Below are 56064 nucleotides of genomic sequence, written 5' to 3'. Positions count from 1 at the left end.
CCCTGCACCAGGATGCTGAACACCACCACCACGTAGGTGAGCACCAGCAGCAGGTTGCGCTCACTGTCCGCCGGGGGAATCGAGAGCGCGAGTGCAATGGCAATCCCTCCCCGGAGTCCACCCCAGGTGAGGATGCGGGTGGTGTACCTGGACAGGGTGTAGCGTTTTTTGAGCAGCAGCACCGGGAAGCCCACACTCAGGTAGCGGGAGAGCACCACCACCGGAACGGTGGCCAGCATGAGCGGCAGGCTGATGCCCTGCAAATCCAGCAGCAGGATCTCCAGTCCGATCAGCACGAACAGCACCGCGTTGAGCAGTTGATCGATCATCTCCCAGAACTGATCGACATGGTGGCGGGTCACGTCACTCATGGCGTCCCTTCTGCCCTGCTGTCCGATGATCAGTCCTGCGGCCACCATCGCCAGCGGACCAGACACGTGCAGTTCACGGGCCAGGGCGTACCCGCCCATCACCAGGGCCACGGTGATCAGCAGTTCCGGGATGTAACTGTCGATGCTTCTGAGCATCAAAAACGCCAGGTACCCGATGACCCCGCCAAACACCAGGCCCCCAATGGCCTCTTGCAAGAACAACTTCAGGATGTCCGCCCCTCCAAACGCGTGCTCTGCCCCGTGCCCTCCTCCGAAGGCCAGGGCGGCAATGACACTGAAGACCACCACACCGACCCCATCGTTGAACAGGGACTCCCCTGCGATGATGCTTTCCAGTTTGGGGGGGACCTTGGCCCGCTTGAGCAAGTCCAGCACAGCAATGGGGTCGGTGGGCGAAATCAGGGCACCGAACAGGAGGGTGTAAAGGAACGGCACGGACAGGCCAAACACATTCAGCAGCAGGTAGGTGAGGCCCCCAATCAAAAAGGTGGAAATCAGGGTGCTGAACACCGCGAGGACCAGCACGGGCGTGCGGTATTTTCGCAGCACATCCACATCCACTCCCAGGGCACCGGCAAACAGCAGAAAACTGAGGATGCCCTGCATCAGGAAGGTGTTGAAATCAATGTGGGCCAGCAGATCCCGGGCCACCGGAACCAGGTTGAGCCCCAGGCCCTGCAGGAGGAAAATCAACACCGAGGCGATGAGTCCCACCAGGGTCACCCCGATGGTGGGGGGCAACTTGAAGAACCGCGCGTTCAGGTAAGCGAAAAGTGCAGTGAGGGTGACCAGCACAGCGAAAGCATCGAGCAGTTGCATGGGGTTCTCCTTGAGCATGAAAAAGCGAAGACCGGTTGAACAGTCTCCGCCAGGCCCACGTGTGGAGGTGGGTCTCCAGGCCTCTCGGCCTCTTTGCTTTCATTGTAGGGGAAAGGCACGGCCTGGGCAAACACCTGCCTGTCCCGATCCATTTGTTGCAGCGCCCAAGCCTTTCATGACCTCACCCTGGCCCTGAACACCAGCAGGGGAACAATCAGCAGCAGGGAAACCAGAAAAAGAGGCACCAGCATGACATAAAGGTAATTCTGAGACCAGGGGTCATTCTTGCGGCACACCAATTGAGGGGTGCACACCACGGTCATGGGTTCTCCCACTGTGGCTTCCCCGGGATCCAGAGGGGGGTAGATGGCAACGTCCTGTCCATGGATGTTCAAGATGGCCACCATCGCAGTCCCGCCTTTGCCACGCTGCTCCACCCGCACCACGGTTGTGGTTTCCAGGTGCCGGGGTGAAAAAGTGAAGGTGAGTTGGTCATAGAGCAGGGGCATGCACATCCCCACAAACACCAGCACATTGATCCACACCCTCCAGTATGGCAATGGGTTCTGGTACCAGATCCTGCGGGCCTGGTCTCCCTGCAAGGTTCTTCTCTGTTGTGCCCCGGATGGTCCAGGTCGTCCCAGCTTCAGTTTTTCCATGGTCTGGTGTTCCTTTCTGTTTGGCTCAGGTCCCCATTTCAGGGGTAGGGCCTGGGCGGTGGTGGGGTCATGGGTGCTTCTTGACTGCAAAAAGACGAAGACCGATTTGAATCAGTCTCCGCCAGGGCCACATGTGGACGTGGTCTCCGCCTTTCGGCAAATTGTCTGTTTTCAGGATACTTGATTTTTGGGTGTGCCACAAGAATGTTCCCTGCGGTTTCTTGCAGGAAAACCCATAGACTTCATCGCGAACCTGTTCATCCCAGCAACCCATGATGTTACCTTAAAGCCATGAAGCCTTTTCGTACTCAGCTGTACCCGTGGTTCAAATATGGGTTTTTCATTGCACTTCTGATCGGGTCTTTTTTTCATCAAAACATTTATGTGCTGATGGCGGTTCAGTGTTTGCCGATTTTCTTTTTTCTGGAATCCTGGGTGCGGCACAGGAAAATGAACAGGCCTGTGCAGTGGTGGTGGTTGATGCTGCTCATCCCCCATCTGGGCCAACTCTACTGGGCATCAGGGGTGCTGGTCAGTGGGATTCCTCCGGTGCTTGTTGGACTTTACAACGAGGCACTGGGCTTCAGTGCCGACGGTCAGAAACTCCTTGTGGGTTCCTGGGAAGAAGTTCAAATCCATGACCTGAAAAACCATGTTCTGATCTCAGAAAACAAGCATGACGATTACATGGGGTCGTTTTACCAGCATTTTCATTTCAGCAAGGACAACCAGCAGATGATGGGTTTTGGCTGGCAACCCCACTACAAATTGGTGGACATGCATGGCGCGACCCTGGGATCCGAGGAGGACTTTTCCACTGCAGAGGGTCGTCCCCTGCTGTACAACGGGGAAGATTTTGCTTATGACCCGGACAGGAAAATCCTGACGGTGGATTTTCCAGGTGAGAAGACCCGGTTCTTCCACCGGGAGCCTTCAACAAAGGGGGTGCCGGTTTCTTTTTTCAACGCTGGTCACCCAGGTCGTTCAGCCTTTTTTCCCACGGGTTGTCGTGAGGTGGTTCGTGCTGCACTGAATGTCCAGCAGGAACGGTATGCTGTGTTTTGTGGTTTGGAGGGGGAAATCCGGGTGTTTGACACCAGAGACAGGAAATTGCTGCATGTCCTGCGACCACCAGACCTGCGGTGCCGGGAGTGGGTGAGGGACATGCAACTCTCTCCAGATGGCAGGGAACTGGGAGTGATCCATTCGGGGGAGGGTGGACCCTGGTCGTGGCTGCTGGATTTGAACACCTGCGTGTACCGCTGGGATTTAACCCAGAATCCACCCAGGGCGCATTCCTGGTGGGGGAATCAACCTGGGGCCATTGCTTTCAGTCCAGACAACTCAGTGGTGGTGGTTGCCAGCAGAATGGGGGCCTGGTTCAAGCGACGCTGAGAGGCAAGCAGGATGTTTGTCTCAGCTTCAACCAGAACTTGTCCTGACCCCTGATGGAAGCACATCAGCGAAGAAAATCTTCTGCAGGACGCTTTCATTTTCAGATTTGAGACATTTTTTCTCGAATCATTGCCTACCCTCTGATTGGCATGATGCCCAGGGAACTGGCCGGGGTGCTCATCAAGGCGCAACACCACTGCCGCAGCGACCACAAAACCTACCGTGGAATGCGTCTCCCTGCCATCGAGCATGAATACATCCTGATCTGGGAGAGGCGTGGAGTGGTGATGCTGGCCGCACTGAAAGACATCGGTGAAAAACTGAAAGGTCGGGCTTCTGGCACCTGGAAGAACATCGTGAAACTTGCCTTGATGGAACTGGGAGGGACGGCCAGTTTGCAGGCCCTGTACGATCAGGTCAGCAGAGGTGCGCCAGCGCGAATCCAGCTCAATCCACACTGGAAAGCCAAGGTCAGGCAGACGCTGCAGCTGCTTCCAGACGTGCAGCCCCTTGAAGCGGGAAGTTGGGGTTTCACGACCAGTTGAGGGATGCGAGACCCACGGGGTCTGGGCTTTCAGGCAAAGAAAAATGCACCCTGTAAAGTCCAATCTGAACCTTGAAAGCTGCTACTGTAAACAAGATGAATCGGCAAGCAAAGCTGTGTGTGACGTTGGAAGGTGGGACACTTTAATCATGCTGCACCTCAAAAAATGGTTTTTGGTTGGCCTCTTTGTTTTTTCGTCAGGACTGGTGGGTGCGGCCCAGGCCCAGTTGGAATTGGACCCAGAAAACCCTTCAGGGTTCACTGATGCAGGACAGCCTTACTACGAAGTCGACGGCTTTGCTCCCCTGGCCCTGGTGCTGGACTTCAAGGAGCATGTGTGTTTTCAGAGAGCAAGGATTCAACATGCATCTGGACAGATTTCCGATGCAGATGCGTACACCGGTGCAGGGCAGCACATCACGGATCAAATTCTGGTGCATTTTGATGATGATTTTGACTTCAAAGACAACATCAGCAACTGCTCGGTTTTCTACAACATTGTTTTTGATGTGGTGCGCGTGGCAGAAAACAACCTGAGTGTGGTTCGCTTGAACGGCACCCTGGAGGCCCACATCATCCTCAGTGTTGCTGGAGAATTTGTCACCCTCCCGCTGTATTCGGCGTCCCTTTACAAGACCCTTCTTTTCGTGTCGGGAAACGAGGAGGATGAAAGAGACGTGGTTCTGAATTCGGTCATTTCCATGGGTGGAAGCCTGGGTCGTGATTTCAGGTGGAGTTTCCAGCAGGAGGAGGCGGAAGCGCCTTAACCTGCTTTTGCATTTCGGCTGCGCGAGGGGTGTCCCTCGCTTTTTTGAGCAGCAGTGCAGCAAAAGGGGAGTTGTCACAATCCATCATCTGGTGTATACTAATGAATAGATAAGTTAAGAACGATCGGAGGAATGATGAAACTCAACCACACCACCCACCAGTTCAGCTGCCAGTACGCCACCCTCACCGTGAGGCAACACCACACCGGTGAATTCAGCTACACGCTTGTGCCCACAAACCCTGAGCACAGCCCTTTGCATCAACGTGGCGCAGCCACCGCAGAAGACGCCCGGGGACTGGCGCGAACAGCACTGTGGGACTACGTTTTGCACACCCTGGGAAAACAAAACGACCTTGCAGAAGTGCGCCGAGAAGTCGGCAGCACCAAAAAATTCCAGGTCATCGTCAGCCCGCAACCACGAGAAGCCGTGGTGACCGCCCTTCACCACCAGGAGCAACCGCAGTCCACCCAGATCCTGCTTTCCTGGCTGCGCAGGCGCCTGCAAAAATTTCGACTGCGAGACCTTGAAGCCACCCTCCAGGAACTCAGAACACTCGGCCATGTGCACAGTGAAGGAGACCCTGCCCTCTGGACCCTCACCCCCAAGCGTCCGGAGGTTTCACTCACCGAAGCCATCTTGCAGGTGCTCTCTGAGGCACCCGGCCCGCTGGATGTTGACACGATCCATCAGCACATCTGGCAGGATTACTACCCCACCAGTGAACAGTTTGTGCAAGAAGCCATCATGGACTTGCAGCAAGCAGCACAGGTGCACCTCACCAGCGGAGGCCTCCTCACGGTGGCTCCAACCATGGCTGTGGTCCCATGAGCTTCGAATTCCTGTTGCGCCATGAAAAGCCCCTCACCCTGGCCTTGATGGGCAGCCAGATGGGCGAGGTGTGTTACGAAGTGAGCTTGCTGGGCCTCAACATCTGCATCACAGATCACCTCCATCAGGTGCGGGTGGAAGTCCACAACTCCTGCCACCAGCGGCTGCTGCTGACCTGTGTGGGGTGCACCCCCAGAGAGATTCTGCATGGCCTCAGGCAGGTGCTCGCCGAACAAGAAGTGCTTCCCAACCAGTCGGTGTCCGAATTCATCGCGGTGCGACTCCAGGCCCACTTTGAAGTCCGGGTGGAGTCAGGGCGGGCCCTCTGGTGGCAAGTCATCGCACTGCAGGGTTACAGCGAAGGTGCAGACACAGACGTGCCCATCACCCCCACCTTCTCCACCCTGGGAGCCCTGGAGGCCCACTGCCTGCAGTTTTTCCCCAGGTACATGTTTGATGTGATGGACCTGGAAAAACAGCAGTTCCGGGGGTACTTCTGGTGGGAGAGCATCAGGGACACCCCGACAGAACCCTTCAACCCAGCCCGATTGGTCAAATTGAATGCGCAAGAAGACCTGCAGCACCTCCGGCAGGGATTTCTGCCCATTCCACTCGCTCAAAAACTGCTGCAGCACACCGTCACCGAAAAGCAGGCCTGGGATGCGGCACTGGATTTTGCCCTGGCCCACAACCTGGATGTGGTGCAGGTGGCCCACCAGGTGAGCCTCCGCTGCCTGCTCAAACACCGGCAGGTGGAAAGACAGCAGACGCTCGCCTCCTGTCCGACCCTGCCACTCAAAGGATGAAAGGAAACCATGCCCAGTGATGTGCTGACGCGCCATGTGAAGGTGCTGGGGGTGCTGGCCCAACAGGGTCTGCCTGTGGCGGAAACACCCGTGGTGGTGTTTGGTTCGGCGGCGTCCCTGTTGCTGCAGGCCCTCCAGCACCTCCCAGTGAGGCACCAACTGGTGCTGCTGGACCTGCAAGACATCTACAATTGCACCCTTGCGGTGGCCACAGCCTGGGGCCCGGCCCTGCAAATGGCTTTGCCTCACCTCAACATGGTGTACGTGAACGGATCGCCAAAGGTGCTGGAAGCGCTGCACCTGGCTTTCTTGACGCAGATGGCCCGGAACCGGCAGCCTTGCCGGGTGGCCCTGGCATACACCGCAGAGAAGACCCCCATGCTGCTGGGGGACATGCCTGACCACCTTTGGGACGTGTTTTACCGCATGTGCGTGACGTCTGGTGGTTTGACGGCAACCCTGTTGGGTGAAGTTGGTGTGGAAGCCCCCAGCAAGAAACTCACCGATCTGATCCAGAAGTACCCCCAATTGGTGCAGCGGGAAAAACACCTCCTGCAACATGGAGCCTGGGGTTACCGTTACACCCCGGTGGTGCAGCCGGATCAAATGCATGATGACAAGGAGTTTTGAATGATTCACCCTGACGTGTTGATCGAAGCTTTCGAATTTTACGCCTCCACCCAGAAGGTGTCCCATTGCCATCTGGAGGTGTATGTGAAGGAACAGCGGGCGGTGGTGGTGTGGACCGAATTGCTCTCCAATCCGGGCATGAGCGTCACCAACGCTGCAGAAGAACTTGCGGACGCCGTGGTGGAGTTGCTGAAGGATTTGATGTTCCAGGTGCCCAAACCGGTCTTCATTGAGCGGTACGATGCCCGCAGCTATGGGGATCCGGCAGACCAGGAGCGCCTTTCACGGGTGGTGCTTTCCAGGGATGCCCGGGGGAAGCACCGGGGTGCCAGCTGGGTGGCTTTACAGCTGCCTTTGCAACAGGTGCTGCAGGAAGAAATGGGCGTTTAGCAAGCATTGAATCGCTGTCAGGCATGATGTATACTAATAAATAGATAATTTACATTAGGCCCTGGAAAGAAGGTCAACATGCACCCAACCCTGCCCACACAAGCCCTCCCTGAATTGCCCAGCGGTGTCTACGAGAAACTGTTCAGTGACCCTTACCTGCCCAAAGGTGCACTGGTCCACGCCAGCCCCGGAGCAGACGGACAGGTTCTGGTCTACCACCTCAAAAGCAGCTACACCTACACCCTGGAGGACTTCCAGGGTCAGTTTCACCACCTGCCAGACGGAGAAGAAAAGCTTTCACAGCACACAAACCTGCTGCTTCAGGACATCCAGACCACCACCAGAGAGATCATGGCCCTCAGTGAGCAACTCCACCAGGCCCAGCCGTCCATCAACCGCCAGACGGGACAGAGCGAAGGCCTCGACCACCTGCCCATTCCCCGGGATGCCCTCAAAAACACCAAAGGCACCCTGCTGGCCGTGAATCAAAAAGTGGAAAGCCTCAAAGAAGACCTGGGCCGCAAAAGAGAAACCATGGAAGGCCTGATGCGTCAACGCATGGCCCAGGCAGAAGCCGCACTGGTGCCCATCCGCGAAATGGTCACAAAACTGGAGGAAGCCGTGTGGACGGTGGAACTGTACACCGGACGCCACGAGGAAATCGTGCAGCTGCTCGACGGCCCACCCGCGCCAGCCAGCACCCCCATCAGCATCCGCCAGCAGGTGCTCGCCATGGATGAAGAGGCCGCAGTGGCCGCAGAAACAGGAGGAATTGATTCACTTTCAGTTGAAGACTTCGACCAGTGGATCCAGGCAGACCCCAGCCACCTGCAGCAGATCCTGCCAGAAGTGAAAGGGGTGGTGGCCCTGGTGCCCCGCTGGAAAGACAAACACCACCAAGACAGCTACCTGCACGAAAAAGCCCGCGAAGGCAACAAACGCACCTACTTCCTGATCCGCAATGGAAGCCGGGTGTACCGCATTTGCACGGACTTCTTCGCAGACCAGACCCTCACCCCCACTGCCACAGAGTTCCTGGATTTGTTCCGCAGGTTCGATCACTTCAAAAACGAGTACCGCCAGATGGAGCCCGGCAGCAGGGACTACATGGAGGCCGAAAAGAAGCGCGACAGACGGCAACGCGATTACATGCGGGTGGCCTTGATTTTGCAAGGGCTCATTGACCGCACCGTGGTGTTCCACCCCCTGCCAGATCAGGGCGTGATGGTCACAGATCCCTCTGCCTACCAAGAAGGCCTGGTGGAGATCATTGCCGATGCAGAACGCAGCTTGCTGGACGGCAGTGAACGCTTCCAGGATTTCCAGGCCCGCATCAACGAGGACCTGGAACCTGGACGGCGCATCATGGGAAATTTCGGGTACAACTTCTCTCGCCTGCGGGACGACCATGACCGGCGTCACCCCCGCCTCCATCCGGACCGGGCTGAATCCCCTGACTCCTACACCCTGCACACCCTGGACCGTCGAGACCGCAACCAGCTGGTGTTCCTGTACGAACGCAAAGACCCCATCTGGCTGGCAGGCCAGGGATACGTGAAAGCCGAACGCCGGGCCTCCTGCCGGATCCGGCCCACCGACACTTTTGTGCTGGCCTTTGATCACCCGGAAGGGAAGTCACCGTGGAAAAACTGCAGGGGTTTCTGCACAGGCGCACCGAGCGCCACAATTACCTGGACATGTTCCCCCTGCTCAAAGCGCTGATCCAGCAGAAAAAACAAGAACAGGCCGAAGAAGAGCCATTCAAATGGCTGCTGGCCTCCCAGGCCATGCAGACCCTGAACCTCAGCGAGGAACAGGCGGCAGAACTCGTCCCGCTCAGCATCGAACGCTACAAATTCAAAAAGAAAGTTCACCGGGCGCTGGTGGAACAAGGCACCGGGTCCGAAGCCTTCTTGCAGTGCATGGCAGAACTGCAATTCCTGATGACCGAGCACCAGAACCGGCAGCACAAGCAGACCTCCGGGGTGTTTGATGCCCTGGTGTCCCAGGTGCTGGAAGCCCACCCTGAGGCGGTGCTGGTGGCGCACCGCAAGGGAGACGAATACGTGGCCTACGTTCCAGAAACCCTGGACGACCATGTGTTCATGCGGGTGCTGACCCTGACGTTCCGCAATGGCCATTTGAAAGTCACAGAAGACCTGCGCTGGAAGACCCTGATCAAAAACCACCACCGCTGGCATGCCCTGTACAGCACCGAGCGCCTGAAAGGCTGGAAGTTCTATGCGCGCGCCGATGAGCACCTCACCGACATGGAAATCACCCAGCTGGGCGGACAACTGACGGAGTTGTTCATGCAGCACCACTCCAGAAAAGACGCTTATGAACAGGATCACCGGATTCTGGCCGTCACCTTTGACCTCGATGAGCACAAATTCAGGGTCTACCATCACACCCTGAAGCGGTATGGCTTTTCAACAAAACTGCAACGATGCGTGCTGAGAACCACCCCAAAGGTCATCAAAGACAGTGGTGGGGTGCAGGTCACCCATTGGCACAACAGCCGGGACATGCAGGGCGAAACGCTGCCCTGGGAAGATTCTGAGGAGCGAAACCATTTTGGTTTCACGCGGCGGTGCAGGGAAAGGGTGTTGGACTTGCATGAAAGCCACCTGCACACCCTGCAGGAGCAGCGGCTTGAAGCCCAAAAAGAGCGGGAGCGCAGACAGGCCAGGGCACGCCAGGTGCAATCCCTGCTGACCGCATTGCACCAGCAGTGGTTGCAGCTGTTCTGGGAGCACACCCACGACAAGTTCATGCAGGAGTACGGAGACCTGACCCTCTGGGAGGGATTCAAGAAAATGATCCGTGAGCCATCCAGCCCGGTGTACCAGACGCACCGAGGCACCCTCGAAAAACTGCTGGGTTTCGTGCTGGACCACCAGCGGTGGGCAGGCCGGGTTGTGGAAGAAGTCCTGCAGGCCCACAACCTGCAGCATGGGGACGCTGTGTTGGATCTTCCGGAGGCCCTGAGGGCCTTGCGGGTGCCGGAGGTCAACGATGCTGTTTGAAGGCCTTGAGTCTTTCAGGACAGGCAAAAGAAGAAAGAGGGTCCCACCTTGACGCTCCTGCCCATTGGGTGTATACTAATAGATAGATAAATTATGATTCTGGTGCTCACAGAAAGGACCACACCATGCAAACCCACACCCCAGCCCGCCAAATGCCCCCCATCCAATTCCGAGATGTTGGACTCGAAGCCCGCATCCAGGGCAAAACCACCAAAGACCACACCAAACACCAGGTTGCCAAAACCGACCTGTCCAGATACTACGTGCTCATCGGCATGGCCCTCAAGAACATCCACTTCAGCGTCGAACAGCTCACCGAACTCTCCCAGGTGGCCCAAAAACACAACTGGCACGCCGACCAGGTGCAAACCTCCTGGGCGAAACTGCAACAGGAGGCCAGCAGCACCCTGAGGGCCGTGCTGGACACCCTCACCCCCATGGAAGTCTTTGCCGTGGTGGACGCCCTGGAATTCTACTGGACCGGTGAAACCCAGGGCATCACCGGCTTCAAGCGGGTTGGGCTCCTCAAAGCAACAGACTGAACCACCACGAAAGGCATGAAATTCGCAGGATCATAGGCTTTCGGGCCATCATCAGAAATCGAAGTGCTATCATTTCATCACAAAAAACGCTTGTCACAAAAGGGAGCATCATGAACTGGATCAATTTATTTGCCCTGATTGCATTTATGGCCACCACTTTGCTGTTCCAGAATTCAGTGCACTACGCCATCGCATGCCTCTTCATTTTGCTGGTGATCCTCGGGGTCAGACTCGCAGCAATGGAAAAGCCCCCCTTCGACCCCAACGCCTTCTTTTTCCTGAGCGCCACCACCGATGACAAAAGACGCGTCAGCCAGCGTGCCGCCCTGTTGTTTCCCCTGTTCCTCGCCACCAAAACCTTGCTGGTGCTCCAGCCCGTTCTGTACATCCTCAAAAGTCCATTTGAGGAACACGTGAATGCACGAACCTACCTGATGGAGCACCGAGAATGGCTGGTGTTGTTTTTCGTGTTCCTCATTCCATGCATGGTCCTGCAACATGGCTACTGGGATGACCTGCATGACCTGTACCGCAACCGCAAAGCCACAAAATAAAAGCAACAAGAAGGGTGCTATCATAGGACAGACTCAATCAGGAGTGTGCGAGTTCATATTTCCCCTCTGGTTTTCATGCCAGAGGGATTTTGATTTGTGCTTCACCGTGATACAGACGGTGGTTGAGGTGATGCTCACCAAACCAAATGATCACCCATCATCGCCCCAAGTTCACTTCAGCTCCCTGAACCAACGGTTCACTGTGCCTTTTGGAATCCCCAGCGCATCCATGATTTCACGGGTGCTTTTCCCAGCAGCATGCATCTGCAAAGCTTCCTGCTTCTTGTTCAGCTGCCTGGGTTTCACGTTCCAGCCGAATTCTCTGCTGGCAAAATTGCTCAGGCTGGTCTCCGGATAGCCGTACATCTGGTCGATTTTAGCGAATGAGCCCAGCCGGTCAAACTCCTGCTTCAACCATGGCTCACACCAGTACAGCGGCAAGTCCTCTTCCACCAGCTGCTCCACCGTCCACGATGACCGACTCCGGAATTTCGTGGTGGTGGCCAGCGGTGAAGCCTTGCCGAGCTGCCTGGCTGTGGGCCGCTCTGGGATTTCAGATTGATGCACGTCCAAAATGGCCATGGTGAACTGCTGGACCTGACCATGCCACACCACCCGCCAGACCAGCTGGTTCTTCTGCAGGTGGGTGATCCGCACCACCTTCACCCCACCGGCATTGTCCAGGGCCTGGGCGAGATCGATGTTGGAAAGGGCCTGCCTCACAGCCTCTCCACCTGTTCCTGTGGGGAGATCTTTTCGTCAATCATGGTTTCAGTCTACCTTTCAAAAAGCCCCCTGAGCATTCAGGGGGCGCAGTTTCAATGCCAGTTTTTGTCGATCCAGTCCAGTGCCACCGCAGCCTGCCAGTGGCGCAGCAGATCCTCCACGGTGTCCTCATCCAGCCCAGGGGTGTGCTTGCTGGAGTAGGCCCGCACCTGGTCGGTGTCCTCAAACCTGAGGGGATCACGCCCCATGAAGTTTTCCCAGAGGTCCGGGGACCAGCCCAGCCGGGCAGAGCGCAGTACATGGCTGTTCTGGGGCCGCTGCTGCAGGTCCGCAATGATGTGCCCCTGGCTGGTGTGCAGGGGCGCATGGGGGTAGCGGGTGCGTTCCACGCCAGCAGAGTGAGGGGATTTACCCCCCGTCACTGCAGTGCCTCTTTCAGGATCCAGTCCAGCACCTTGTCGCTCATGCGGGCCTGCATCAATGCTTCGCGCACCAACTGGATGTGCTCGGGGGTTTCTCCCAGCACCCGCTTGCGGATTGCCTCGGAGAAGTCCAGGCCGCACAAGGGGCTGCCTTTGCGGGCCAGGTTGTACTCTCTGGGGTGCGCGATGCCGAACAGGTGGCAGGCCAGGGTCAGTCGGGTTTCCACCTTCTGGAAGTTGGGCTGGGCCGTTTTGGAGATGCTGCTGCGGTAGAGGATGCTGTCCTGGCCGTACTGTGTGGCCCGCTTCTCAAAGTAACTGCGGATTCCTTTGAGGTCACTGAGGACCTGCATTTCCAGGTCGGTGAGCTGCTGGGCGAGGTCCAGGGTGTCTTTTTCGGTGAGTTCGGAAAGATTCATGTAGGCTCCGTTCAAGTTTTCTCTATGGGGTTTTTCATGGGGTGGATTGTTGGTTGGGGTGACGGGGTGGAGAGATTTCCTGCTCTGCTTCTATGATAACTTAAATTATTTAAGTTATCAATCGTATAAAAAACCCAGAGGAATGCTCTGGGACAGTGCTGCATCAATTTTGGCAATGAACCTGACAGGCAGAAGCCGATCAGGATTTAACCTGGATCTCCAGCTGCTCAGGCTTCACCTGCAGATGTGCCAGCAGCTCAGCGAACAGGGAATCCCCAAACTGGATGGTGCCGTTCACGGAGGACATGATGTTGTTGCGGCGACGGTACTCAGCCTGGGTTGTCAAACCAATGCTGTCCAGAAACTGCGGCATGCCCCCGTGTTTCTCCACAGCCAGTTTCTCGATCAGTTGCCCTTTCAGTCGAGCCAGGGGATGCCTTGCAGGGTTCTTGCGGGTTTTCATCAGGGGTCTCCCATCATCCCCACGAGGTGGGGAAACACTTCGGATTCGGTCAGATCAGGATGTGACCGGGGCGGAACACGTCATGCATGCGGGCGAGTTCCTGCAGCGTCCTTAGATTCTGTTTGATTTCTTCTGTGGCACAGGCGGCATCGCGGATGTGCACCGTTTCCCGCCAGACTTCGTCGAACGGCTCCCAGTGGAAGTGACGGAACACCAGGGCGTCCCCTCGTTGGCTGAGTTGCTGATTGTCCCAGTAACTGCCGTGCTGGTTGTTCCAGATCACCACGTCGCTGCTGTCGGTCTGGGTGGTTTCATTGCCCTGGACCACCCATGTGGCCACCATGCGCAATGCTTGCCGGAAAGCACGGGCCTGGTGCTCCTGGATTTCCCGTCGGGCTTCTTTCTCCTCCAGCTCCTGGATCTGCTGGGGGGTGGGTGCGCGGTGGTATGCGAACTGCACTTTTTCCCCTTCGTGACCGAGGAATTCGTGCCCGTACAGGCTGGGGTCGTTCTCGCTGAGTCTCCATTCCTTGCCGAGTTCGTAGTAGACGACCACCTGCCCCAGGTGGCGCACGGCCACATTCAGGGGTGGAACCTGCCTGCTGAGGTACAGGTGGCGGGGGTTGGGGGTCTTGCGGGGAGCAGGTGCTCTGGTGGGTTGCTGGGTCTCTTCTGCCAGGGCCTGCTGGTTGCTGCTGGCAATGCCCAGGATGGCCTTCAGGCGCTTGCGTTGCGGGGCACTGCCGTACTCGCTGATTTTCTCCTGCAGCAGAAGGGAGGGCTGCTGTCCGCTCTTGGCCTGTTGGTAAGCACGGTCCAGGTGGGGGTCCAGCAGGTCTTGCTTTTCCCTGAGTTCCTGGTCGGCTTTCTGCTGTGCAGCAGAGGCTTCCGCCAGGGCTTTTTCCTTGCGGGCAGTGGCGGCTTTGCTGGCCCGTTCGCTCTTTTTGAATTCGGGCAGGGTGTCCGCGATCGGCTGCAGGGCAAGTTGCTGGTAGGTGTCGGCGAGGCTGCTGGCTTTGATCTGGGCCAGGGCGCGTCCCAGGTCGCTTGCGAGGTCGTTGTGGCCCAGCATTGGTTCTTTGAACACGATGTTTTTGCCGCTTTTGCTGAGCTGGGTGGAGCCGTCAATCAGGCCGATTTCCAGCACATGCTGGATGAGGGCGCGGGTGGCCTTGGCGCGTTGCAGGGCAGGGCCTTTGGTGGCCTGACCGTCTGTGCTGGCGATGCTGGTTTCTTCGAGGTGATGGGCATGTAGGGTCATGGTTGCCGTCCTGTGCATGATTTTTGAATGGAGGTTCCATGCATGAAATCATTTTAACTTAAATTATTTAAGTTGTGAAGCCAATGTAAAACCCTGCGATGGTGCTGCTCCCACGGGTGGAGACCGGTTGTTTCAAGATGACCTGCGGCAGGTTGATCTGGTTTTGTTTGCAAAGGCGTCTTCCAAAATTAAGCAACTCAGGCGGCAATGCCTGAGTTGCACCTGTAAATCTTCTTATTTGATCGTGCAAATTACATTCACAATGATTTGTGTTACAACTTCAACCAAGATGCCATTCAAGCTGTTTCGAATCCACTCAGCATCATTTCCTGAAATTAATCCGTATGCTGTTAACGTCAAAGTCAGAACTGAAAGAATAAAAAGCCTTTTGGTATTGTCTTGTTCCATTTTCTGCCCTTTCCTGGAGTTGCTTTCAACATGCAACCAATTCACCCCTGGGGTGGCACCCCAGCAGTTCACAATTGATCTTTTCTGTTGACTGACACCTTCGTGTGATCGAAGGTGTGTATCGATGATAGCAACTTGCAACGTTGGACTCGGACTAAATCATTGAGCTGGAGCCGATGACTCAAAGAACTTTGGATTTATTCATGTTACTGAATGAAGGAGAAAATCCTTTGTCGATATATATAAAAAAACCTCAGAACGACTTCTGAGGTTGAAAGTGGTTCAGGCTCGGGGGCTACATGGCGTGCTTGATGATCACCAGACGGGTGTTGGTGCCGGTGCGCCGAAATGCGTCTGAAGTGGAAAAAGTGCCTTCGGGATTCTTGATCACTTCGGCTTTCACCTCACTGAGCCAGCGGCGGAACGCCACACTCTTCTGGTCGTTGCGAAAAAACGAACCCTCACACATCACGCTGACCAGCTTCCCACCTGCTTTCAGCAGGCTGTAGGCATGCTGCACGTGGCTGATGTCCTGATGCTTTTCAAAGGGCGGATTCATGACCACCCGGTCAAACACCTCCCCCCTGAACTCCATGAAGTCACCTTGCTGAACAGGGAAGCCTTTGAGGGTGAGGATTTCAGCCAGGGTGTGGTTGTGTTCCACGGCCTGCAGTGTTGCAGCGGGCTGCGTGGTGCGAATCGCCTCCAGAATGTCGCCTTTCCCTGCACTCGGTTCCAGCACATGCATCCCAGGTTCAATTTCTGCATGCCGGAGCATGTGGTGGATCAGTGGAAGGGGGGTGGGGAAAAAGCCAGGAATCTGACTGCCCACCAGTTGAAATTCCAACTCACGAAGGCGGCGGGTGCTGGCGGCTTCCGCATCAGGCAGGGTGCAGGTCGAAATGAACGTGCAGGCCTGCACCAGGGCTTCTGGTGAGGTGATGCCCAGTTTGTTCAGGGTCTCTTCTGTCATGTGCCCATAGAGCCGGTGCAGTCCATCCGCGCCCCGGTCCAGATGACCGGCCCTCCACAGCAAATCTTCAACTTGCTTGGCACGGATGATTTTTGAGAGGGCCAAGGGCAGGGTGCCGTTTCGGGCGGCCTGCGCCATGCTGCGCAAGATGGCCTGAACGCGTTTCTTTCTGTCGCATTCAGCCTGCTTGTTGGCCCTCATGGTGGCCCGCCTGCGTGTGAGGCCCTGGTGGGCAAACGCTGGGATGCCCAGTTTGAGGATGGTGGGTTCCATTTTCAGAGCCGACTCTTCCAATTTGTTTGCCTGTTTGTCGGATTGCAGAAGGGGGGTGCTGGGTGTGGGTTCGCTTGTTTTGCCGAAAAGAGGGGTGCTATTCTGGGACATGGTCTGACTCCTGTGGGTTTGGACTGGGTTCAACGAGCGCACCTGCTGACCGGCTTGGCGCTCGTTTTTCCTTTTTTCATTTTATCGCACCGTCATATAAAATTCCAGCACTATAAAAACAGTTTTCTCTCTTGGGAATTATAAACTTCATAAGCGTTGTAAAAATTTGGAGGATTATCCTTATTTGAAGGGGCATGAAAAACGGCTATACTAAAAGCGAGGTGAGCATGAAAAATTCGGAAAGGGTTATAGACGTTGGTCGAAGCGCTGGCACCATGCACCGCAGCCCGGCAAGCCTGAACTTCAACCCCAAACATGCACATGTGATCGTTCTGGACACCAAAAATCCTGTGTCTTTGGAGGCGATGGTGGGCCAGAAGGACCGAGCATGAATCCTGGGGTTTTCCTCTGGGGCAAAAAGGCGACCAGCAATGCCAGGCATGTGTTCCGCCTGCTGCTGGGGGCACTTTATGCACTGTCCATGCTGTTGGTGTATGGAATTTACCTGCAGCAGATCGATGGGGCCATGGTTCTCAAACTGGTGACCGATTTGGTGCAGACCCCCTGGGGACCGCAGGGGGTTTTGAAAGTGGTGCTGGCTTTGAGCGTATGCGTCCAACTTGTGCGCGCAGGCTTGCTCTATCACCTCAGGCGTGATCCGGTGCGCTGGCAGGCCTTGAAGCGTGCCCTGATGGGTTTTGCCCTGCTGGTGTTTGGGCTTGATCCACTGGTGTTTCTGCTCGTGTATTTTGTGATGTTGTGCCTGATGGATGTGATGCTGGAGGTGTGGGAGAGAAACCAGCAAAGTGCCGTGGAATACTTCCCTTCCTGATGAGGGTGCTGTAAACCGTGAACAGCAAGGCGGGGGATCCCGCCTTTTTTTGCGCTTGTGATGATCAAACCCATCAGGCAAAAGAAAAAAGTCCGACTGGACAGCGGCACCATCAAGGTGTATACTAATAATAAGATAAGTTATGGAGGTTCTTGTGCTGCACACCATCAACAAACGCATCAACAGCAAAAACGGTCAGCCCAAACTGTGGCTGGAAGGCCGCCGACTCACCCAGGTGGGTTTCTTGCCGGGCACCAAATACGAGATTTTTTTCTTGCCTGAAGACAAATCGCTGCGGATCCAGGCTGACCCCCAGGGCAAACGCGTGGTGTCCAGCCACCGCGACCAGCCCGTGCTGGACATCGAAAGCAAACAATTTGCTGGAATGTATGACCTGAATGCAGAATTGCAGATCCAGCTGACCCAGGGCCAGATCACCGTCAAACTGCACCCCCAAACACTGCAACAGCAGATGCGAATCCGTCAGATCACCGAACGCCTGCAGGCAGGGCTCCCCCTGCGCACAGCAGCCATGTACTTTGGAGCAGGACTCTTGGACCATGCCTTGCACAGTGCCCTGCAGTCCGCGCAGTTGCCTGCAGAATTGACCTTCATGGTGGAACGCGAAACCCGGTACGTGGATCATGCCTGCACCCACAACCCCCTGATCACCCAGGCCACGCACACCATTGAAGCGGACACTTTTGACCTGTTCCACCTTGACCTTCCCCAGGTGGACATCCTCACGGCAGGCATTCCCTGCACGGCCATCAGCAAAGCTGGACGGGCCAAACACCAAACGGCCCTCCCCGAGCAGCATCCGGCAGGCACCTGTTTTCAAGATGTGGTGCTGGTGGTGCGGAAAACGAACCCCGCTCTGGTGGTGCTGGAAAACGTGCCGGGATACCTGAACACAGCCGGTTACGCCACCCTCAAACAGTCCCTGCAACGGCTGGGTTACACCATCACCGAGCAGGTGCTCAACGGTCTGGAGCATGGGGCGCTGGAAGACCGTTCCAGACTGGTGGTGATTGCCAGCAGCCTTGGCATGGTGCAGGTGATGCCCGAAAGTGCAAGAGGCGAGACGGCCCTGGCCGATGTGCTGACTGAGGTTCCCATGGACAGCACCCGCTGGAAAGACCACACTCAACTCAGCAAAAAAGCCATCAGTGACCGGGCCGCAGGCAAGGGTTTTCGCATGCAACTGCTGCAGCCGCAGGCTTCCCATTGTGGCACCATCGGACGAGGATACGCCAAGCAGCGCAGCACCGAACCCCGCATTGTGCATCCGCACGATCCGCAAAAGAGCCGCCTGCTCACCCCGATGGAACATGCCAGGGTGAAAGGTGTGCCTTACGCTCTGGTTGAAGCGGAATCTGAGACGCTGCAACACCAGCTGTTGGGACAGGGGGTGGTGTATGGGATGTTCGTGGCGGTGGGGCGCGCCCTGGCCCGCAAAATGCAATCACTGCAGACCGCAGGAGGAGACCTGAATTTTCTGGGCATTAAAGAAAAATCGAGCAATAAAGGAAAACAGGGCATCTTATTCAGCTAAATGTTATGGGATTGTAATATTTTTTTGAAGGTGATATATTTTGATTGTGGACGGGGAATTGCCCTGGCACACTATCTCCACATTCGCATACTACCCAAGTGACACCCTGCAGGGTGTCACTTCCGTTTTGGCGTGAACACCAAATGGTGTCAGGAAGTGGACAAAACATGAAAAATGGTGTATACTAATAATCAGATAAGTTATTAAGGAGGCAGCATGAACACCTGTGCCATATGCGGAAAAGCCATCAACAAGAAGCCCATCGAAGTTCCCGGTGTGGGCGTGGTGGGCAGCGATTGCCACAAAAAAGTCCGGGGGGTGGAGAGCCTGCTGAAAATCTGGGGCCTGCAGGACCTGCTGAGTGGACTCACCCTCACACTGGTGCCCAGCGGAGACGCTTTCGTCTACCCAGAACGCCACCATCAAATCCTCAACCGCCTCACCCCTTACGGTCTGAAAGCCCGCATCTCCCAGCGCAACGGCAGGGATTACACCCTGCAAATCAACTTCAAAAAACTCCCAGACCTGCACCGAACCTGCGCAGAACCCCCAATGGCCTCCTGAAAGCTGAACCCCACGGTATACTGAGAACCAACACCGTGGGGTTCAACATGTCAAAGAACAACAGCAAAAAAGAACAAAACGCCCAGAAGAACCGCACCCTGTTCGCCCTGAAAACCAATGCGTTCACCTACCAGGCCCTCTCCGAACTGGCCCAGCTGGAAAACGTCACCCTGGGTGAAAAACTCAGAGAAGCCATCACCCACGAAAAATGAACCCTGTGTGCCCTGGAAGCACCCAAAACCCGGCCCTCTGAAACTGCAGGCCGGGTTGTTTTTTGGAAACGGCATCACCCAACAATCAAAAAAGCTGGGACTTCACTGCTCTGTCTGAAGCAGCAATTGCTCCAGATCGGCCAGCAGGCCGTTCAGCTTTTCTTTCTGGTCAGGAGACATCCTGGAGACCACCCGCTTGAATTTCTTCTCCACCAGGGCACGGGGCGAATCCTTTTGAGAAGTGGGCTTGCTGGTGAGTCGTGAAACCTCCTGGGTGAGGGCTTCCAGACCCATGCCCTCTTCCAGCACCCGCTGGGTGAGGAGGTTGCGCTGGTGTTCATCGGTGATCTGCCGGAGTTTCAAGGCATGCTTGTACGGAATGCGGTCTTGCCTGAGCAGGGTTTTGAGGTCTTCCGGGAGGGTCAGCACACTCAGTTGGTTGGCCACCAGTGAGTCCCACTTCCCAAAGGAAAACTTCTTGCAGATGTCTTCAAGGTAAGCCACCACCTCAGGGTCGGGTTGCCTGCGCTGCTTGTACAACAGCTCGGGAACATCTGCAGGATCCTTGCCAAAGTGCAAGGCCACCAGTTGCACCACGGCTTCCACCCGCTCAAAGGTGTTGAGGTTTTGCCGGAGTTCATTCTCGGTGAGGTTCAATTCGAGATCTGCACTCTCCGGTTTGTCGAGGATCACGCTTTTGATCTCAGAGAGACCAGCCAGTTTGTGCGCCCGCAAGCGCCTTTCCCCGGCGATCAGCTGGTAACGCCCATCGGCTTTTTTGCGGAGCACCACGGGTTGCAGCAAACCGTTTGCTTTGATGCTTTCGGCCAGGGCCTGCAAAGGTTCTTCCTCAAACTGGTAGCGGGTCTGGTGGGGGTTGGCATCAATCAATTCCACCGAGATGAACTCTGGAAGGGCGGTGGGCTCGGCAAGCACCTCTGCCTGGATGCCCGCAAGGGCACCAAATCCTGAACCCGCAGGTTTCTTTTTGGCGTTAATCATTCACATACCTCTCTGGATGCAAGTACCGGTCTGTGGCCAGGGAGATGAGTTCGTAGATGTCAAGGTCCGTGTGCACCAGGGCGGCATAATTGCGCATGCGATCATTCAGGTCCGGGTACAGGTAGCTCTGGAAGCGCCCCAGTTTCCATTCGGGTCCTTTTGGGAGAGGCAGGCCTGCTTGCAGGCGAGGTTCAGCCCAGTCCAGAAACGCTTTGACCGCTTCATTGAGCAGCACGTACAGGGGTTTTTTCTTTTTTGCTGCATGCACCGCCAGCTCTGTTTTGAGGTCCACATCCAGGTAGGTGTGCAGGCGCTCCTTGGCCTGGGAGGGTGCTGGCGCATCACCCTCTGCTGTCTGGCTGGCAAGGCCCAGCAGGTCAAAGTTCATGGCCCTGCGTGGAGGTTTAACCATGGGCCGCTGTTTGGTTCAGTTGCTGGACCAGTTCCTGCACCACCCGCTGGTAGTCCAGCCAGGCATTGACGGCATTGTGGGCGCGACCAGATGACTTCTGGATCAGGTAACCTTCACTGTCCACTTTGTACTCGCCATTGTCGTCTTTGAGGGTCTTATACACCCGGGCATCTTTGATGGGCACACCCTGGGTGGCTGCCTTTGAGACCGCTTCGGTGCGCCGGATGATGCTGGCAAACACCGGCAGTTTGGCGGCCACCAGTTCATCCTGTGCGTCTTTCCCATCGCTGTTGTGGGCAGGGGAGTCGGTGATCAGCACCTTGAAGTTGCGCACCTTGTGTTGCAGCAGGGGGGTGAGGGTGTCTTTGAGGCCTTCAACGCTGAGGCCATCTGGCTTGGTGGGAAGCACCATCAGGGTGCTCTGGCGGGCCAGGGTCACCAGTTCTTCAATGTCTTCACTGCCCCGGGTGTCCATCACCACATAATCCAGTCCCTGTTCTTGCAGGTGTTTGGGGTTTTGTTCCAGTTGGCGGCGCACCTCTTCCCATTTGCGCACCTGGAGGCCCCACGGGTAGTCAGGGTTGCGGTGCAACCATTTGTAGCTGGCGGAAAGGCCGACGTCTGAATCAATCAGGAGGACCGAATGGTTCAGGTCTGCGAGAATCTTGGCAATGCTCACTGCGGTGGTGGTTTTGCCGACTCCACCTTTGATTCCTGCCACGGAGATAAATTTCATGGTTCTAGTATACATGGAATTTTGGCTTTGTCTACAAGACTACTTGTAGCTTTGTAGCTAAAATATACTTGGTATAATATGATGGCGTAAAGAAACCCCCATGCGGGGGCCGGTCGAATTCGGATCTCAGTTCACATCAACTGCTCAAAGCAGGAACCACAGCCGCCTCAGCAGACAGTTGAGGCAAGCGCAATTGGCGGTGTTTGGGTTGCAGGGTGTAAAGGTCCTGGGCGGCATCGTAATGCAGCTCAAGAGGAGCGAGGGGCGTGGTGTTCAGGGCGTACTGGGTGACTTCCAGATTGAAGCCCCCACTTTTTCTGACTTTCATGATGCTGTGAGCAGCATCCAGCATGCTCTTGTCCACTGCCACCATGACCTGCTGGCCATGGATTTGTCCGGTAAAAAAGCTTTTGTTGTTCATGTTTACCTCCAGGATTCGCAACTACTGAACAAATGATACCGATTCGTTACATTTGCAGCAGGACAAATTCACCTCCAAAAGCACCCAAAAAACGGAAATTTGTCCGAAACTTTGTCATCAGCCAAGACATCTTGAGGACTGAAAAATTCTCCTCACAGGCTCAGGGAAAACCCCGCCTTCCACAACAAAAACCCTGCAACCAAAAAAGCCCATGTTGCGCAGGAATTGCCCAAGTATGACGGTCAAAATTCATTTAATGCTGCAAACAATTGAGATTGAATATACTGTAACATGAAAAACAACAATGCACCCATTTTTCTATGATGCTGCGTTGCAATGGGAGGAACAATGAACAACAAGACCCCCTGGCTCATCCTGGCTTACATGGGCCTTCCTGCAGGAGCACTCGCCCAGATCCAGCCCAACCAGCTGGACCTCCCCCTGGTCAGCGTGGGCAACAAAATCACCCACCCCTGGGATGCCCTGCGAGACGACTACCAGATCACCATCCCTCCCGAAATGGAAGGGCAACCCCTCACCATCGAAATTTACTCACCCGGACTGAACAAAAACGACTACAACCCCCAACGCACCCGCACACCAAAGCAGCTGGGAGACGAAAATTACAGCAAAACAGAAGCGGCACTCACCACCTTCACCTTGCTGGGCCTCAACCAGACCGCCATTCAACAAAAAGCATTCACCACCGCAGAAGGCCACCTCTGGGTGCCGTTCTACCAGGGCATGCTGCAAGCCGGAACCTACACCCTGAGCGTCAACACCAGAGGCAACGCCAAAAACAGCTTCAAACTGAGGGTCACCCCAGGCATCCAGGTCAGCACCCCGCAGGTCAGCATCAATGCCCCCTCCCTGCCAGGGGTGCCGCAACGCGTCGGACGCTTCACGGTTGAAAAAACAGACCAGGGTGCCACCCTCAAAGTCAGCAATTACGACGCAGACGGCAGCATGTCCGAACTTTACCTGCAAGGGCCCCAGGGAGAACGCATTCCCCTCACCAGCAGCCCTTCCAGGCAGTGGGCAGAAGACACCGTTGCGCTCGGCAGCAACAGCGCAGGCGAATGGCAACTCTTTTACGTCAGCCACAGCACAGCGCAATTCTCCAACGCCCTGCGAATCTCCTTGCACATCCAGCCAGATGCCAGGCAGGCAAAAGAGGAACACGTCCTTCCACAATGCAGTTCCCTGCTCAGGATGAACACCCTGAAAACCACCCCGACCAGCTGGATCACCCCCAAAGTGCAGTGCACACCCACCCCAACAGAGGTGACCGCCCCCATCACCCTCAAAAGCAGCGAAGCGCAACACACCACCCTGGAATTCACGGTTGATGGACACCTGAGGGCACAATGGCTCACCCCACCCAGCCCCCAGAGCACCACCGCTGAACTGGGCATCACCCTCACCACACCGCACCTCTACGAATTGCCCTTCAAAGCCCACCTTCAATTGCCCGCAGGGTGGCACACCGAAGACCCCACCCTGGAAGGCATCGTTGGGGGATCCCAGGCCCTGCAAAAAACCTTCACCATCCGCTCGGAGCTGCCCCAGGAGATCTTCGGACAAAGCACCCCCACTCCCATGCTGACGCTGCAGGACCAACACCAGCAAAACCACCCCCTGCTGGTCACGGCCTACACACCACTCAAAGTGGATGCCCAACTGGAAAAACCCATCAAGCCCTCCCAGCCTGCCATCCCCATCAAACACCTCGTTCCCCTGCACCTCCCTGAAACACCCATCCACCTCAAAAAAGGAGAACAGCAGCAGGTGAACACCGAGGTGACCACCACCTCAAAGCTCCCCACCCCCGTCGCCATCAAAGTGAGCCTGCCGGAGGGCCTCACGGCCAGTGGTCCCCAAGAATTCAAAGGGGTGATTCAGCAAGGCAAACCCCTGAAAATCCAGCTGGGCGTGACGGCCCAGCAAAACATTCAATCCAAAGCTTTCCTGCAACCCACCAGCGAACTGCACACCGTCAAACGCCAGGTCATCGGCATCAGCCAGATTGTTCCCGGTGGTCACATCACCACCAGCAAAGAAATGCATCTTGATGTGCCGGACCACAGCGAACAGCTCATCCTCACCGAGACCCTGCCGCACGGAGCAAATTACGCTACAGAAAGTACGATAGTTGACGGCATCCCAGCAGCAGAACCCGAGCAGGTCGGAAAAAAACTCATCTGGAAAATTCCCGTTCAGGACAAAAGCAACATTCAAGTCCAATACCAGATCGACCACAAACGGTACACCGACGTGGCCCACCAGCTTCCCGCAGTGGCCACCCTGACAGGTACAGACCTTCAGGTGCTGCAAGGCAACCCTGCCCTGGTCCAGCAGGCCCTCGAAGACCTAAAAACACCCACCCCACAGGTGGAAGTGCACCCCACCCCCCTGGAGGAGACACCTCCACCCGCCCTACAGCACATCGAGCAGCAGGAAGACGATGAAAGCTGGACTTACAGCCCAGTGACGCACTCCAAAACCTACGGGGTGACCATGGGCGCAACCCAACCACGGACCACACATGACCCCAGATGAACGCAAAGCGGTCAGCGTGGCGCTCGGGCTCACTGTGCTGATCATGGGTTGCATCCTGGGTTTGATGCCCGCCAAGTGCATCGCGGTGTTTCAACAGGGATACCACCAGGTCCAAGGGCCACCCACAGCTCAGGTTTCCCACTGGCCCACATTTGATGCCCTGATGTGGGGCTTCATGCTGCTGAGTTTCACGGCCTGCACCCTGCAAGGGGCCATTCAAAGCCTACTGAACCAAAACCGCAAAGTGGGTCCGATGCTGCGCACCTTCACCCAAACCCATCCCGCCCTGCTGAATTACGCCCTTCGACTGATGGGCACAGCAGGCACCACCGGACTGCTGTTCTGTGTGCTGTATGTGGTGATGTACCTGCTGGGCATGTTGTTCCAGGCGCTGGGCATCCACGTGCCGGTGCCAACGCCTGCACCCCTCGAAGGTCAGCTGCGCCATCTCTTCAATCAACTCTGAAGGCTGCTGGACACAAACCACAGGGCAAGCAACAGCAAGCCAACCACGCCACCAATGACCCACCATTCCCGGTGGGTCAAACCCAGAACCACAGGATCAGGAAGGGCTTGCAGCAATTCATCCCGCTCCGGACCGGTGATGCCAGCCTCATCACAAAACCGCACAAGGCGTTCCTGCTGTCCCAGCACACTGCGTTGCAAGATCTCCCGCATCCAATCGCGGTACGTCTTCCAGTGCACCAATCCAGCACTCAAGACCACCCAGAGCCCTACGAAGGCAATGCACCAACCATGAGATGCCTGGATCAGCAGTGAAAGCAGCACCAACAACCCCAGGACCTGCACCAGCATGATTTCCCGGGTGATGTCCTGCTCTGACACCACATTGCCTCCAGGTTGCTTCATCCTTGACCTTTGAGTTTCTTTTGCGCGACGGCAAGGCGGGCCTGGAGTTGAGCAGCACTCACCCCTTCATGGTTGCTGAAACGCAGCAATGGCAACCTGGCGCTGAGAAAAATCTGGTTTTTTTGCTGGTCCCAGGCCTGCTGCCTGTGGCTCTGGTGGCTTTTCCCATCCAGCTCAATCGCATACAGCAATTGCCCCGACTGGTTGACCACCAGAAAGTCCACGTGTTTGGCCCCCAAGGCTCTGAGGTGCTCGGAATCAAAAGAAAAATCGAAAATGTCACGCAGGCCAACTTTACAGAGCACCATCACCTGCTGGTGCCGGAGGGCATGACAGAGCTGCTGGTAGAACTCCAGCTCAGCCCTGGAGAAAAAACCCTTCTTGACCCTGAAGTGCAGATGGGATCGGGCTGGCCGCAATGCGGCCAGAACGCACACAATCACCATCACCCCCAAAAAAACATAAACCCATGTAGGCATGATAACAGTCTAGAAAAATATAACCGAGTAATCAATGAATTTTTTTATGATGCTGCAAAATTGTATAATGCTCACGGAGGTATCAAGCAATGCTCAATTTTAGGACCCTCAAGTTCATCAACGCGGGTGCACTGACCTTCACCATGGCCACCACCCTCATCTTCCTCAACCAGGCCTGGCAGTGCACCCAGATGACACACTTCAAAGCACACGCCTTGAAAACCTGGGATGCATCCCTGAAACAAATCCTCACCCCCCACAACCCCGAAGCTCTCGACGGCGCCCTGCAAGGAACCTTCCTGCAAGTGTCTGGATGGGGTTTCGGAATGATGGCCCTCGGATACCTGCTGTGGGCCGCCTACCAGCACCCCAGTGTGCAGCAACGACTCCAAACCACCCTGGCCAAATGGAGAAACCAGCACCCTCCCGTCCTACAGGACGAAGAAAAAACGCAACTGATCCAGCAGCACAAGGTGCTCAGCAGACTCATTGCCCTGCCCCTCTCCTTCTCGCTCTTCCTCTGGTGCTCGTTCTGGTTGATGGCACATCTCGTGGAAATCGTGACTTACATCGACATGGCAAAGGCGTACTTTCATGACACCCAATCAAAAATCGGGATGCAAGTTGCATACCTGCAAGGCATGATGGTCCTGGGTGAGATTCTGCTGTTTTTCGTGGCTGTGCTGGGAGGCAGTCGAGTGCTGAAACTGGCCGTTCCCTGGTACGGCACCTACCTTCAGCAGCGGCCCACCCGCAGCCTCTGAGTCAGAACCCCAAAAAGGAAAATCATGCAAAACCCACCTGGACACCCATCAGGGGGTTTTTGCCTGTCAAAAGCCGCATTGATCAAACCCAATGTTGCCGTTCAAGTGTAAAGGGTTGGCATGAAGAAACCTGCAAGTGCTGCTTCGTTCTAGCCACTTCAACACATTGAGATACAGGCTCAGATACAATTCTCGACAATGCAACCCAAAATGTGGGCTTGCATCCACACAAGGAGACCCATGCAGAAATTATTGATGACCACAATCCTGCTGCTCAGCCCGGCCCTGGCAGCCAAAAACCCCTCGGTGATCACGGTCGCCCACGCTGCCGACTGGAGCACCCTGGATCCCGCCTACTGCTACGAAAACCTCTGCGGAGAAGTGTTGCAAAACACCCTGGAAACCCTGGTGTTTTACCAGGGCATCTCTTCAGACCGGTTCAGTGGCCTCCTGGCCCAGAACGTGCCCACCAAACAAAATGGCGGCATCAGCCAGGACGGAAAAACCTACACTTTCAAACTGCGCAAAGGCCTGAAATTTGCGGACGGCAGCCCACTGACCGCCAGCGATGTCGAATACAGCTTCAAACGCCTGCTGGTGCACAACTGGGGCGCAGCCTACCTGCTCAGTGAAGCGCTGTTCGGCGACACCGACGGAATGTCCGCCAGTGGAGCCATCAAATTCAGCGACCTGAATTCCGCCATTCAGATGGTGGATCCACAAACCATCGTCTTCAAACTCAAACGCCCCTTCGCTCCGTTCCTGGCCATCCTTGCCACCCCTTACGTTGGAGCGGTGTACTCCAAGCAAGCCACCATCAAGGCAGGAGGATGGGACGGAACCGAAGCCAGCTGGCTGAAAGCCAACGCGCAGGAAGACAAAGACAGCATCTTCCAGAAAACCATTCCGCTCGGCTCAGGACCATACCAGCTGGAACGTTACGATGTGGGTCAGAACATTGTCCTCAAACGCAACCCCAACTACTGGCGCAAACCTGCCAGTGTGGAACGTGTGGTTTTAAGCAACGTGCAGGATCCAGCCACCCGGGTGCAACTGTTCTTGAATGAAGACGCCGACTTCGCCTCCATCCCAGCTTCGCAGTACGAGCACATCCTGCACAGTGACCCCACCCTCAAAGTCAGCAAGCCAGTGCCTGCCCTGGGCATCGACATGCTGTACATGAACCAGAAGATCAGCGGTCAGGGCACCAACATCCTGGGAAGTGGGCAGCTGGATGGCAAAGGCATTCCCAGCACCTTCCTGAGTGACGTGAATGTGCGCAAAGCCTTGGCGTTCAGCATGGATTACAGCGCTCTGGTCAACGATGTGCTGCAAAAGCAGGCCATCCAGATGAACAGCGTGCTGATCAAAGGGCTTTACAGCAAAGCCGGGCAGAAGAAGTACACCTACAACAAAAGCAAAGCCATTCAGCATTTCAAAGCCGCCTGGGACGGCAAAGTTTGGGAAAATGGCTTTGTGCTTCCGGTGTACTACAACTCTGGAAACCCTGTGCGCAAAGCCACCCTGGAAATCTTGAAGGCCAACGTTGAAGCCCTCAACCCCAAATTCAAAATCGAAGTGCGTGACCTGCCCAACAGCCAGATCCGCGCCATGCGGGCATCAGGGCAGATGTCTTTGTGGGCAGGCAACTGGGCCGCAGACTACGGAGATGCCTACAACTTCGTGCAACCGCTGCTGCACTCCAGTGGAACCCTGGCCAAAACCCAGAGCATCAAAAACCCCAAAGTGGATCAGCTGATTGAGCAGCTTTCTGAAGAGACCAACAGCAAAGCGAGAAATGTCCTCTTGAGCAGCATCGAAAAAATCGCCTTCGATGAGGTGCTCGGGCTGCCCACCCACCAGGTCATCAACGTGGAGATTCAGCACCCTTACCTCAGCGGTGTGGTGTATAACCCTGTTTACCCAGGATACTACTACTACACCATCAAGAAGCAGTAAACCCACCAACTAAAAACAGAGGAGTATGCTCCCCTGTTTTTTTATTGACCTTCAAAAAAATATAATGCATCATTAAAATATGACGCACCAGAAAAATCAGGCATCGTATGATGGATCAGGAAAACCATCGGGCCTGCAAAGCCACTACCTGCTTTGGCACTCCATTCTGGAAAGCAAAATCATGCTTGCAGATGGAGATGGAAAAACCGTTCTCTCACAAGCAAGAGGAGAACTGGAGGCCCTGGGGGTCACCCCGGAAAGCCAGCAATACTGGTACCTCGCGGTGCAGGTGCAAGACGACGATGGCGGCGCAGAAATCACCGATTTTGTCCCCATGACCTGGTCAGAAGACCTCCTGCTGAAATGGTTCAACGATCCACCTCAGGACATGAAAGACCTGCACTACCACAATGGAAAACTGGTCAATGGCTTTGACTACGAACTGCAGGTATGGGTGGTCAACGGCATTTGCGACCATGTGGGGCTCAACCGGGAACGTTTCGGTGGAAAACCCTGGGAGACAGCCCGTCTGGAAATGCTGGGTGAAAAGCTCCACCACAGCCTGCTGCTGTTTGAACTCAGCGACCTCGGATACACCAACCAGTTGCGGTACGTGCGGTGACCCTGCACCGACTGAAATCCCTTGAATTCATTCGCGTGTACCTGGCCTGGAAGCGCCATTTGACCTTCTCCCAGACGCAAATGATCACCACCATTGAATGCTTTCTGGCTGGACTCATTGCCGCAATGGTGCTGGGAGTGAAGGTGCTCAGTGTGCTGTGGAACCGCCACTTTCTGTTGTTCTATGCCTGCTGCAGCCTGCTCGGTGGCATGATCTGCTGGAGGCAAAAGGTCATGCGGTACTGGCATGCCCCAAAGTCCCACCCCTTCTTTGAGGCCCTCTTGGCGAAGGTGCTCATGGGAGCCGGAGTGCTGGAAGGGATGGTTTACTTCTGCTGCCCATTGAGATAGCACCCAACAACACGCACAGCGCTAAATTTATAGTGATCAAAAATCGGTTGATGCTCAGGATCAACCGATTTTCTTTGAAATAATATGACGCTCAAAAAATGTATAATGATCTCGAAAAACCTATTGCTTTAATTTCGTTTCAAACCAGGAAAACACTCCAGGCAAGAAAAAACAACCCACCGAAAGGACCCAGCCATGAACGTCACCCTGATGAAACACTCCGAACCCCCTGCAGATTTCCCCAAGCTCAAGCCCTGGTGGAAAACCCCCACCTTCCTGATCAGCCTGCTGGTGGGCGCAGGAATCACTGTATTCATTCTGGCCTTCATCAATACCGCACTCCAACTCACCCCGGCTCAACTGCTGCGCTACCCACCCGCCATCCTGCTGACCCTCACAATCATCGGCTGGTCATTCGGATTTGGTCGGTCAGAAGGCATGGAAGACGCCGAAACGCTCCACTCAAAACAGATGGTCGAGTGGTACCTGCAAAACCCACAGCAACTGTTGAAAGCTCTGGAAGGCCAAACCTTTGAAGACAAAATCCTGAGCACCGCAAAACTGCACATCCTCCACGCCACAGGAGACGGGTTGTTTGCCACCATCGTGTGCCAGAAAACCCCAGAAGAAATGCTGGAAGTGCACTGCAGGTTCGACAACCAACCCACACTCACCAAAGTCACCTCACGCCAAAAGGAAGAAATGAAAACCTACTTCCTGCAGCACAACCGGGACGTGTACCAACGCCTCTACGGCACCCCAGACGTCTGGTGAAAGCCAAAAAAGAAAGGAACCCATGAACCTCACCGCAACCCCCAGCACACAGGGAAGCATTTCCCACGCCCTGCGCGGCCTCATCCAAAACGCAGTGCGGTCAGGAGCCACCAACATCCGGGTGGACCTTCACCCAGACCGCACCCTCCTGGGCCACAACGGAACCCCACCCACCCGAATGGAAGACCTCCTGAGTGTGGTGGGAGAACCCAAAGACTGGTACTCCGCACACCAAGACCTGCAAGCCCTGCTCAACCCCGAATGGTGCACACAAATCCGGGTCAGCACCCCCACGGCCTCAGCCATCCTCAACCCCAAAACCTCCGAAACGCTATGGACACCAGAGGCGAGCAGCACCAGCATGGAAGGCACCTGGTGGCAAATCCACGGAGACAACACCACCCTCACCCCACAATGGCTGAACCAGTGCGCGGGATTCACCGACGTGGACCTGCAGATCGGAGAAACACTGCAGCCAGCACCCACAAAAGGAGCCCTGGTGCTCTCCAGTGAACTGCTCGATTTGCACCTGTACACCATCGATCCTGATGAAAACCAACCCGGAGACCACCGCAGCCTGCACCTCGGCTGGAACCTGATTCACATCGGAAGTGAAAGCTGCCTGCCCTTCACCGAAATCTGGCATCAAGCCTGGGAATCCCTCAGCGAACTGGGCCGCCCTGACCTGCAAGACCTGCTGATCCGCATGCATGTGGTGCTCACCCCAGAAGGCCAGCGCCAACTGCTCACCCCATCCAGAAGCCCCATCCCTGCCCACCTCAATGAAGACCGGCTGCTGCAGGAACTGAAACACACCCTCAAACAACTCCCTCTGGCCCTCGCCACACAAGCGCAACCCGTGCTTCTGCAAGTGACCCAAGGCATCACCCAGACAGAACTGCAGCAGCTCAGCACCCAGCACAAACTCCCCATCGACTGGCTGGAAGTGGAAATGGTGCGTGCCGGATGGCGCAGTTGCCCAGAAATTCAGGTGGACATCCACACCGGGATCCCACAACCCCACCAGAGCTGGCACCAGCAGTACCAGACCAGCCCAGACATCCAGGCCGTGCTGTGCAACAACCTGACCCGCACTTTAGGAGCACCCAGCTTGCCAGCCACACTGGCCCTCCCAGAGGATCCCATCACCCTCAAAACCACTGACCTGCCCCTTTACCTCAGCACCGAAGGCATCAAAATCACTGACGCTCCGAAAGTGCGGGCCTGGGTGACCGATCCCCGGAAACGTCAACCCTTGCTTGCCCTCGTTCAAGGCCTGGTGGTCTGCGACGAAGACGAAAGCTTTTTCACCGAAAGCAAAGACCTGCGCACCGCCGAAAACCTCCTCTACCTGGCCCTCGCAGCCGCCCCATGAACCCAAGGAACCCCATGAAACACAAACTCCTGTTGATCCCCCTTGCCCTCAGTGGACTCGCTTCCGCTGCCACCCTCGAAGAGACCCTGGCCAAAACCCGACTGCAACTCTCCGGCAGCCTGGAGTTCCAGATCGCCCAGCAGTACCCTGACTACGCCGGATATCTCCCAGGTTCCAATGGAACCGCTGGAAAGCTCCACCTGAAGGCCTCTTCCATCACCAAACAGCAAACCACTGCCAATTTGAAAGCGAGTAGTTACAGCAAGCAGAACTTCCTTTCCGACATTGCAGGTGCTCAGGTTCTGAACGTCACCTACAGTTACAGCGATCTGGTGACCACCCTCGGTAAAATCCGATACCTCAACCAGAGCAAGAACTGGATCACCAGCATGACCATCCGGGCGGACCTCAACAAAGTGGAACTCATCTTGAAGACAGCCAACGATGCCACAGCAGTGAAGAGCTGGCTGACCCAGAACGCTGTTGCAGCCGACAGTTACACCGTCAACACCACCAAAACCCTGCAATTGTATTCCGGAAAAAGCTCTACACCCAACTACGGCACCATCCACGAATGGCAGCGGCCCTTCCTGATGGGCACCCGCATCATCAGTGATCCATCGGCAGAAAAAAACCCTGAGAACTGGTGCAGCGCAGGTTACATTGCTGCTGGACAGGTCAATGGCCAGCCCATGTACGGCTTCATCACGGCCCGGCACTGCATCGCATCAGACACCCAGGAGATCTTCCAGAAATTCATGTTGCGCATGCGGATGTTTCAACCCGACCGCAAAGATGAATTCCGCAACCAGATCAACACCGGTTACAACAACGACTTCATCTACAAGCCCAAAGAAGGCAGCGGACTGGACGCTGTTTTTGTTCCTCTGCAGAGCACTGGACTGGAATTGAAACTGCCCATCACCGACCCCAAAGGTCCCACCATCCGGGAATTCAGGGTGGTGAAAGGTGCTTACGCCGAGCCGGGAGGCTTCGAGAACCTCGCCCACCTTTACCACACCGGACAGACCAGCTACACCAAATTGCTCTACAAGGGCATGGATTTTGACCGGGTGTACCCCATGATCGTCAACATGCAATACACCGACTACGCAGAATTCACCAAATTCCCTTATGGCTCCATCCCCAAATATGAAATTGACACCGTGATGTACTGCTTCAATTACCTGCCGTCTTACAACACCACCTATGACCTGATCAACCCTGGGGACAGCGGAAGCCCTGTCTATGACGCAGACACCATGACAGCGGTCGGCATCGTCAATCTGGGTGTCAAAGACTACGTCAACCAAAAATTCTCCATCTGCATGCAGGACTGGAAAACCATTGCCCGAGACCTTTCGGTTTGGATGATTCCAGCTGCTTACTGAAGCTGCACCACATCGCCACCTCTCCTTTGAAGGGACGTTCACCACATGAAAAAATTGTCCATCCTCACCCTCACCGTGCTCCTCACTGCCTGCAGCATCCACATGCCCGGATCCAGCAAAACCAAAGATCAACCTGCGACAGTGAAAGCCCAGATCCTGGATTTCTACCATGATGCAGATGCCCTGGCCGTCAAGCTGGAAGCAGCCACCACCGCAGCCAGCATGGGGGTCATGAAGCAAAGCCTGGATGACCTCCCAGACGGCCTGAAAAGCCAACTGCTGGAAATCCGTTCCCAGACCGTACAACAGCACCCAGAAGTGCAAGAAAGCCGGGTGTGGCTCAGCGAGAAAATTCAGCTGGTTTCAGAAGATCAGGCCACCGAAGTGACAGAAAGTGTGCTCGGACTGTTCACCCTGAGCACCGTCTCTGAAGTGGACGGGCATCAAGCCTGGCTGGCCCAGATTGTGCTGGACATGGAGAAAATGCAGGTGGTGGATTACCGCATCAATTCAGACCTGTCCCAGCCTTTCACCCCTGCCTTCATGCTGGTTGCCCCCAAGCTGAACGAACCACCCCTCTTGAGGCGCGTGTGGGACGGCTCGATTTCCCAGTAGGGCAAGACGGGCAGCTTCAAAACCAAAACCATTGAGTTGGATGACGATGGCCAGATTGTCAGAACGTTCTGATGTCCGGCTGCTGATCACCGGAATGTGTGCAGGGGGGGCTGTGCTGGCGTACAGCCTCCCCTCCCTTTTCTGGTTGGGCTTCTTTGCGCTGCTTGGATTCCTGTGGCTGCTCTCCAGATGCCGCACCTTCTGGTGGTATTTGCTGATTCTGCTGGTCCATTATGCCGTTCTGACGGTGCACAGCATGTGGGGTTTCTTTCTGGACGGGACGTTCACCCCGCTGCAGTCGGTGGGAGTGGTGCTGCTGGCCGTGCTGTACAGTGCTGTGCTGGCCGGGGTGCTGCACTTCACCCGGACGCTCCACCGGAACCAGCTGGTGCTGATCACCTCCCTGCTGTACCTGGGGGAACTGCTCTCAGAGCTGTCTCTGAGCGGCAATTACCGCCTGCCGTACAGCCTGGGATATTTGCTGCTGGACACCCCCCTGAGCGCACTGTATGCCCTGATCGGGGTGAAAGCCAGCGTTGTGGCCGTGGGTTTCCTGCAGCAACTGGTGCAGAAACGCCATTGGAGCGCTGCAGGAGTGAGCCTGGCAGTGGTGGCCACCATGGTGACGGTCGTAAACTTCCATCTGCACGCGCCCGGTCAAAAAAGCCCAGTCACCTTCACCCTGCTTCAAACCGGCCTGAGCATCCCCCTCTTCCAGGACTACACTGCAGAAAACGCCAAGGCACAATACCAGGCGCTCAAAGGCCTGATGCAGGAGACAGGCCAGTCGGTGCTGCTCTTGCCGGAGACCAGCATCCCAGATCCTGTCTACTACCGGTTGATGCAGCCCGAACTGCAGCAGGTGCTTGCGGACCGCACGGCCTTGCTGGGCGCAGTGTACTCCGGGCCGGAAGGGGTCACCAATGCCATCATCAAATACCAGGGAGGAGAAACCCAACCGGTGTACCACAAACGCATTCTGGTGCCCTTCACCGAAACCCACTGGCTGTACCCAGGGCCTGCCCTGCCCGTTCAAAACATCAAAGGGGTGAAGCTGGGCATGGCGGTGTGCATGGAAGGGGTGTTGAGTGAACCTCTGCGTGAACAGGTGCAGGCAGGCGCAGAACTGCTTTTCGTGGCCACCAACACCCAGGCCCGAATCGCATACGCATACCAACAGATCGGACTCCGAGCCAGGGCCCTCGAATTGCGCCGACAGATCATGGTGGCTTCCCTGCCAGGAGAAAGCACATGGATCAACGAAAAAGGTCAGGTGCTGGCCTCAGCGGGATGGCATCACCCCCAGGCCTTGCAGCTTCAACCCCATTTGAACCAAGGCCTCACCCCCTTCGCGCGTTTCGGTCAGTGGATGGCCCTTTTCATTGTTCTGTTGGGTCTCCTGATGGTGGGCTTTGAGGGTTACACACCCAGCACCCTCTCCAACAGGGCCTTTCGAAAGGTAAGGGAATGACATGCCCAGATTGATGGCATTGAGCCTCAGGCCCCCCTGGGGATACCTCATCAAGCACCACGGGAAACGGGTGGAGAACAGACAGTGGGCGGAACATGGACAGAACCACCAGAGGGCCGTGGAACAGGTGGGCCACTGGGTGGCGCTGCATGGTTCCAAATACCGTCCTGAACACCAACTTGCCATGGCGGGTGTTTTCATGGACCTTCTGGTGAAAGGGTTGGTGCCAGAATCCGACAACCTGATGGCCCAGGCCGTTGAGCACCCCACACGGTTTGCAACAGAGGGGATTTTTGCACTGGCCCGCCTTGCAGAATTCACCACAGAGCATCCCAGCCCCTGGGCGATGCCTGGGCATTTTCATCTGGTGCTGGATCAACTGGTGTTCCTGGAGCAACCCATCACCTGCTGGGGACAGGAAGGCATGTGGGAAGTGACCGACGAGAAGGTCAAACAGCAGTTGCGGGAAGTTTACCGACAAGCAAAAAAGGTGGAATCTTTCATTCAGAACCCTGAGGTGCCTCGTTTCTGTTCTGCGGGAACACAACTGAATCCCACCCTCAGGCAAAAAGAATGAGTCAATCCGTCACTTCACGGACTTCCGAATCCCGATTGCATGGTTTGGGTTCTGCAGGCAGCTGGCTGCACGCTGTATCCATGACAAAGTTGTTTTGAATCAAGAAACCCAGGTGTTAAACCCTTCAAGTCGATTTGGAGGCACCTTCCTGGCGATCCTGGTGAGCGGCGAAAAAAACTTCGTCCAGGACAAGATTTGTTGTAAAATGTTGGGATGAAGTTCTACACCCTGTATTCAGGCATCAATGTGGATACGGAAAACCTGCCTGAACTGTTGACACAACTGCAGGCGGAATTCGAGCCTGGAAAGGTCACCTTCCCTGACCATCGTCCACACTGGCAAACCCTCCTTCAGAACCCAGGATTGCTCAAAGAATTGGAAGCAGACAGTTCCAGGGTGCCCTTCCGGTATGCCTGCGGTGATTTTGCTGGAGCTTCCAGGTATGCTGTGCGCGACCCCAATGTGCGAAAAGGCAAGAAGGCGGCCCTGGTCGTGGAGTTGCATGTGCTCCCAGAGCAACTTGTGGTGGATTTCCGCGATGGCCTGGGCTTCGTGCTTCAGCAGACCCCAGTTTCACTGGCTCCAGACATTCGCAAGAAGCGTGAGGATTTTCTCCTGGCCTGCTATGGCCCCCGCCTGTTGGAACTCTATCAAAACACTGGTCACATCAAGGACACAGAGGAAAGAGACGGTCTGCTTAACGCCTTTACCTTCTGTCCTGATGTGATCGAGCACCATTACCGCAACGGTTATGTTTTTGCAGGGAGGTATGACACACTTTTTCGGTCTGCCTTTCGGGTTTTATTGGATTTGCCTGCCATTCCTTACAACATCATTTTGCTGGGTAATGACCATCGGCAGCACCCTGAACACTTGGTGGCAGACTTTCACCTCAGCGACCTGCAGTGAGCAACAGGTCGAAACAGGGGGTACGATAAGATACCTTATCGTACCCCCCGTGCTAAACTGACCCATGGCCTTGCACCTCAGCTTGCAAATCTCCGATGAGTGGAGTGCCAGCCTCCTGGCCTCCCGGACGCTCGAAGGGCTCCACCAGAAATTCGCCTTTGACAACCTCAACCGACTCATTGACCTGTACGGACCAGACCACGAAAGTGAACACTTCAACCGGTTCTTTGAGGACGTGGAAAACCGGCAGTACGGCGTGGCCACCGAACGCTTCAAAAACCTCCCTGAAATCGCACCCCACTACGACTTCTACCACCTGCAACTCGACACAGAAACTCCTGGGCCTGAAGTGTGGGTGGGCGTGTACCTTGAAGAAAACCAGCCCATCGAACAGGTGCATGTGGTCATTGGAACGGACGAAGACCAAGTGCGCAGGGAACTGCTGAACCACTTCATGCAACAACACACCGGCTTCAGTGACGTGTGGCCCATTTACCCGACCCTGCAAAAAATGCATGAGGAGGGCCGCTTCCAGGACATGCACCGGCTCCTCAACACCCACATCACCGAAGGCCTCCTGCGGGTGGAACACCTGACCCTGGAGGAAGAACTGTGAGCGGCTATGAAATCGTGCTGCATCCGGATCCCCTGCAGCAAGCCAGAGGGTTCACCAACTTCAGTGAAGCCGACCGAACCAAACACACCGTCAAAGCATGCGTTGACAAGGACTTTGATGCCATCTGGGAGATCGTGCAGGCTTACACCGTGCTGTACGGTGAAGCCACCGTGCTGACCAGTCCGCACAGTTTCCGGTCCTACCGCAGGGGCATCCTTACGTTTGTCGAATATGCCAAAGCGAACGGCATCAACCTGCTCGACCCCAGAAAAGACGACCCCAGCCTTTACCTGGCCCACCTGAAAAGCACCCAGGCTGTGAACCCCCACTGGGGTTCAGAGGACAAACGGCGCAAGAAAGCAGGGAAGCTCAGCAGCGCCACCCTGTATTCCCGTCTGGCTGCCGTGCGGCTGCTGTACCGGGCCCTCCGCTGGACCGCGGCCACCGAAGCGGATCCATTCAGTGACTCCAGAGTGAAAAAAGACCTGCGGAAAGGCACCGAGAAAAACGCCCCTTACACTGCAGAAGAAGTGAAGCAGGTGCTGAACCAGGCCGACCAGCTGGCCATGCGGGTGCTGATTTTGCTGCTGGCCCACGGTGGCTTGCGCATCGCCGAGGCTCTGGCTGTCACCTGGGAAGACGTGAACATCAGGTCAAAAAGAATACAGGTCAAAAAAGGCAAAGGTGGCACCTCCAGAAGTGTTCGCATGTCTGTTTCATTAGCAGAAGTGTTGCAGGGGTACCAGCAGGAAAGGGTTGGCTTAGAGCCAGAAACCGCTTTATTTCCATTTTCTACACGAAAGCAGGCTCACAAGCACATGGGTCGCTTGTTTTTGAAAGCTGGAGCAGTCTTTCGGGGTTTTCATGCTTTCAGGAAATATGCGGGGACAAGCCTGTTGAAGCACGCCACCTTACAGGAAGTGCAAGAGCATTTGGGGCACAGTGATCCAAAAACCACCATGTTGTATGTTGAGGTGGACCGCTCCCAGCTTGAAGGAGCACTGGACCGAATGTGATTGTGAAGCAATTGTGATCTGAAACCACTCTTGTATGCTTAATTGAAGGGTCAGGTTCTTTGTCAATAGGGGTAATCCCTGCTTTGGTATTGATGGTGATTCAGAAATAATGTGGTATGCGGCACATGCACAGAAGCATTCTTGCTTCTGTGCATGCATTTGCTTGCAATGACATATTGTGTTCCCTGCCGTATAACTGCTTCCACATCCACCGTAAAGGAGCAAAAAATGACCCAAACATCCGCCCCAAACGAACCTATAATCTTAGATAGGCATGAGCTACCCGAGGATATTCATAATCAAGGGAGTGGACAACCAATCTATTTGGCTATTTCTGGAGGTGGATACCGTGCAATGTTGTTCCACCTAGGAATGCTGCTGAGCTTGAGGGATCATGGGTTGCTGAAAAACATCAATTTGGTTTCAAGTGTCTCCGGTGGTGGCATCCTGTCTGGTTTACTTTTGAAACATCTGAGTGATGTTCAAAGCCCTTCAGCGCGTATCACTGAAGACATTGTTGACGCTGTAAAAAAAGAAGCTGTAAATGCGGCAAAATACAAAGATATACGCACTTTGGCCTTGCTCCCTCTAATGCTCAATCTTTGTTTGTTGCTTGGTGCGTTATGGATTTTTGTCAATCAGTGGTCGAAGCAGTTGATTGATCCACTGTCCTACGTGAGTAAACATCTCATTATGGAAAATCGGTATTGGATAACTGGATTCATGGTGACCTATTTATTTGCTTTTCTCAACCATAATGCATGGTTGAAGCAATTTGTTCAGGTGGGATGTATAATTGCCTACAACTTTCTTGCTTTAAAGTTTATTGTTTTAAAGATTGACAGTATACCATATGAAAAATCTGATTTCTATACTATATTCGCTATCTATATTTTTACTATCTTTTTGCTCTTTGCCCTAAGTGTAAATATTAAAAATAAGAAGTGGGCGGGATTTTTTGGTGTGAGTTGCGAAATAATTAAAATATTATTTATTGCAAACTCTATATTTCCCGTATTTTGGATAAAAATGTTAGAGAAGTCCGGTATTGTAGGTGAAAAAATTGCCTGGGATTTGAATGTTTTATATGGAAGTGTATTTGGTTCGCTTGGCCTTACTACTCTAGTCACTGTTGGCGCTATCTTTGTCTATTTCGGGTTATCGATATTAATCTCTCAGTGGCAGAGCATGGCATTAATGTATGAAATTAGACGCCAAATCTTAAAAGATAAGGATTTTACGCTGAAAAAAATTGCAGATTATACTGATATTAATTTTATTTTTTGTACAACACACTTAAATCTTGGGACTTATCTTGCATTTTCAGCCAAGGATACATTTGGTCCAACCTATTCAATAAAAGATATCGATCGAAATCTATCATTTGCCATTGGATTATCGGCTTGCTTTCCTCCAGTATTTACTCCTAGAAATGTAGGATTTACACACTTTAGAACGATTCCTTTATGGCAATTCCGTAAAACGCCAGACTTGGATGATAGATTAACATTTGATCCGGGAGTAGGAAAGCAAAAGCGACGCATCATTATTAAAGGACTTTCCGATGCATGGGTGAATGATGGTGGTAATTTTGATAACATGGGTGTAGATCCAATGCTAAAAAAGCTAACGCCAGAAAATGATAAGATAGGCGTATTTATTTTTTCGGACGGTGGAGGTAGCGGAGTATTTGATGGCGGAATTAGTAGGCTGTTTATTTTTGCGGACTACTTTTCGTTGATATATAATGAACAGAGAAGGCTGAGAGTAACAATGATCCAGAGTTTCATTTCCAAATACACTGGAATTTATGTTGGCATTGGAGAGGCATTGCGTGAAGAAAAAGAAATATTACAGCCTACAGTCAACTTCCAAGGAATTCCTGGATTTCCTTCTGAAAATATATATAATCAGAGTTTGGTTCAACAAATTGCAGGTATTAAAACCGACTTCGCTCGATTTACGGACAGTGAGATTCAATCCCTCATCTGTCACGGTTATACAATGACGACATACAAACTTAGAAAGAGATTTAATATTCGCAATGTAGATGGCTCACCCTGTACGCCCGTTCCTATGGGTTTCGACGAGTGTTATGGAAATAGTAAGTTGAAGCTTTCCAGGTGGCAATAATCTGATAATTTCAGGTAACAGATGAATTAATGCTCATATTTAAGCTCAGTGTTCTTATATTATGTGATCTAAAACGACATCAAATGCCGTTTTATTGATTTTGTTACGCTTGTAGTTACTTTTGAGATCAGTGATTTATAGATCATATTTTGATCTATAAATCACTGTTTGTTAAATTAATCAACAAATTGACTTGCGAAAATGGAAATTATTTAACATCTCGTCTTAATTGGAGCGTTCGCTGCTGACACCGAGGGAAAAACGCACCGAATTCCCTTCAGGATTTCGTTCGCAGTAGGCTTCATATTCAACCCCAGCAGGAGTTTTCCCGGTGGTGGAAAAATTTTGTATATGACGATCTGCACACGACTGCATTGATGCTGTGACAAATTTTCGACCCGTAATCACTGAGAATATGTTAGCTGTGTTGATCAAATCCTGTTGAGATAGAGGCAGGGAGAAATCCAACGCCACCCATTTGATGACGTTGTCTTTGCGCTCCACCGTCAATTCTCCACGCTTGAGGGCATAAACATAGAATTTGCTGCCTGCCAAGAACCCCGATCCATCTGTGTTTTTTTTCAGGTTGCATCCCAAAGTTTTACAGAATTGCTGTTCATTGACGGAGGCTGACATTCCCAGGAGGCCATTTTTGACATCGCCTTTGGTCACAGCCGCTTTTCTCTCTGGGGCTTTTCTGGGGATCAGGTCCATGCTCTCATCACCTGGCACCTGGCAGAAACGCAGGAGCACAGAGGCCTCTTCACCTGAATACCAGTACAGTTCGCCCCGAATGTCGTGCCCCCCCGCCCAGGGGGTCACAAACAGTTTTTCGTAGGCTGTGCCACCATTTCCGTTGGGCACAGGCGCTTTTTCAGTCCATTGGGTTTTGGGGTGTCGGGAACTGATGGCTTTCACCACGTCTGCAGGTGGAATCAATTCCCCTTTCCCGTACCATTCCATCACTTCACCTGCGTACACGTTCGTGCCAGGGAACTTCAGACACCCCCAATAATCACGCATTTTCAATCCATCTGAAAAGGCCTGCATGAGACGGCTGCCAATCTGGGTGCCGAGACGATCGGTGGATGGTGCATAGGGCCAGCTGCTCGGGACACTGAACCAGACGTCCAGGGTTTGTGAATAGCGATTGCTGACGGTTTCTTCGGCATGTGCCAGAGCACCCAGGCAAAGCAGCAGGCTCAGTGTCCGTTTCATGGGTGCAGTGTAGCACTTTGCGCTTTTTTGCTGCTTGTCTTTCAGAGCATCCCTGCACCGCTGGATTTGCTTTTTCCTTTTTGAGGGCCTTGTGGTCTGTGATGGCATTCATTGTGGAACAATGGAGCATGACCAGAGATAAATCGTATCGGTGGCAATCTGACATTTTGACCCAGGACATTCCAAATTGGCAAATCCTCAGCAACTTTGGGGTGGTGATGGAGTTTGTGGATTCCGAAACTGCACCCATGGGTGTGAGGTTTCAGAGTCGATTTGGAGAGGATGTCCTGGTGTATCAGGATATGCGGGAGTCTGATTTTCAAGGAATGGGAATGCTGATTCATGGAATGATCGTGGACAACGCACAAGCTTTGAAAGAAAAGGGCTTGGCTTCCATCACTGAATGAAATGTGGAAGCAGCGGCAGCCTGAACAGGCTGCCGCTGCTCGTTGGATGCGTTTAGCGTTTGTGGCCAAAGAATTGATTGGCAAGGGCCAGGGGTGCAACCACCACAATGAGGAGGGAGAGACCGGTTTTCAGGGTGAATTCCACATCATGGAACACCTTCAGGTAACCGAAAATCAGGCCAGCCACCACAGCCATGATCAGGCTCATTTTGATGGCAAGTCGGAAACTGCTTTTGCTTTCTTGCTTTTGGTAATTTCTCTCCAATTGATCCCAGTTTTCCTGCAGATTTTCCAGGGTTTTTTCAAACCGGGGTTGTTGATTTTGGGTGAGTGGATCTTCACTGTGTTTTGGTGACTTGTTCATGGTTTTCCTCTGTGCAGTGGTGGATTTTGCGGGTCAAGAGGTGGCGTTGCTTCGGAAGATGTGAGATTCATCGATCAACACCAGTCTGGGTGTAAAAATAGGTGCTTCTTTGAGCACGGTGGGCAGGTGAAGCTGGACCTGGCGGCCACTCCAATTCAAGGTCAGGAAGCCATTGTGTTGAAGTTTCATGGAGGAGGGACCAATGGCAGCCCCGCCAGTGGTAACAGGCAGCACGGGTTGCCTGGTGGTGTGGGGCAGGGCCTGTTCAAAGGTGGCTTCCTTGAAGGCAAAGGAGCCCTCGCCGCTGTAAATGTGAACGTTGTTGAGTTCCCGGGCCTGTTGCTCCCAGATCAGCCAAACGTTGGCGTAAAATTCCATTTCTGTTGCGTTGTGTTCTTGAAGTTGTGTCAGGGCATCAAGGACGTCGTCATAGGGCAGAATCAATCCGTCTCCATTGTGGTTCTGGTGGGCCAGCAAGAACAGTTCTGTGCTGTCTTCACTGCGCCATTTGCCGGGTTCCACGTAGGCCTGGAGCAGGGTGTCTGTGGTTTCAAAGTTTTGCCTGAGGTTATCTGGAATCTCGATGCCATTTTTCTCGATCAGGTGCAGAAGGCTGTGTTGGTTTTGGACCAGTTGTGTGAGCAGGAGCATCAGGGCCTGGGGGGTGTTTTGTGAATTCATGTTGTGCTTCCTTTCGTGATTGCGGTGGTGCTGAGGGGATGGCGGATGGTCGTGGGGCTGAAATGTGATGGGAGCTTTGAAACTGGTGGTGAAATTTTGAGGCAGTGCCATTTTATATGATGGCATAGAATTTGATAACCACTTTCGATTATCTGATGCGTGATCCGATTTATGTACTTTTATATTGCCCTGGTTGCTCTCTTGATTTGACCAGGTGTGCTGGGACCAGCAGCAGGCTGTGGGTGGTTTTTCCCCGTTCGGCGATTTTGTCGAGGTCTGCTTGTTTGACCTGCTGGTTTTCTGCCAGTTTTTGCAGGGCTTTGGTGTCGATGGTGGCCACTTGCAGGGCCAGATCAAGTCCCAGGGTGTCGGCCACTTTTTGAAAGGAATACACCGTGGGTGTGGTGCTTCTGAGTTGAAAAACATAGCCTCCAGTGGGGGGAATGTGGGTGTTTTTCAGGAGGTGGGTTTTGATTTTTTTGGCGAGTTCTTCGCGTTCTTTTTCCAGGGCCTGGATGGTGTCTCTCAGGGCAATGTAGTGGGCGAGTTCTTCTGCGGTGATGGCTGGTGTTTTGCTGTTTGCCATGGGAACCTCTGTACTTTCCTGTTATCTAGTATACACCGTTGTAACGGGTGGTCAATATGACGCACGAAAATTCAATGATGCTTGAAAAAAATATGATGCTTCTATATATTGTGTAGAAGGAGGTTTTTTCATGTCGGTAAAAGTTGGTAAATCTCAACTGGTGACCCTGGTGGCTGAACGCATGGACGTCACCAAAGTGGACACCGAACTGGCCATTGACACCATGCTGACAGTCATTTCTGAACAACTGCAGCAGGGCAACGAAGTGTCCCTGCCAGGCCTGGGCAAACTGTTGGTGACCCCCACCAAGGAACGCAGTGGGGTGCGTCCCGGCACCACCGAACGCATCACCATTCCAGCAGGTCAGAAAATCAGCTTTCGGGCATCCAGCACCCTCAAAAATGCCCTGACTTCGTCCTGAAACCTTCCCTTGCTCTCTTCTCCTCCTGAGCCCTCTTTTGAGGGCTTCGTTTTTTTAACCCATGAAGAAGGGGACCTGCATGGTCCCCTTCTTCATTTCAGTTGTTTTTGGATCTCTGCAGCGAGGTCTGGATCCACATCCACTTTGGTGCGGTGCGGCGGGTGGGCTTTGTTGCCTTTGTCCACGCTGTCCTGATAGAGCTTCTTGATCAGACGGTCCAGGATGAGGTACTGCACGGCCTGAGGCAGAGACTCCAGGAACTGTTCGCGGGTCTGTTTGCCGCCCAGGTCTTCGAGCAGCTGCAGTCGGTGGAACAGCACATCTTCCTGAGACACCGGTCGGTGGAGCAGGTCTGTGAGGGTGGTTGCGAGGACTTCAGGATCCAGGGGTCTGGGTGCCTGCAACTGCAATTGAGCCTGCTGCAGAGGCGTGAGGGTGTCCCAGTGGTGGGTTTTGCTGAGCACATGGAGCTCAAAGGTGGTGAGGATGATGCCCTGGTCTTCCAGGTAGCTCTCAATGCGCTGGCGGATGGGGTGCCGGTCCTCATCTGCGGGTTTTGCTGTCCCCTTCTTTTGACGTTTGGGGATTTCGAAGAGATGCAGGTTGTTTTCTTTGAAGTTTTCCGGCAGGCGGGTTTGCACCTGGTAGGAGTTGTTGCTGTTGAAGTCCACTGCTCGGCCCATCTCTTCTCCGGTTTCCTCGGAGGTGGGTCGTTCACCGTACTTGTAGAGCAGTTTGCGTTCGGTTTCGGGAAGCAGGGAGATCACGTGGGCCTTGAGGTCGTCATCGTTGAGGCCAAGTTGCTCTCGGACGTGCTTGCGGATTTTGCTTTTGTCTTTGCGGTTGAGGGTGGTGGGATTGTTGGCCACCAGCTCCGGGTAGGTGGCGTGCAGGGCCTGAATGTACTGTTCTTCAGGCATGATTTGCACCAGCTGGCTTTGGGCCACGGCGCGGGCCTGCAGGCTCATGTCTTTCCAGATTTCGGCTTCTTCCAGGCGCAGGCATTGTTTGTGGGTGAGCACGCTGGGGTAAGGCTGGGGTTTTTTGTTGTTTGGAGTGGTGCGGGTGAGGCTGCGGGGCCTGCCGGGTTTGGCACGCTGAGGGGTGTCCGTTTTCGTTGTGCTCTTCTTGTCGGTGGGCATTTCCCCTTCCTTTCGCGTTTTGAGAATGTTTCTGTGTTCTAGTTTACGCAAGTCTGCGGGAGGGTGTCAAAAAAAGGATGTGTCCGAAGGTTTGAGCGAAATCTGATTTTTGCTTCAAACTTGAACCATCCGGCCCCGGTTTGCCGGAAAAGCACTGTCTGACCCGGCTTTCGGTGCCCAGGGCATGCCGTCAAGAGATTTTACATCTGGTACAAGCTTTCTGAAGTTTCTTTTGAAATGTTAAGCGCGGTGTGTTGACTTTGCAGGCAGAAAAATGAGACCATTGCTTGAATGCCCTGTTGCAAAAATGCTGTGCAGAACGCATGTTTTGGATCACAAAAATTTGTCCAAGTCAAGTAAGGGGTTTCATGTACAATACACTCGCATCTGTAGGATGTTCTTTGGAGGATTATGCCCGGATCCAATTCAGACCTCAGTGACACCATACATTTGAGTCACGCCTGGGAAAGCCTTTTCGGCCAGTGTTTCCGTGAGAACCGCATTGCCGATTTGAAATCCAGCCTGCTCAAATGGCTGCATGACCCTGTGGCCAGGGTCCGGTATGCCCGCTGCCTGCACAGCGAAAATGCCCCGATACAAGACATTGAACATTACCTACAAGACAACACCCCCCTCAGTCAGGCCTACCTGCTGTTCATCCGCAGCAAAAGCACCAACTTTCAGCACCACCGCCGCATCGTGGAGGACTTCGTGGGATCCCCCTCAGCCCCCATCCGGCCCCACTCGGTGTTGTTCCAGAGCCCAGCAGCAACCTCCACCGACATTGAGGCCTGCATGTACCTGTATTACAGTGTGGGCATCAGTTTGCTGTTCGTGAACCGCGTAACAGAAGGACGCAGCTACCTCCAGCAAGCCCAGGACCTGGCAGAGGTGCTTGGCATGACCATGACCTCCCTGATTTCCGAACTGAATGTGGGCCTCAGTCGCTTCATTGAGGGAGACTACCTCAATGCCCTGGAATCCAGCACCCGGGTGGTCAAGGGCATCGAAAAATTCAAGGTGGACTCCATCAACCTGGAGAAAGTCAAAGCCCACGAGGTGTGGCTGGCCTACATCACCGGCTCCAAATTTGAAGCCTACGCCAACGACATTGCGGACCTGAGCTCCTGGGGGATGTTCAAGCAACTCCTGAATGCTTTTTACGATCAGGACATCAAAGTCCCCAATGAAGTGGACCCCTTCCCCCTGACCCAGCTGCTGTACTACCTCAAACGTGCCCGTGACCTCGGATACGCCCTGCGGCTTCTGGACAAAGCCATGATCGAAGAGGCCTGCCAGCTGATCCTGGATTTGCCGCCACCCACCACCGACGATGACTTCATTTTCCTGACGGCACTGTGGATCAAAGCCTACGCTTTCAGCCACTGCGGAATGCCTGAAGAGGCCATCGCATACGTCGAAGGGCACCTCAACCTGTCCATCATCAACCATTCCGAAGCAGCCCGCATCCTCAGGGGGATTGTGCTGCTGCAAAGCCAGCTCATGCTGGGGGACCAGCAGGTGCTGCCCGGCGTCAAAACGGCCATCCATACCGTCACTTCCTACCTGGAGAAACAACCCAAACTGATCCGTGAACGGGTGATCACCCTGATTGCACGCGGCATGCCCAACGTGCACTACTTGCTGCTGCGCACCGGAGCCAACCTGCCAGAACTGGAAGAATACCTTCACAGGGAATGCCTGCTGGTGCAATCCACCCAGGCCACCTTCCGGGGAGAAGTGGTGTCCGGTTATCCGCTGATGCTGGGTTCAACTTACACCGATCTTTTTGTGGATGACTCTGCCCACAACCGTGAAGTGGTTCACAGCCGCCTGAGCCGTCACCAGGAAGTGGTCAAGCAACTCGGAGTGAACCGCCTGCCAGGACTCATCTTCGAGCCTGCCGTGAATGCCACCATGGTGGTGCTCAGGGATGCCGGGGTGCTCGATTCCAGCTGTGTTTGACCTGCACACCTAAAAGCTGTTTGGTCATTTGTTCAGACCGTGTAACGGCATCTTTTATAATGCCTGAATGTTGAGCACAACGTATGTTTCCCGCTTCGCCCTCATCACCCTCAGCCTTGCGGTGACCACCGCTCAGGCCGCTCCCCGAATTGGCGAGCATGCAGACCATTATCGTATTGTGTTTGATCTGCCCACCAAAACCACCGTACACACGGCCAGCACCCCCACATCCCTCACCTTCACACTGCCCGGTTTGGCCCTGCCCTCAGAGAACCGCTCCCTGGGCATCCTCAACCTGGGGTACCGGCAAGGGGGCACGCAGATCGTCCTGACGGGAAGCGTGCAAGGCAGCACCGTGAGCACCCTGGACAACACCGAAGAGGGCATGCGCCTGATCATTGACGTTCCCAAAACCGAGGAGAAGGGTGAACCTGTCGAACCCGTGACACCAGCACCCCCACCGCCACCTGTGGCCAAGTCTTCCACCACGCAGCTCAATTCGGCCTGCCTGGACAATGACCTCCCCGTTGTTGCTGCTCCGAAGCCCCCTGCCCTGCTGACCGGACGCATTGGACTGTTCGTGGCTGAACTGGACCCAAAAACCCTGAGGCCCAGCCGTGCAGTGGCTTACAACGCCGACCAGGAATTCCCGCTGGCCAGCTCCTACAAGCAGGTGGTGCTTTACGATATCTTGCAAGACGTGGACGCTGGAAAATACACCCTGGACAGCACCCTCACCACCACCGAAGCCCTGCGCAGCCTGCAGGCTTACCCCGAAGGCTCCAACACCATCCGCCAACTGGCAGACCGTGCCATCCGGCTTTCGGACAACACCGCCAACGACATGCTTCACCACGCCACGGGAATTTTGCATCCCCAGCAAACTGCAGACAACATGGGGCTCTGCAACACCCGACTTCTCCTCACCACCAAAGCCTGGTGGACGGCACAGGCAGGTTTGGGCGGGAAGTATTTCCCCAAAGGCAGCCTGCTTAAAAGCGCACAGGCCTTTGGAAGTGCCAACAGGGCCAGCCAGATCACCATGGCCCAGGATCTGGTGCAAACCTCCATGAAAGTGAACGCCGACAAGTTGCTGGTTGCCCTGGATGGCAAAGAGGGTTATTTCCTGAACCGTTACGATCCCCGCATTGATTTGAACACCCAGAACAAGAGCACCCCCAGGGAGTTCACGGCACTGGTGACCTTGCCTTTCCGGCCAGGAAGGCTCAGCAAAAGCAGCCTGCAGTTCTACAAGAGCACTTACGCCAAAGGGTGTTGCCAGCCTGCCACGCTGCCGTTTCCCGTCAACTACTGGGGATCGAAGAGCGGCTCGGGCTGGAGGCTGCTGGCCCTCACGGGCTATCTGGAGTTGCCGAACGGCAAAAAGTTCGCCTACACTTATTTCAACCACGAGAGCAAAGTTGCCAACTCCGTTTCGGTCAAAGCCCAGGCCCCCACGGTGCTCAAATGGATCACCGAGGCCATTGACTCCCTGAGGTAAAACATGCTCATCCCCCCAGCCTTGCCAGAAGAAGTGTCCCGCACGCACCTGTTGCAGATGATTGCTCAATCATCTGCGAGGCTGGTGGTGCTCAGTGCCCCCACAGGGTACGGAAAAACCACCCTGCTGGCAGCCTGGGCGAGAATGCACCCCCAGAGCACCCTCTGGGTGACGGTGCATCCGGATGGCCACACGGACCACACGCTTTTTGAGGAGCTGCGTGTCCAGCTGCCTGCACTGCAGAACACCAGTCTGCTGGACATCAAGCCTTCCACGGTGGCGCAGGTGCTGCGACAGGTGAGCACCCCCACCTTCATCATTTGTGATCAAGGGTGGACCTTCAAAACCTCAGCCCTCAAATTCCTGGTAGAGTTGGTCTCCCTGCTTGCCCCACAACACAAAATCCTGCTGGCCAGCCACCACACCCACATTGACGGCTTGCAACAACTGGCATTCACCCGTGATTTGCTGGTGCTGGGACCGCAGCAAATGGCGTTCACCCTGCAGGAATGCCAGGAACTGCTGCCCGGTTTCACCGAAGAGGACCGCCGTTACACCCAGGGGTGGTGTTCTTTGATCATGCAGGAGACCGGAATGGGTTTTTACATCGACCCCATGGAGGTGATCACCGACATGATGCAGGGGGTGCAAGACCAGACCCGTCACCAGCTGTTTTTGCATCGACACCTTGCCCCCTGGAATTTTCACGAGCACAAAAGCTGGCTGCAGGAACTTCTTCAAAAAGGCCTGCCCATTTTGCCCACGGTGAGACGCACCTACCAGTTGCATCCCCTGATGGACCAGTGGGTGGAAAAGCACCTCTCTGAAATCAGCATCGAGCCGCCCAGCCGCAGCAACGACCACACCCAGGTTCTGGTGTACCTCAAAGCCCTGCAGGAGCAGAACCTGCATCACAAGGTGATTCAATACTGCGAGCAGCAACTGCGTTCCTGGTACGCCGAGGAGAATTACGACCTGATCCGGACCGTGATTTCAGAAATCCCACCCGAGCGCCTCACCCCAAAATTGCACACCGCACTGGCAGAGGCATACATCGAGACGGGCCGGGCAGGTGAAAGCAAACCCATTTTGCAAAACCTGCAGAATGCCGGGGTGGCCACCTCCCGGACGTACCTGCTGCTGGCCCGGCAGGCCAACCGCAACAACCAGTTCAATGAACTGCGACACATGGCCGAAAAGGCCATCAGTCTGGCCGAAGACGGTTACGACCGCACCCTGGCCCGGCTGCTCATGACCTCGTACTGGATTCGCAGGGATGAGCACGAGACCGCCCTCAAACTCGCCCGGGAATGCCTCGCGGAAGCCAAAATCCTGGGGCACACCGATCTGATTGTGATTGCCCTGGCCCGCCTGTCCTACACCACCCGGTACAGCGGGAACCTGGTGGAAGCCATCCACTCGGCCCGTGAGGCCATCCGGTACGCCACGGAAGCAGGCATCCCCAAACGCATCAGTCAGGTGGTCAACAACCTCGCCGACATGCTCAAAGACCAGGGGGAATACCAGGAGGCCATCGACCACATCGGAAACGCCATTCTGCTTTTTCCAGAGCAGGCCAGCAACACTGTGGTGCCGTATTTGATGGTCACCCGGGGCCTCATTCTTGCGGAACTCAGGCAGTACGAAAGCGCCGTGGAAAATTTCCTCAACGCCAGCAAACGCTTCCGTGCCGCGCACCACTTTGCTTCCTTTTTGATGCCGTACACCTACATGATTTTTTGTCTCTACAAACTGGGCTGGATCGAAAAACTGAACGAGATGTACGATCAGCTGCAAGAAGCCTGGCAGACAGGCCGCCCGGATGACCCCCAGTACACCGAGCCCGAGTCCTACCTGCCGGTCGCAAAGGGCATTTACCTGTACGCCAACGGTCGCACCCAGGAAGCCCTGGAGGCACTCAAACTCCTGCGCTACGAGAAAGCCTACTGGTACGACAGCGTGCTGATCGGACACCTCTTTTTGTGCAAAGTCAAGCATGAACTGTCGCAGGTGACCCAGGAAGACGCAAAAATGCTGGACACCATCTTGCAGAGGCGTGAAGGAAATGCCGCTTTCACGGCCTATGCAGATGGATTTCTGGAGGTGCTCAAGCACTTCATGGTGCAGGGGTGGTGTTCTGACCTGGTCAGGCAAGAACTGATGACCCGGGTGAACACCCGCTCTCCGGTGGTGTACTCCATCCGGATTTCCAGCATGGGCAGCAGGTTGGCCCAGATGACCATCAACGGGACGGTCATCCCCATGTCCACCCAGTCTCCGGTGTTGGCCCTGATTTACCTCAAATTCCATCAGGGCCAGTGGATCACCAGTGAACGCATGGGGGCAGATTTGTGGGAAGGGTTCAAAAACCCCAAAAACAACGTGTTCAATGCCATGAGTGAGCTGCGCAGGCTGCTTTCCGAAAGCGACCCCCTGCTGGAAGGCCTGCTGTCTCCACCCCGCCATCCTCAGGGTTACCTGTTGACGGATCTGTACCCGGTGGACCTCGATGTCATGGAATACCTGTACCTGGAGAACCTGACCCCTGACAGACAAGAGGAACTTCTGGGTCAGTACCCCGGTGAATTCCTGCCCGCCGTGTCCAACAGTTGGGTGCACACCATTCGCCAGAAAGTGGTGTCCCAGCTCAGTGATCTGGCCCTGCGCAAAGCCGGTCAGGCAGGCAGCACTTTTCATGGTTTGATTTACCTTCTCAAGGGTCTCAAGGCGGACCCTCACCACTTTGAAATGGCAACTCAGGCCCTCGGTCTGGCCAGTGCCCTGGGGGTGGTTGAGCTTGCTGAGAAACTCAACAGTTTCATGAGATGGCAGCATGATGATTCAGGCAAAGAAGTTCCCTTGCACCTGTTAAGCATTGATTAAGTGGCCTTTTCGGCGAAGACCGGGCAGCATTTATGTGACACTGCCCGGTCTGTTTTTATTGTGTGGGATGAGATTAAGTGGCAGTTAAGTTCATCCTGTCAAAATAAAATCAAATCCGAAGTCCTGAGTGTGTAAATGATGAAGAGAACGGAAATTCCAGTATCATCGGCGGACATCCAGACCCACCTCACTGAGGGGTCCAGGTGGGAAGCCCTGCATGCCAGGTTCTCTGAAGCCAGGCAAGTGCCGGTCCTCATCCGTCAATTGAAAGACATTCACAACAATGAAATTGCCACAATTCGCCTGTGCATGTGCGAACACCAAATGGACCCCAATCTGGAACGCACCAAAATCCAATTGAAATCCCTGCACCACCCCCTTGCCAGGGCCTACCTGATTTTCATCAACAGCATGACCCCTGACCTGGAACACCACAAACAGGTGGTCGCAACGTACCTTGGCTCCTCCCAGGCCCCCAAAAGCCCCATCGCTGAACTGCTGAAACACCCAGCACATGGATCGCTTGAAATTGAAGCGTGCGCCTTCATGCTTTTTGGGCTGGGGCTCAGCCTGATTCATCTGGGGCGCATCCGTGAAGGAGCTGAATTCCTGCAGAAAGCCCACAGCTTTGCACAGGTGATCTGGATGAACCTGATCAGTCTGGCGGTAGAAATTGAACTGGGCTGCATCGACATGATCCAGCGGGATTATCAAGCCGCCACCCGGAAATTCATTCAGGTGATCCAGCAAGCGAAACACACCCCTGGTGGCCAGGACCTGCAGCACCGCGCAGCCAGCTGCATCCCCTGGGTGCTGGCAAATCCAGAAAGACAGGAGCCCACCATGCCCGGAAAACGCATGCTGGCCTACATCTTGCGGAACCTCCAGGCCCCTGGAAGCACCCAGGGCAGCGCCATGCCCAAGGACCACGACCTGCTCAGGCAGCATTTGGGTCTGGCCAGAGATCTGGGTCGCCAGTTGCAGCAACTCAAAATGAAAGCCATAGAAGACACCGTGCAACTCATCGTGGCGTTGCCCGCACCCCCCATCACCCACACTTTCTCTTACTTGATTTGCACCTGGATCAAGGCCCATGCCCTGATGCACTGTGACAGCACAGAGCAGGCCCTGGCCCTCGTCACCGACGAAGACAAACTTGCCCACCCCCTGTTGCGGGATTGTGAAACCACCCAGGTGGTGCAGGCGCTGATTCAAATGGAAGCCCAGATCATGCTGTGCGGCAGAGAAGTGGTGCTGAAAGATGACAGTTGCGTCCGTCTTGTCCAGCAGTTCCTGCAAGCGCAGTCCACGGAAACGCGCATGGTTCTGGTGGAATTGATTGCGCAGGTGTTTCCCACCTTGCTGGTGTTCCTGCAGCAAGCAGGATGCAACCTGCCTGAAATGAATGCATACCTGAAAGAGCAAGTGATGGTGGTGCATGAAACCCAGGCGATCTACCAGGGCAAGCGGGTGGAGAAGTACAGCGTCATCATTGGAGCCACCTACCACGAACTGTTCGATCTGGAGGTGGACATCAACAGCTGGACCGTCCAGCGCAGGGTGAACCGTCACCAGAATGCCCTCCGCAACCTGCCCACCCATTTTCCCATTGCTTACGAGGCCCTCGCTGGAATGACCCTTGCTTCCCTCCGGTCGGCAGGGGTCTTTCCTCCCGCCAAAGAGTCCTGACTGGCGGAGTTTCCTTCCCCTTGATATTCGTCGGCACACTCCGAGGAACCGCATCTTGTATGCGGTTCAATTGTTTTGAGGTGCAGCCTCAACTAGGGGTTTTCCCCGATGTGCTGGATCATGCATGCGTGCAGGATGGAAAACAGAAGTCTCGCCATCCCCAGCCCGGACAACTTTCTGCGAGCGTCACATTTGAGGTAAACATGTTTGACCCTGGACCCCTGCAAAACTTGATTCACAAACCAGTGCAATTTGCGCGGTTCATGGCTGAAGCAGAAAGCCAGAACCAACTGCCCGAATTGCTGGCAGCCCTTCAGAAACTTGATAAATCCACCATACGAGATGCCAGGATCGCCCGAATTTACCTCAAAATGCAACGCATAGACGAAGCCAAAAACCTCCTGGCCTACCACAGGGATTGCCCCCTGTGCGTTGCCTGGTATGCCGCGATTGTCTCTTACCAGGGCGGCGAACCGCAGATGAAAAGCCTGCTCAAACAATTCACTGCAGACTCCTTTGAGGTGGGGGCGGACACCACCGACATTGAAGCCAAAGCAAGGCTTCACATTGCCCGAGGTGGGGCTTACGTCAACCTCAAAAACCGGGATCAGGCCCGCATGGAACTCGAAAAGGCCATCATGTACTGCGATGCACTGGGGGATGACGCCACCCGCCTGACGGCGCTGTCTGAAATGGCCCGATGTGATTTCCTGCTGGGTCACCAGCAAGAAGCCCTGGACACCTACTGCAACATTGTGACCGTCTCTCCTCCAGGAATGCTGGTGGACTTCGGTTTTGACAGCATCGTGGGTCTTTCCTGGTTGACCAACCGCACCCCAGAATGCTTGAAAGATGCTCCCTGGGCCGCTTACACACTGGATGTGATGCGGCTGAAACGACCAGCGGGACAACAACCGGCTCCGCCGCAAGGTGTGGAAACACCAGATGCTGCTTTGGCCCTGGAAAAACTGCATGAATTGATTTTTGAAGTCAATTTGAACGGGCCTTCGTATTACAGTGAACGCAATTCTGAACGCAAACGCAAACTGATTGCCCTGATTCATGCGATGTACCACAAAAAAACCAATGTGGATGAAGTGTCCAAATTCATTCTGCGCTCAGCGCAAGCCATCAGTTTGTGCATCCAGCAGGACCCCAAAGGTTTGACCCTCGCAGAGGAATCGCTCAGCGCTGAACTGAATCAAATACCCATGGTGGTGATGGCCCACTTTGCCACCATCATCCAGGCCTACGCTTACTTCCCCAACGTGACCACCAGCAGCCTCAACAATGCGCTGCGCACCTTCAAAGGGCAATACCACAACCTGCAAGAAGCAGAGCGAAACTGGCTGCTGTGGTGGGTGGAGAAATTCTGCCCGGTTGCACTGTTTTTGCTCACCGAAATGGACGAACGGCTCAGCCACTACCGCAGTCGATTCCTGTGGGTGTTCCCACGTCAGGCAGTGCTGAATGGTCAGAAGGTCAGTGGCTACCCTTATGAATTTGTCTGTGAAAACCTGGAAGGCATTCTGTCCAGCAGCCTGCATCCAGCAAGCCCCAAACACCGGGTTCAGAACAAGAGGCACAAAGACTTCCTCTCGGGGAAACAGATTTACGTGGTTTATGACAGGATAGTCTCAAGAATGCTTTAACGGGATTTTCGGGGTTTGCGCAAACCAGTGTGTAACCTCAGGATATGAAACCAGTTGCTGCTCGTGTGTTGTTGTCCTGGATGGTATTGTTTGGCTTTTCTTTGACAGTCTCGGCCTGTGGCGCTGTGAATACCCCCGTACCCAACGAGGTGCAAAAGCAGGGACCTTATCCTCCTCAGCACCCCTGTCAGATTTGTTGAAACCCGATTGAAATGCATCCTCCCCTCACCGGGGAGGTTCTTTTTGGCTTAAGGTATTTGTCACTTTTCTCATTTTGTTAAATGCAACACCCTACCGAACCCATTAGGAAATACACCTACTTCCCCAAGGACACAGCAGAAATCACCATTGCCGCCGATCAACAGCTTTAACGAACTGAGTTCTTGACGGTGGAAACTCAAACATTTCAAGTACACTCTTAAACAAGCAAAGATGGACGTGTAGAACACATCCAATCCCATACAACAATCACCCCCTCAAATTCACTGCCCAAAGAGTGTGCCCTGATGACCATGTCCAAAAACCAGGCGGAACCATCATTCCAATGCATCCTCAGCCAAAGTCACCTCTGGGAAACCACCATCAGAAGTCACATCATGGAAGACAAACTGCTTGAACTGCAAATCAAATTGAATCAAATCAAAGACAACGAACTTGCCCTGGTACGGGCCGCCATGTGCCACCACCTGCTCACCCATGACTCCCACACCACCCACCAGATGCTTCAAAACAGCCCCCACCCGCTGGGCCAGGCTTACGACCTGCTGCTCTCCGCCGAAATGGGAAACCGCACCACCCTGATGGAACTGCTGGAAATCTTCACAGCACAAGGACCCAAAAAACCCCATGAGGTGCTGCTGGGCCGCCCCAACATCACTTCCGTGCTGGACCTTGAAGTCTGCCTGTTCCTCTACCTGGGGCTTGCCA

59 protein-coding genes (2 of these 59 running past the window's edge) are annotated in these 56064 nt (G+C 54.6%); 40 read left to right on the top strand and 19 right to left on the bottom strand.

The window, feature by feature from the left end:
• Both IEY52_RS16785 and IEY52_RS16780 read right to left on the bottom strand, forming a co-directional pair.
• Positions 1-1211, bottom strand: partial view of a cation:proton antiporter gene (locus IEY52_RS16785; RefSeq protein ID WP_189004465.1) — the 5' portion only. The gene continues 61 nt to the left of window position 1, outside the view; only the first 1211 of its 1272 coding nucleotides appear in the window; it begins with the start codon at positions 1209-1211; its stop codon lies beyond the left edge, outside the window.
• Between the two features lie 173 nt (positions 1212-1384).
• Positions 1385-1870 carry a hypothetical protein gene (locus IEY52_RS16780; RefSeq protein ID WP_189004463.1) on the bottom strand — a complete coding sequence of 162 codons (486 nt, stop codon included), beginning with the start codon at positions 1868-1870 and terminating at the stop codon, positions 1385-1387.
• Positions 1871-2350: 480 nt separating this feature from the next.
• On the opposite strand from IEY52_RS16780, the gene IEY52_RS16775 reads away from it, so the two are divergent.
• From IEY52_RS16775 to IEY52_RS16725, 11 genes are all read left to right on the top strand, one after another.
• On the top strand, positions 2351-3265 hold the full coding sequence (locus tag IEY52_RS16775) for a WD40 repeat domain-containing protein (RefSeq protein ID WP_189004460.1): 915 nt from the start codon (positions 2351-2353) through the stop codon (positions 3263-3265).
• A 149-nt stretch (positions 3266-3414) separates the two neighbouring features.
• The gene (locus IEY52_RS16770) at positions 3415-3810 is read left to right on the top strand and encodes a hypothetical protein (protein WP_189004458.1); all 396 of its coding nucleotides are present in this window, start codon (positions 3415-3417) and stop codon (positions 3808-3810) included.
• A gap of 148 nt (positions 3811-3958) precedes the next feature.
• The gene (locus IEY52_RS16765; RefSeq protein WP_189004456.1) at positions 3959-4576 is read left to right on the top strand and encodes a hypothetical protein; all 618 of its coding nucleotides are present in this window, start codon (positions 3959-3961) and stop codon (positions 4574-4576) included.
• Between the two features lie 132 nt (positions 4577-4708).
• Entirely contained in the window at positions 4709-5407 is a 699-nt protein-coding gene (locus tag IEY52_RS16760; protein WP_189004454.1) for a hypothetical protein, read from the top strand.
• On the top strand, positions 5404-6213 hold the full coding sequence (locus tag IEY52_RS16755; protein WP_189004451.1) for a hypothetical protein: 810 nt from the start codon (positions 5404-5406) through the stop codon (positions 6211-6213). Before IEY52_RS16760 ends, IEY52_RS16755 begins: the two co-directional genes overlap by 4 nt.
• 9 nt (positions 6214-6222) lie before the next feature.
• Complete coding sequence (locus IEY52_RS16750; protein WP_189004449.1) at positions 6223-6843, top strand: hypothetical protein; 621 nt, start codon at positions 6223-6225, stop codon at positions 6841-6843.
• Positions 6844-7233 carry a hypothetical protein gene (locus IEY52_RS16745; protein ID WP_189004447.1) on the top strand — a complete coding sequence of 130 codons (390 nt, stop codon included), beginning with the start codon at positions 6844-6846 and terminating at the stop codon, positions 7231-7233.
• Positions 7234-7311: 78 nt separating this feature from the next.
• Positions 7312-8955: a hypothetical protein gene (locus IEY52_RS16740; RefSeq protein ID WP_189004445.1), complete on the top strand. Its 1644-nt coding sequence runs from the start codon at positions 7312-7314 to the stop codon at positions 8953-8955.
• Positions 8874-10262: a hypothetical protein gene (locus IEY52_RS16735; RefSeq protein WP_189004443.1), complete on the top strand. Its 1389-nt coding sequence runs from the start codon at positions 8874-8876 to the stop codon at positions 10260-10262. Before IEY52_RS16740 ends, IEY52_RS16735 begins: the two co-directional genes overlap by 82 nt.
• Positions 10263-10387: 125 nt before the next feature.
• On the top strand, positions 10388-10804 hold the full coding sequence (locus IEY52_RS16730; RefSeq protein WP_189004441.1) for a hypothetical protein: 417 nt from the start codon (positions 10388-10390) through the stop codon (positions 10802-10804).
• A gap of 110 nt (positions 10805-10914) precedes the next feature.
• Entirely contained in the window at positions 10915-11358 is a 444-nt protein-coding gene (locus tag IEY52_RS16725; protein WP_189004438.1) for a phospholipase D-like domain-containing protein, read from the top strand.
• A gap of 171 nt (positions 11359-11529) precedes the next feature.
• Here IEY52_RS16725 and IEY52_RS16720 read toward each other — a convergent pair whose 3' ends face one another.
• The 6 genes from IEY52_RS16720 to IEY52_RS16695 form a co-directional block, all read right to left on the bottom strand.
• Positions 11530-12081, bottom strand: a complete 552-nt coding sequence (locus tag IEY52_RS16720) for a helix-turn-helix domain-containing protein (RefSeq protein ID WP_189004436.1) — start codon at positions 12079-12081, stop codon at positions 11530-11532.
• Between the two features lie 95 nt (positions 12082-12176).
• Positions 12177-12473, bottom strand: coding sequence for a hypothetical protein (locus IEY52_RS16715; protein WP_189004434.1), 297 nt, complete (start codon positions 12471-12473; stop codon positions 12177-12179).
• Positions 12474-12502: 29 nt separating this feature from the next.
• Entirely contained in the window at positions 12503-12925 is a 423-nt protein-coding gene (locus tag IEY52_RS16710; protein ID WP_189004432.1) for a hypothetical protein, read from the bottom strand.
• A gap of 199 nt (positions 12926-13124) precedes the next feature.
• Entirely contained in the window at positions 13125-13388 is a 264-nt protein-coding gene (locus tag IEY52_RS16705) for a hypothetical protein (RefSeq protein WP_189004430.1), read from the bottom strand.
• A gap of 49 nt (positions 13389-13437) precedes the next feature.
• Positions 13438-14649, bottom strand: a complete 1212-nt coding sequence (locus tag IEY52_RS16700) for a hypothetical protein (protein WP_189004428.1) — start codon at positions 14647-14649, stop codon at positions 13438-13440.
• A gap of 703 nt (positions 14650-15352) precedes the next feature.
• On the bottom strand, positions 15353-16414 hold the full coding sequence (locus tag IEY52_RS16695; RefSeq protein ID WP_189004426.1) for a DNA methyltransferase family protein: 1062 nt from the start codon (positions 16412-16414) through the stop codon (positions 15353-15355).
• Between the two features lie 194 nt (positions 16415-16608).
• Here IEY52_RS16695 and IEY52_RS16690 point away from each other — a divergent pair, with 194 nt between their 5' ends.
• The 5 genes from IEY52_RS16690 (at position 16609) to IEY52_RS16670 (ending at position 19577) form a co-directional block, all read left to right on the top strand.
• Positions 16609-16806 (top strand): hypothetical protein, encoded by a 198-nt coding sequence (locus tag IEY52_RS16690; RefSeq protein WP_189004424.1) that lies wholly within the window; start codon positions 16609-16611, stop codon positions 16804-16806.
• The gene (locus tag IEY52_RS16685; RefSeq protein ID WP_189004422.1) at positions 16803-17246 is read left to right on the top strand and encodes a hypothetical protein; all 444 of its coding nucleotides are present in this window, start codon (positions 16803-16805) and stop codon (positions 17244-17246) included. Before IEY52_RS16690 ends, IEY52_RS16685 begins: the two co-directional genes overlap by 4 nt.
• Before the next feature lie 154 nt (positions 17247-17400).
• Positions 17401-18801: a DNA cytosine methyltransferase gene (locus tag IEY52_RS16680; protein WP_189004420.1), complete on the top strand. Its 1401-nt coding sequence runs from the start codon at positions 17401-17403 to the stop codon at positions 18799-18801.
• 216 nt (positions 18802-19017) lie between these two features.
• A complete protein-coding gene (locus IEY52_RS16675; RefSeq protein WP_189004417.1) occupies positions 19018-19365 on the top strand; it encodes a hypothetical protein in 348 nt (115 codons plus the stop codon).
• A 47-nt stretch (positions 19366-19412) separates the two neighbouring features.
• Complete coding sequence (locus IEY52_RS16670) at positions 19413-19577, top strand: hypothetical protein (protein ID WP_189004415.1); 165 nt, start codon at positions 19413-19415, stop codon at positions 19575-19577.
• Between the two features lie 102 nt (positions 19578-19679).
• Here the strand turns inward: IEY52_RS16670 and IEY52_RS16665 are convergent, their stop codons facing one another.
• The 4 genes from IEY52_RS16665 to IEY52_RS16650 all read right to left on the bottom strand — a co-directional run bounded on the left by IEY52_RS16665 (position 19680) and on the right by IEY52_RS16650 (position 22148).
• Positions 19680-20579, bottom strand: a complete 900-nt coding sequence (locus IEY52_RS16665) for a ParB/RepB/Spo0J family partition protein (RefSeq protein WP_189004413.1) — start codon at positions 20577-20579, stop codon at positions 19680-19682.
• Positions 20572-20991, bottom strand: coding sequence for a hypothetical protein (locus IEY52_RS16660; RefSeq protein WP_189004411.1), 420 nt, complete (start codon positions 20989-20991; stop codon positions 20572-20574). The genes IEY52_RS16665 and IEY52_RS16660 overlap by 8 nt, the downstream gene beginning before the upstream one ends.
• Positions 20984-21727 carry a ParA family protein gene (locus IEY52_RS16655; RefSeq protein WP_189004408.1) on the bottom strand — a complete coding sequence of 248 codons (744 nt, stop codon included), beginning with the start codon at positions 21725-21727 and terminating at the stop codon, positions 20984-20986. The genes IEY52_RS16660 and IEY52_RS16655 overlap by 8 nt, the downstream gene beginning before the upstream one ends.
• A gap of 136 nt (positions 21728-21863) precedes the next feature.
• Positions 21864-22148, bottom strand: a complete 285-nt coding sequence (locus IEY52_RS16650; RefSeq protein WP_189004406.1) for a hypothetical protein — start codon at positions 22146-22148, stop codon at positions 21864-21866.
• 348 nt (positions 22149-22496) lie between these two features.
• Between IEY52_RS16650 and IEY52_RS16645 the strand changes: the two genes are divergently transcribed.
• Both IEY52_RS16645 and IEY52_RS16640 read left to right on the top strand, forming a co-directional pair.
• Positions 22497-24707: a hypothetical protein gene (locus IEY52_RS16645; RefSeq protein ID WP_189004404.1), complete on the top strand. Its 2211-nt coding sequence runs from the start codon at positions 22497-22499 to the stop codon at positions 24705-24707.
• A complete protein-coding gene (locus tag IEY52_RS16640; protein ID WP_189004401.1) occupies positions 24694-25173 on the top strand; it encodes a hypothetical protein in 480 nt (159 codons plus the stop codon). The genes IEY52_RS16645 and IEY52_RS16640 overlap by 14 nt, the downstream gene beginning before the upstream one ends.
• On the opposite strand, the gene IEY52_RS16635 is transcribed toward IEY52_RS16640, so the two are convergent.
• Both IEY52_RS16635 and IEY52_RS27100 read right to left on the bottom strand, forming a co-directional pair.
• Positions 25164-25577 carry a hypothetical protein gene (locus IEY52_RS16635; RefSeq protein WP_189004399.1) on the bottom strand — a complete coding sequence of 138 codons (414 nt, stop codon included), beginning with the start codon at positions 25575-25577 and terminating at the stop codon, positions 25164-25166. The genes IEY52_RS16640 and IEY52_RS16635 overlap by 10 nt on opposite strands.
• On the bottom strand, positions 25574-26023 hold the full coding sequence (locus tag IEY52_RS27100) for a DUF2726 domain-containing protein (RefSeq protein ID WP_373289887.1): 450 nt from the start codon (positions 26021-26023) through the stop codon (positions 25574-25576). The genes IEY52_RS16635 and IEY52_RS27100 overlap by 4 nt, the downstream gene beginning before the upstream one ends.
• 122 nt (positions 26024-26145) lie before the next feature.
• Here IEY52_RS27100 and IEY52_RS16625 point away from each other — a divergent pair, with 122 nt between their 5' ends.
• From IEY52_RS16625 to IEY52_RS16560, 14 genes are all read left to right on the top strand, one after another.
• On the top strand, positions 26146-26820 hold the full coding sequence (locus IEY52_RS16625; RefSeq protein ID WP_189004395.1) for a hypothetical protein: 675 nt from the start codon (positions 26146-26148) through the stop codon (positions 26818-26820).
• Between the two features lie 240 nt (positions 26821-27060).
• Complete coding sequence (locus tag IEY52_RS16620; protein ID WP_189004393.1) at positions 27061-28779, top strand: ABC transporter substrate-binding protein; 1719 nt, start codon at positions 27061-27063, stop codon at positions 28777-28779.
• 79 nt (positions 28780-28858) lie between these two features.
• On the top strand, positions 28859-29401 hold the full coding sequence (locus tag IEY52_RS16615) for a hypothetical protein (protein WP_189004391.1): 543 nt from the start codon (positions 28859-28861) through the stop codon (positions 29399-29401).
• Positions 29398-29751, top strand: a complete 354-nt coding sequence (locus IEY52_RS16610; protein ID WP_189004389.1) for a hypothetical protein — start codon at positions 29398-29400, stop codon at positions 29749-29751. The genes IEY52_RS16615 and IEY52_RS16610 overlap by 4 nt, the downstream gene beginning before the upstream one ends.
• 195 nt (positions 29752-29946) lie before the next feature.
• Positions 29947-30525 carry a hypothetical protein gene (locus IEY52_RS16605; protein ID WP_189004387.1) on the top strand — a complete coding sequence of 193 codons (579 nt, stop codon included), beginning with the start codon at positions 29947-29949 and terminating at the stop codon, positions 30523-30525.
• A gap of 22 nt (positions 30526-30547) precedes the next feature.
• On the top strand, positions 30548-31900 hold the full coding sequence (locus tag IEY52_RS16600; RefSeq protein WP_189004385.1) for a GNAT family protein: 1353 nt from the start codon (positions 30548-30550) through the stop codon (positions 31898-31900).
• Positions 31901-31914: 14 nt separating this feature from the next.
• Positions 31915-33291, top strand: coding sequence for a hypothetical protein (locus IEY52_RS16595; RefSeq protein ID WP_189004383.1), 1377 nt, complete (start codon positions 31915-31917; stop codon positions 33289-33291).
• Between the two features lie 45 nt (positions 33292-33336).
• The gene (locus IEY52_RS16590) at positions 33337-33906 is read left to right on the top strand and encodes a hypothetical protein (RefSeq protein ID WP_189004381.1); all 570 of its coding nucleotides are present in this window, start codon (positions 33337-33339) and stop codon (positions 33904-33906) included.
• A 46-nt stretch (positions 33907-33952) separates the two neighbouring features.
• On the top strand, positions 33953-35377 hold the full coding sequence (locus tag IEY52_RS16585) for a nitrilase-related carbon-nitrogen hydrolase (RefSeq protein ID WP_189004379.1): 1425 nt from the start codon (positions 33953-33955) through the stop codon (positions 35375-35377).
• A 1-nt stretch (position 35378) separates the two neighbouring features.
• Positions 35379-35954 (top strand): ASCH domain-containing protein, encoded by a 576-nt coding sequence (locus IEY52_RS16580; protein ID WP_189004377.1) that lies wholly within the window; start codon positions 35379-35381, stop codon positions 35952-35954.
• Positions 35955-36167: 213 nt separating this feature from the next.
• The gene (locus tag IEY52_RS16575) at positions 36168-36863 is read left to right on the top strand and encodes a hypothetical protein (protein ID WP_189004375.1); all 696 of its coding nucleotides are present in this window, start codon (positions 36168-36170) and stop codon (positions 36861-36863) included.
• A 64-nt stretch (positions 36864-36927) separates the two neighbouring features.
• Positions 36928-37479, top strand: coding sequence for a hypothetical protein (locus IEY52_RS16570; RefSeq protein WP_189004373.1), 552 nt, complete (start codon positions 36928-36930; stop codon positions 37477-37479).
• The gene (locus IEY52_RS16565; RefSeq protein WP_189004371.1) at positions 37476-38495 is read left to right on the top strand and encodes a tyrosine-type recombinase/integrase; all 1020 of its coding nucleotides are present in this window, start codon (positions 37476-37478) and stop codon (positions 38493-38495) included. The genes IEY52_RS16570 and IEY52_RS16565 overlap by 4 nt, the downstream gene beginning before the upstream one ends.
• A gap of 228 nt (positions 38496-38723) precedes the next feature.
• Complete coding sequence (locus IEY52_RS16560) at positions 38724-40628, top strand: patatin-like phospholipase family protein (RefSeq protein WP_189004369.1); 1905 nt, start codon at positions 38724-38726, stop codon at positions 40626-40628.
• Positions 40629-40853: 225 nt separating this feature from the next.
• On the opposite strand, the gene IEY52_RS16555 is transcribed toward IEY52_RS16560, so the two are convergent.
• Positions 40854-41846, bottom strand: coding sequence for a hypothetical protein (locus IEY52_RS16555; RefSeq protein ID WP_189004367.1), 993 nt, complete (start codon positions 41844-41846; stop codon positions 40854-40856).
• A gap of 128 nt (positions 41847-41974) precedes the next feature.
• Here IEY52_RS16555 and IEY52_RS16550 point away from each other — a divergent pair, with 128 nt between their 5' ends.
• Positions 41975-42253, top strand: coding sequence for a hypothetical protein (locus IEY52_RS16550; protein WP_194510049.1), 279 nt, complete (start codon positions 41975-41977; stop codon positions 42251-42253).
• 52 nt (positions 42254-42305) lie between these two features.
• On the opposite strand, the gene IEY52_RS16545 is transcribed toward IEY52_RS16550, so the two are convergent.
• The 3 genes from IEY52_RS16545 to IEY52_RS16535 all read right to left on the bottom strand — a co-directional run bounded on the left by IEY52_RS16545 (position 42306) and on the right by IEY52_RS16535 (position 43884).
• Entirely contained in the window at positions 42306-42617 is a 312-nt protein-coding gene (locus tag IEY52_RS16545) for a hypothetical protein (protein WP_189004362.1), read from the bottom strand.
• Positions 42618-42650: 33 nt separating this feature from the next.
• Positions 42651-43298, bottom strand: coding sequence for a hypothetical protein (locus IEY52_RS16540; protein WP_189004360.1), 648 nt, complete (start codon positions 43296-43298; stop codon positions 42651-42653).
• A gap of 169 nt (positions 43299-43467) precedes the next feature.
• On the bottom strand, positions 43468-43884 hold the full coding sequence (locus IEY52_RS16535) for a hypothetical protein (RefSeq protein WP_189004358.1): 417 nt from the start codon (positions 43882-43884) through the stop codon (positions 43468-43470).
• 130 nt (positions 43885-44014) lie between these two features.
• On the opposite strand from IEY52_RS16535, the gene IEY52_RS16530 reads away from it, so the two are divergent.
• Positions 44015-44305 (top strand): HU family DNA-binding protein, encoded by a 291-nt coding sequence (locus tag IEY52_RS16530; RefSeq protein WP_189004356.1) that lies wholly within the window; start codon positions 44015-44017, stop codon positions 44303-44305.
• A 92-nt stretch (positions 44306-44397) separates the two neighbouring features.
• On the opposite strand, the gene IEY52_RS16525 is transcribed toward IEY52_RS16530, so the two are convergent.
• On the bottom strand, positions 44398-45447 hold the full coding sequence (locus tag IEY52_RS16525; protein ID WP_189004354.1) for a hypothetical protein: 1050 nt from the start codon (positions 45445-45447) through the stop codon (positions 44398-44400).
• 411 nt (positions 45448-45858) lie between these two features.
• Between IEY52_RS16525 and IEY52_RS16520 the strand changes: the two genes are divergently transcribed.
• From IEY52_RS16520 to IEY52_RS16495, 6 genes are all read left to right on the top strand, one after another.
• Entirely contained in the window at positions 45859-47412 is a 1554-nt protein-coding gene (locus tag IEY52_RS16520; RefSeq protein WP_189004351.1) for a hypothetical protein, read from the top strand.
• 67 nt (positions 47413-47479) lie between these two features.
• Positions 47480-48913 carry a serine hydrolase gene (locus IEY52_RS16515; protein ID WP_189004349.1) on the top strand — a complete coding sequence of 478 codons (1434 nt, stop codon included), beginning with the start codon at positions 47480-47482 and terminating at the stop codon, positions 48911-48913.
• Positions 48914-48916: 3 nt separating this feature from the next.
• Positions 48917-51796 carry an AAA family ATPase gene (locus IEY52_RS16510; RefSeq protein ID WP_189004347.1) on the top strand — a complete coding sequence of 960 codons (2880 nt, stop codon included), beginning with the start codon at positions 48917-48919 and terminating at the stop codon, positions 51794-51796.
• A gap of 309 nt (positions 51797-52105) precedes the next feature.
• Positions 52106-53485 carry a hypothetical protein gene (locus IEY52_RS16505; RefSeq protein ID WP_189004345.1) on the top strand — a complete coding sequence of 460 codons (1380 nt, stop codon included), beginning with the start codon at positions 52106-52108 and terminating at the stop codon, positions 53483-53485.
• A 263-nt stretch (positions 53486-53748) separates the two neighbouring features.
• Positions 53749-55137 (top strand): hypothetical protein, encoded by a 1389-nt coding sequence (locus IEY52_RS16500; protein WP_189004343.1) that lies wholly within the window; start codon positions 53749-53751, stop codon positions 55135-55137.
• Positions 55138-55733: 596 nt separating this feature from the next.
• Positions 55734-56064: the 5' portion of a hypothetical protein gene (locus tag IEY52_RS16495; protein ID WP_189004341.1), read on the top strand. Its footprint extends 104 nt past the window's final position; only the first 331 of its 435 coding nucleotides appear in the window; it begins with the start codon at positions 55734-55736; its stop codon lies off the right edge, out of view.

Origin of the sequence: Deinococcus roseus (assembly GCF_014646895.1) — a bacterium.
Lineage (GTDB): Bacteria > Deinococcota > Deinococci > Deinococcales > Deinococcaceae > Deinococcus_C > Deinococcus_C roseus.
The sequence above is the reverse complement of the archived record's forward strand: the minus strand, read 5'-3'. Positions and strand labels throughout refer to the sequence as shown.

Excerpts from the sequence above, each read along its gene's own strand:
- IEY52_RS16725 (WP_189004438.1), top strand. The coding sequence starts at position 10,915 with ATGAACTGGATCAATTTATTTGCCCTGATTGCATTTATGGCCACCACT.
- IEY52_RS16525 (WP_189004354.1), bottom strand. The coding sequence starts at position 45,447 with ATGCCCACCGACAAGAAGAGCACAACGAAAACGGACACCCCTCAGCGT.
- IEY52_RS16520 (WP_189004351.1), top strand. The coding sequence starts at position 45,859 with ATGCCCGGATCCAATTCAGACCTCAGTGACACCATACATTTGAGTCAC.
- IEY52_RS16760 (WP_189004454.1), top strand. The coding sequence starts at position 4,709 with ATGATGAAACTCAACCACACCACCCACCAGTTCAGCTGCCAGTACGCC.
- IEY52_RS16660 (WP_189004411.1), bottom strand. The coding sequence starts at position 20,991 with ATGGTTAAACCTCCACGCAGGGCCATGAACTTTGACCTGCTGGGCCTT.
- IEY52_RS16645 (WP_189004404.1), top strand. The coding sequence starts at position 22,497 with ATGAACAACAAGACCCCCTGGCTCATCCTGGCTTACATGGGCCTTCCT.
- IEY52_RS16670 (WP_189004415.1), top strand. The coding sequence starts at position 19,413 with ATGTCAAAGAACAACAGCAAAAAAGAACAAAACGCCCAGAAGAACCGC.
- IEY52_RS16770 (WP_189004458.1), top strand. The coding sequence starts at position 3,415 with ATGATGCCCAGGGAACTGGCCGGGGTGCTCATCAAGGCGCAACACCAC.
- IEY52_RS16740 (WP_189004445.1), top strand. The coding sequence starts at position 7,312 with ATGCACCCAACCCTGCCCACACAAGCCCTCCCTGAATTGCCCAGCGGT.
- IEY52_RS16640 (WP_189004401.1), top strand. The coding sequence starts at position 24,694 with ATGACCCCAGATGAACGCAAAGCGGTCAGCGTGGCGCTCGGGCTCACT.
- IEY52_RS16600 (WP_189004385.1), top strand. The coding sequence starts at position 30,548 with ATGAACCTCACCGCAACCCCCAGCACACAGGGAAGCATTTCCCACGCC.
- IEY52_RS16550 (WP_194510049.1), top strand. The coding sequence starts at position 41,975 with ATGACCAGAGATAAATCGTATCGGTGGCAATCTGACATTTTGACCCAG.
- IEY52_RS16555 (WP_189004367.1), bottom strand. The coding sequence starts at position 41,846 with ATGAAACGGACACTGAGCCTGCTGCTTTGCCTGGGTGCTCTGGCACAT.
- IEY52_RS16505 (WP_189004345.1), top strand. The coding sequence starts at position 52,106 with ATGTGCGAACACCAAATGGACCCCAATCTGGAACGCACCAAAATCCAA.
- IEY52_RS16535 (WP_189004358.1), bottom strand. The coding sequence starts at position 43,884 with ATGGCAAACAGCAAAACACCAGCCATCACCGCAGAAGAACTCGCCCAC.
- IEY52_RS16690 (WP_189004424.1), top strand. The coding sequence starts at position 16,609 with ATGAAAAACGGCTATACTAAAAGCGAGGTGAGCATGAAAAATTCGGAA.
- IEY52_RS16635 (WP_189004399.1), bottom strand. The coding sequence starts at position 25,577 with ATGAAGCAACCTGGAGGCAATGTGGTGTCAGAGCAGGACATCACCCGG.
- IEY52_RS16665 (WP_189004413.1), bottom strand. The coding sequence starts at position 20,579 with ATGATTAACGCCAAAAAGAAACCTGCGGGTTCAGGATTTGGTGCCCTT.
- IEY52_RS16755 (WP_189004451.1), top strand. The coding sequence starts at position 5,404 with ATGAGCTTCGAATTCCTGTTGCGCCATGAAAAGCCCCTCACCCTGGCC.
- IEY52_RS16595 (WP_189004383.1), top strand. The coding sequence starts at position 31,915 with ATGAAACACAAACTCCTGTTGATCCCCCTTGCCCTCAGTGGACTCGCT.
- IEY52_RS16510 (WP_189004347.1), top strand. The coding sequence starts at position 48,917 with ATGCTCATCCCCCCAGCCTTGCCAGAAGAAGTGTCCCGCACGCACCTG.
- IEY52_RS16570 (WP_189004373.1), top strand. The coding sequence starts at position 36,928 with ATGGCCTTGCACCTCAGCTTGCAAATCTCCGATGAGTGGAGTGCCAGC.
- IEY52_RS16530 (WP_189004356.1), top strand. The coding sequence starts at position 44,015 with ATGTCGGTAAAAGTTGGTAAATCTCAACTGGTGACCCTGGTGGCTGAA.
- IEY52_RS16655 (WP_189004408.1), bottom strand. The coding sequence starts at position 21,727 with ATGAAATTTATCTCCGTGGCAGGAATCAAAGGTGGAGTCGGCAAAACC.
- IEY52_RS16675 (WP_189004417.1), top strand. The coding sequence starts at position 19,018 with ATGAACACCTGTGCCATATGCGGAAAAGCCATCAACAAGAAGCCCATC.
- IEY52_RS16730 (WP_189004441.1), top strand. The coding sequence starts at position 10,388 with ATGCAAACCCACACCCCAGCCCGCCAAATGCCCCCCATCCAATTCCGA.
- IEY52_RS16765 (WP_189004456.1), top strand. The coding sequence starts at position 3,959 with ATGCTGCACCTCAAAAAATGGTTTTTGGTTGGCCTCTTTGTTTTTTCG.
- IEY52_RS16500 (WP_189004343.1), top strand. The coding sequence starts at position 53,749 with ATGGCTGAAGCAGAAAGCCAGAACCAACTGCCCGAATTGCTGGCAGCC.
- IEY52_RS16700 (WP_189004428.1), bottom strand. The coding sequence starts at position 14,649 with ATGACCCTACATGCCCATCACCTCGAAGAAACCAGCATCGCCAGCACA.
- IEY52_RS16775 (WP_189004460.1), top strand. The coding sequence starts at position 2,351 with ATGCTGCTCATCCCCCATCTGGGCCAACTCTACTGGGCATCAGGGGTG.
- IEY52_RS16575 (WP_189004375.1), top strand. The coding sequence starts at position 36,168 with ATGAAGTTCTACACCCTGTATTCAGGCATCAATGTGGATACGGAAAAC.
- IEY52_RS27100 (WP_373289887.1), bottom strand. The coding sequence starts at position 26,023 with ATGGTGATTGTGTGCGTTCTGGCCGCATTGCGGCCAGCCCGATCCCAT.
- IEY52_RS16615 (WP_189004391.1), top strand. The coding sequence starts at position 28,859 with ATGACGCACCAGAAAAATCAGGCATCGTATGATGGATCAGGAAAACCA.
- IEY52_RS16705 (WP_189004430.1), bottom strand. The coding sequence starts at position 13,388 with ATGAAAACCCGCAAGAACCCTGCAAGGCATCCCCTGGCTCGACTGAAA.
- IEY52_RS16540 (WP_189004360.1), bottom strand. The coding sequence starts at position 43,298 with ATGAATTCACAAAACACCCCCCAGGCCCTGATGCTCCTGCTCACACAA.
- IEY52_RS16695 (WP_189004426.1), bottom strand. The coding sequence starts at position 16,414 with ATGTCCCAGAATAGCACCCCTCTTTTCGGCAAAACAAGCGAACCCACA.
- IEY52_RS16585 (WP_189004379.1), top strand. The coding sequence starts at position 33,953 with ATGGCCAGATTGTCAGAACGTTCTGATGTCCGGCTGCTGATCACCGGA.
- IEY52_RS16710 (WP_189004432.1), bottom strand. The coding sequence starts at position 12,925 with ATGAATCTTTCCGAACTCACCGAAAAAGACACCCTGGACCTCGCCCAG.
- IEY52_RS16560 (WP_189004369.1), top strand. The coding sequence starts at position 38,724 with ATGACCCAAACATCCGCCCCAAACGAACCTATAATCTTAGATAGGCAT.
- IEY52_RS16780 (WP_189004463.1), bottom strand. The coding sequence starts at position 1,870 with ATGGAAAAACTGAAGCTGGGACGACCTGGACCATCCGGGGCACAACAG.
- IEY52_RS16605 (WP_189004387.1), top strand. The coding sequence starts at position 29,947 with ATGAACGTCACCCTGATGAAACACTCCGAACCCCCTGCAGATTTCCCC.
- IEY52_RS16515 (WP_189004349.1), top strand. The coding sequence starts at position 47,480 with ATGTTGAGCACAACGTATGTTTCCCGCTTCGCCCTCATCACCCTCAGC.
- IEY52_RS16580 (WP_189004377.1), top strand. The coding sequence starts at position 35,379 with ATGCCCAGATTGATGGCATTGAGCCTCAGGCCCCCCTGGGGATACCTC.
- IEY52_RS16750 (WP_189004449.1), top strand. The coding sequence starts at position 6,223 with ATGCCCAGTGATGTGCTGACGCGCCATGTGAAGGTGCTGGGGGTGCTG.
- IEY52_RS16625 (WP_189004395.1), top strand. The coding sequence starts at position 26,146 with ATGCTCAATTTTAGGACCCTCAAGTTCATCAACGCGGGTGCACTGACC.
- IEY52_RS16590 (WP_189004381.1), top strand. The coding sequence starts at position 33,337 with ATGAAAAAATTGTCCATCCTCACCCTCACCGTGCTCCTCACTGCCTGC.
- IEY52_RS16620 (WP_189004393.1), top strand. The coding sequence starts at position 27,061 with ATGCAGAAATTATTGATGACCACAATCCTGCTGCTCAGCCCGGCCCTG.
- IEY52_RS16545 (WP_189004362.1), bottom strand. The coding sequence starts at position 42,617 with ATGAACAAGTCACCAAAACACAGTGAAGATCCACTCACCCAAAATCAA.
- IEY52_RS16685 (WP_189004422.1), top strand. The coding sequence starts at position 16,803 with ATGAATCCTGGGGTTTTCCTCTGGGGCAAAAAGGCGACCAGCAATGCC.
- IEY52_RS16650 (WP_189004406.1), bottom strand. The coding sequence starts at position 22,148 with ATGAACAACAAAAGCTTTTTTACCGGACAAATCCATGGCCAGCAGGTC.
- IEY52_RS16745 (WP_189004447.1), top strand. The coding sequence starts at position 6,844 with ATGATTCACCCTGACGTGTTGATCGAAGCTTTCGAATTTTACGCCTCC.